The 52,727-nt window shown below is 42.7% G+C and carries 45 protein-coding genes, 7 tRNA genes and 1 pseudogene (1 of these 53 only partly in view); 14 read left to right on the top strand and 39 right to left on the bottom strand.

Features of this window, described 5'->3' with window-relative positions; translation table 11 throughout:
- Nucleotides 1-101: 101 nt before the first annotated feature.
- The 22 genes and pseudogenes from ACTQ53_RS05145 to dapA all read right to left on the bottom strand — a co-directional run bounded on the left by ACTQ53_RS05145 (nucleotide 102) and on the right by dapA (nucleotide 24,334).
- Nucleotides 102-797 carry a caspase family protein gene (locus ACTQ53_RS05145; RefSeq protein WP_441932301.1) on the bottom strand — a complete coding sequence of 232 codons (696 nt, stop codon included), beginning with the start codon at nucleotides 795-797 and terminating at the stop codon, nucleotides 102-104.
- Nucleotides 794-1,411 carry a hypothetical protein gene (locus ACTQ53_RS05140; RefSeq protein WP_441932300.1) on the bottom strand — a complete coding sequence of 206 codons (618 nt, stop codon included), beginning with the start codon at nucleotides 1,409-1,411 and terminating at the stop codon, nucleotides 794-796. Before ACTQ53_RS05140 ends, ACTQ53_RS05145 begins: the two co-directional genes overlap by 4 nt.
- A 2-nt stretch (nucleotides 1,412-1,413) precedes the next feature.
- Nucleotides 1,414-2,673, bottom strand: coding sequence for a tetratricopeptide repeat protein (locus tag ACTQ53_RS05135; RefSeq protein ID WP_441932299.1), 1,260 nt, complete (start codon nucleotides 2,671-2,673; stop codon nucleotides 1,414-1,416).
- On the bottom strand, nucleotides 2,670-3,494 hold the full coding sequence (locus tag ACTQ53_RS05130) for a tetratricopeptide repeat protein (RefSeq protein WP_441932298.1): 825 nt from the start codon (nucleotides 3,492-3,494) through the stop codon (nucleotides 2,670-2,672). The genes ACTQ53_RS05135 and ACTQ53_RS05130 overlap by 4 nt, the downstream gene beginning before the upstream one ends.
- 7 nt (nucleotides 3,495-3,501) lie before the next feature.
- A complete protein-coding gene (locus ACTQ53_RS05125) occupies nucleotides 3,502-4,659 on the bottom strand; it encodes an SEL1-like repeat protein (protein WP_441932297.1) in 1,158 nt (385 codons plus the stop codon).
- Nucleotides 4,660-5,091: 432 nt separating this feature from the next.
- Nucleotides 5,092-5,655, bottom strand: coding sequence for a hypothetical protein (locus ACTQ53_RS05120; protein WP_441932296.1), 564 nt, complete (start codon nucleotides 5,653-5,655; stop codon nucleotides 5,092-5,094).
- 4 nt (nucleotides 5,656-5,659) lie between these two features.
- The gene (locus ACTQ53_RS05115) at nucleotides 5,660-7,150 is read right to left on the bottom strand and encodes a trypsin-like peptidase domain-containing protein (protein ID WP_441932295.1); all 1,491 of its coding nucleotides are present in this window, start codon (nucleotides 7,148-7,150) and stop codon (nucleotides 5,660-5,662) included.
- A 102-nt stretch (nucleotides 7,151-7,252) separates the two neighbouring features.
- On the bottom strand, nucleotides 7,253-8,848 hold the full coding sequence (locus tag ACTQ53_RS05110; protein ID WP_441932294.1) for a protein kinase domain-containing protein: 1,596 nt from the start codon (nucleotides 8,846-8,848) through the stop codon (nucleotides 7,253-7,255).
- Nucleotides 8,849-8,861: 13 nt separating this feature from the next.
- Nucleotides 8,862-10,004, bottom strand: a complete 1,143-nt coding sequence (locus tag ACTQ53_RS05105; protein WP_441932292.1) for a PP2C family protein-serine/threonine phosphatase — start codon at nucleotides 10,002-10,004, stop codon at nucleotides 8,862-8,864.
- Nucleotides 10,005-10,012: 8 nt separating this feature from the next.
- A complete protein-coding gene (locus ACTQ53_RS05100) occupies nucleotides 10,013-10,624 on the bottom strand; it encodes an FHA domain-containing protein (RefSeq protein ID WP_441932290.1) in 612 nt (203 codons plus the stop codon).
- A 25-nt stretch (nucleotides 10,625-10,649) separates the two neighbouring features.
- Entirely contained in the window at nucleotides 10,650-11,597 is a 948-nt protein-coding gene (locus tag ACTQ53_RS05095; RefSeq protein WP_441932289.1) for a hypothetical protein, read from the bottom strand.
- A gap of 105 nt (nucleotides 11,598-11,702) precedes the next feature.
- Nucleotides 11,703-12,392, bottom strand: coding sequence for an FHA domain-containing protein (locus tag ACTQ53_RS05090; RefSeq protein ID WP_441932288.1), 690 nt, complete (start codon nucleotides 12,390-12,392; stop codon nucleotides 11,703-11,705).
- A gap of 21 nt (nucleotides 12,393-12,413) precedes the next feature.
- Nucleotides 12,414-12,776 (bottom strand): LytTR family transcriptional regulator DNA-binding domain-containing protein, encoded by a 363-nt coding sequence (locus ACTQ53_RS05085; protein ID WP_228119568.1) that lies wholly within the window; start codon nucleotides 12,774-12,776, stop codon nucleotides 12,414-12,416.
- Nucleotides 12,777-13,283: 507 nt separating this feature from the next.
- Entirely contained in the window at nucleotides 13,284-13,700 is a 417-nt protein-coding gene (locus ACTQ53_RS05080; RefSeq protein ID WP_117587436.1) for a hypothetical protein, read from the bottom strand.
- A gap of 442 nt (nucleotides 13,701-14,142) precedes the next feature.
- Nucleotides 14,143-14,373 carry a hypothetical protein gene (locus ACTQ53_RS05075; RefSeq protein ID WP_441932286.1) on the bottom strand — a complete coding sequence of 77 codons (231 nt, stop codon included), beginning with the start codon at nucleotides 14,371-14,373 and terminating at the stop codon, nucleotides 14,143-14,145.
- 129 nt (nucleotides 14,374-14,502) lie between these two features.
- Nucleotides 14,503-14,796 (bottom strand): hypothetical protein, encoded by a 294-nt coding sequence (locus ACTQ53_RS05070; protein ID WP_264949934.1) that lies wholly within the window; start codon nucleotides 14,794-14,796, stop codon nucleotides 14,503-14,505.
- Between the two features lie 77 nt (nucleotides 14,797-14,873).
- Nucleotides 14,874-16,230 (bottom strand): annotated as a pseudogene (locus ACTQ53_RS05065) (AAA family ATPase).
- A 995-nt stretch (nucleotides 16,231-17,225) separates the two neighbouring features.
- The gene (locus ACTQ53_RS05060) at nucleotides 17,226-19,391 is read right to left on the bottom strand and encodes a family 20 glycosylhydrolase (protein ID WP_441932284.1); all 2,166 of its coding nucleotides are present in this window, start codon (nucleotides 19,389-19,391) and stop codon (nucleotides 17,226-17,228) included.
- Between the two features lie 42 nt (nucleotides 19,392-19,433).
- The gene (locus ACTQ53_RS05055) at nucleotides 19,434-20,753 is read right to left on the bottom strand and encodes a YihY/virulence factor BrkB family protein (RefSeq protein ID WP_441932282.1); all 1,320 of its coding nucleotides are present in this window, start codon (nucleotides 20,751-20,753) and stop codon (nucleotides 19,434-19,436) included.
- Nucleotides 20,754-20,856: 103 nt separating this feature from the next.
- Nucleotides 20,857-22,260, bottom strand: a complete 1,404-nt coding sequence (uxaC, locus tag ACTQ53_RS05050; RefSeq protein ID WP_295347810.1) for a glucuronate isomerase — start codon at nucleotides 22,258-22,260, stop codon at nucleotides 20,857-20,859.
- A gap of 180 nt (nucleotides 22,261-22,440) precedes the next feature.
- On the bottom strand, nucleotides 22,441-23,328 hold the full coding sequence (locus ACTQ53_RS05045) for an AraC family transcriptional regulator (RefSeq protein WP_264949929.1): 888 nt from the start codon (nucleotides 23,326-23,328) through the stop codon (nucleotides 22,441-22,443).
- A gap of 118 nt (nucleotides 23,329-23,446) precedes the next feature.
- Nucleotides 23,447-24,334 (bottom strand): 4-hydroxy-tetrahydrodipicolinate synthase, encoded by an 888-nt coding sequence (gene dapA, locus ACTQ53_RS05040; protein WP_153122741.1) that lies wholly within the window; start codon nucleotides 24,332-24,334, stop codon nucleotides 23,447-23,449.
- A gap of 221 nt (nucleotides 24,335-24,555) precedes the next feature.
- Between dapA and truA the strand changes: the two genes are divergently transcribed.
- On the top strand, nucleotides 24,556-25,293 hold the full coding sequence (gene truA / locus ACTQ53_RS05035; protein WP_294971553.1) for a tRNA pseudouridine(38-40) synthase TruA: 738 nt from the start codon (nucleotides 24,556-24,558) through the stop codon (nucleotides 25,291-25,293).
- Nucleotides 25,294-25,435: 142 nt separating this feature from the next.
- The gene (locus ACTQ53_RS05030; protein ID WP_441932279.1) at nucleotides 25,436-26,353 is read left to right on the top strand and encodes an EamA family transporter; all 918 of its coding nucleotides are present in this window, start codon (nucleotides 25,436-25,438) and stop codon (nucleotides 26,351-26,353) included.
- Between the two features lie 91 nt (nucleotides 26,354-26,444).
- Here the strand turns inward: ACTQ53_RS05030 and ACTQ53_RS05025 are convergent, their stop codons facing one another.
- The 11 genes from ACTQ53_RS05025 to ACTQ53_RS04975 form a co-directional block, all read right to left on the bottom strand.
- The gene (locus ACTQ53_RS05025) at nucleotides 26,445-28,472 is read right to left on the bottom strand and encodes a M13 family metallopeptidase (RefSeq protein ID WP_441932278.1); all 2,028 of its coding nucleotides are present in this window, start codon (nucleotides 28,470-28,472) and stop codon (nucleotides 26,445-26,447) included.
- A 12-nt stretch (nucleotides 28,473-28,484) separates the two neighbouring features.
- A complete protein-coding gene (locus tag ACTQ53_RS05020; RefSeq protein ID WP_441932276.1) occupies nucleotides 28,485-29,927 on the bottom strand; it encodes a sodium:solute symporter in 1,443 nt (480 codons plus the stop codon).
- Nucleotides 29,928-30,150: 223 nt separating this feature from the next.
- A tRNA-Asp gene (locus ACTQ53_RS05015) sits at nucleotides 30,151-30,224 on the bottom strand.
- 36 nt (nucleotides 30,225-30,260) lie between these two features.
- Nucleotides 30,261-30,334 (bottom strand) — tRNA-Asp (locus ACTQ53_RS05010).
- A 31-nt stretch (nucleotides 30,335-30,365) separates the two neighbouring features.
- Nucleotides 30,366-30,439: transfer RNA gene (locus tag ACTQ53_RS05005), tRNA-Asp, on the bottom strand.
- A gap of 96 nt (nucleotides 30,440-30,535) precedes the next feature.
- Nucleotides 30,536-31,066, bottom strand: a complete 531-nt coding sequence (locus tag ACTQ53_RS05000; protein WP_295347820.1) for a GNAT family N-acetyltransferase — start codon at nucleotides 31,064-31,066, stop codon at nucleotides 30,536-30,538.
- Nucleotides 31,067-31,143: 77 nt separating this feature from the next.
- Nucleotides 31,144-32,244 carry a glycosyltransferase family 2 protein gene (locus ACTQ53_RS04995; protein ID WP_441932275.1) on the bottom strand — a complete coding sequence of 367 codons (1,101 nt, stop codon included), beginning with the start codon at nucleotides 32,242-32,244 and terminating at the stop codon, nucleotides 31,144-31,146.
- Nucleotides 32,245-32,255: 11 nt separating this feature from the next.
- Nucleotides 32,256-32,684, bottom strand: a complete 429-nt coding sequence (locus tag ACTQ53_RS04990; protein ID WP_441932274.1) for a hypothetical protein — start codon at nucleotides 32,682-32,684, stop codon at nucleotides 32,256-32,258.
- 49 nt (nucleotides 32,685-32,733) lie between these two features.
- Complete coding sequence (recR, locus tag ACTQ53_RS04985; protein WP_294972398.1) at nucleotides 32,734-33,345, bottom strand: recombination mediator RecR; 612 nt, start codon at nucleotides 33,343-33,345, stop codon at nucleotides 32,734-32,736.
- A gap of 6 nt (nucleotides 33,346-33,351) precedes the next feature.
- A complete protein-coding gene (locus ACTQ53_RS04980) occupies nucleotides 33,352-33,840 on the bottom strand; it encodes an outer membrane beta-barrel protein (RefSeq protein ID WP_217761001.1) in 489 nt (162 codons plus the stop codon).
- A 21-nt stretch (nucleotides 33,841-33,861) separates the two neighbouring features.
- Nucleotides 33,862-35,370: a carbon starvation CstA family protein gene (locus ACTQ53_RS04975; RefSeq protein ID WP_294972400.1), complete on the bottom strand. Its 1,509-nt coding sequence runs from the start codon at nucleotides 35,368-35,370 to the stop codon at nucleotides 33,862-33,864.
- 136 nt (nucleotides 35,371-35,506) lie between these two features.
- On the opposite strand from ACTQ53_RS04975, the gene ACTQ53_RS04970 reads away from it, so the two are divergent.
- The 5 genes from ACTQ53_RS04970 to ACTQ53_RS04950 all read left to right on the top strand — a co-directional run bounded on the left by ACTQ53_RS04970 (nucleotide 35,507) and on the right by ACTQ53_RS04950 (nucleotide 37,736).
- Entirely contained in the window at nucleotides 35,507-37,261 is a 1,755-nt protein-coding gene (locus ACTQ53_RS04970; RefSeq protein WP_295347830.1) for a family 10 glycosylhydrolase, read from the top strand.
- An 85-nt stretch (nucleotides 37,262-37,346) separates the two neighbouring features.
- A tRNA-Lys gene (locus tag ACTQ53_RS04965) sits at nucleotides 37,347-37,419 on the top strand.
- 25 nt (nucleotides 37,420-37,444) lie between these two features.
- Nucleotides 37,445-37,518: transfer RNA gene (locus ACTQ53_RS04960), tRNA-Arg, on the top strand.
- Nucleotides 37,519-37,555: 37 nt separating this feature from the next.
- A tRNA-Arg gene (locus ACTQ53_RS04955) sits at nucleotides 37,556-37,629 on the top strand.
- A 34-nt stretch (nucleotides 37,630-37,663) separates the two neighbouring features.
- Nucleotides 37,664-37,736, top strand: a tRNA-Lys gene (locus ACTQ53_RS04950).
- A gap of 361 nt (nucleotides 37,737-38,097) precedes the next feature.
- Here ACTQ53_RS04950 and ACTQ53_RS04945 read toward each other — a convergent pair.
- Entirely contained in the window at nucleotides 38,098-39,705 is a 1,608-nt protein-coding gene (locus tag ACTQ53_RS04945; protein WP_294967635.1) for a hemin receptor, read from the bottom strand.
- A 32-nt stretch (nucleotides 39,706-39,737) separates the two neighbouring features.
- Nucleotides 39,738-40,733: a hypothetical protein gene (locus tag ACTQ53_RS04940; RefSeq protein ID WP_441932272.1), complete on the bottom strand. Its 996-nt coding sequence runs from the start codon at nucleotides 40,731-40,733 to the stop codon at nucleotides 39,738-39,740.
- A 213-nt stretch (nucleotides 40,734-40,946) separates the two neighbouring features.
- On the opposite strand from ACTQ53_RS04940, the gene prmA reads away from it, so the two are divergent.
- Nucleotides 40,947-41,819: a 50S ribosomal protein L11 methyltransferase gene (gene prmA / locus ACTQ53_RS04935; protein ID WP_218416724.1), complete on the top strand. Its 873-nt coding sequence runs from the start codon at nucleotides 40,947-40,949 to the stop codon at nucleotides 41,817-41,819.
- A gap of 104 nt (nucleotides 41,820-41,923) precedes the next feature.
- Here prmA and ACTQ53_RS04930 read toward each other — a convergent pair whose 3' ends face one another.
- Together ACTQ53_RS04930 and ACTQ53_RS04925 are read right to left on the bottom strand one after the other, a co-directional pair.
- Nucleotides 41,924-42,838, bottom strand: a complete 915-nt coding sequence (locus tag ACTQ53_RS04930; RefSeq protein ID WP_294967640.1) for a GH25 family lysozyme — start codon at nucleotides 42,836-42,838, stop codon at nucleotides 41,924-41,926.
- A 146-nt stretch (nucleotides 42,839-42,984) separates the two neighbouring features.
- A complete protein-coding gene (locus tag ACTQ53_RS04925; protein WP_294967642.1) occupies nucleotides 42,985-44,634 on the bottom strand; it encodes a diphosphate--fructose-6-phosphate 1-phosphotransferase in 1,650 nt (549 codons plus the stop codon).
- A 195-nt stretch (nucleotides 44,635-44,829) separates the two neighbouring features.
- Here ACTQ53_RS04925 and ACTQ53_RS04920 point away from each other — a divergent pair, with 195 nt between their 5' ends.
- From ACTQ53_RS04920 to ACTQ53_RS04900, 5 genes are all read left to right on the top strand, one after another.
- A complete protein-coding gene (locus tag ACTQ53_RS04920) occupies nucleotides 44,830-45,102 on the top strand; it encodes a hypothetical protein (RefSeq protein WP_441932271.1) in 273 nt (90 codons plus the stop codon).
- A gap of 104 nt (nucleotides 45,103-45,206) precedes the next feature.
- The gene (locus ACTQ53_RS04915; protein ID WP_441932270.1) at nucleotides 45,207-45,764 is read left to right on the top strand and encodes a 1-acyl-sn-glycerol-3-phosphate acyltransferase; all 558 of its coding nucleotides are present in this window, start codon (nucleotides 45,207-45,209) and stop codon (nucleotides 45,762-45,764) included.
- Between the two features lie 22 nt (nucleotides 45,765-45,786).
- Complete coding sequence (locus ACTQ53_RS04910; RefSeq protein WP_441932269.1) at nucleotides 45,787-48,477, top strand: golvesin C-terminal-like domain-containing protein; 2,691 nt, start codon at nucleotides 45,787-45,789, stop codon at nucleotides 48,475-48,477.
- Nucleotides 48,478-48,594: 117 nt separating this feature from the next.
- Nucleotides 48,595-48,936, top strand: a complete 342-nt coding sequence (locus ACTQ53_RS04905) for a hypothetical protein (protein WP_217761008.1) — start codon at nucleotides 48,595-48,597, stop codon at nucleotides 48,934-48,936.
- Nucleotides 48,937-48,946: 10 nt separating this feature from the next.
- Nucleotides 48,947-51,256: a YgiQ family radical SAM protein gene (locus ACTQ53_RS04900; RefSeq protein ID WP_441932268.1), complete on the top strand. Its 2,310-nt coding sequence runs from the start codon at nucleotides 48,947-48,949 to the stop codon at nucleotides 51,254-51,256.
- 159 nt (nucleotides 51,257-51,415) lie between these two features.
- On the opposite strand, the gene ACTQ53_RS04895 is transcribed toward ACTQ53_RS04900, so the two are convergent.
- Both ACTQ53_RS04895 and ACTQ53_RS04890 read right to left on the bottom strand, forming a co-directional pair.
- The gene (locus tag ACTQ53_RS04895; RefSeq protein ID WP_299400569.1) at nucleotides 51,416-51,766 is read right to left on the bottom strand and encodes a PDDEXK nuclease domain-containing protein; all 351 of its coding nucleotides are present in this window, start codon (nucleotides 51,764-51,766) and stop codon (nucleotides 51,416-51,418) included.
- A complete protein-coding gene (locus ACTQ53_RS04890) occupies nucleotides 51,733-51,960 on the bottom strand; it encodes a DUF1016 N-terminal domain-containing protein (RefSeq protein ID WP_441932267.1) in 228 nt (75 codons plus the stop codon). Before ACTQ53_RS04890 ends, ACTQ53_RS04895 begins: the two co-directional genes overlap by 34 nt.
- Before the next feature lie 472 nt (nucleotides 51,961-52,432).
- Between ACTQ53_RS04890 and ACTQ53_RS04885 the strand changes: the two genes are divergently transcribed.
- Nucleotides 52,433-52,727: the 5' end (the start) of an Rpn family recombination-promoting nuclease/putative transposase gene (locus ACTQ53_RS04885; protein WP_441932266.1), read on the top strand. The gene runs 578 nt beyond the window's last position; the window shows 295 of its 873 coding nt (coding positions 1-295); it begins with the start codon at nucleotides 52,433-52,435; its stop codon lies beyond the right edge, outside the window.

The raw sequence follows: 52,727 nt of genomic DNA, 5'->3' as shown, positions 1-52,727 counted from the left end.
CTACGCAACTGCTGAGCTGCTTTCTTGTAATCAATTTCTAAGTTGTCCATAATATAAAAACTGTGTTAAACTACTTTTATTGTAGCTTGACACAGTTTAGTTTACACTCTCAACTTACCCCACATTACGGGATGTTGACGATTCCCTGATGCTTCTACTACTCCCTGATGTACGAAATTATAGATTTCCTTAGCCGTGATAACTCTATCCTTGTTTGTATCAGCACCACCTCGCAAGCCACGTTCCAAGAACACAGTAAACAGGCTGTTCTTGAAACCTGTTTGTCTTGGAGTTTCTAAGGATTTCTCCGTTGAACGGGAAGAGAGAAAGAACATCACATTCTCTTTAGAATAGTTAGTACTCCTCTTATTCGTATTTCTCATTTTCCCAGCAAAGCAAGCATCCACGAATATCATTTTCTGCTGAGCTTTACTCTGTCTCATAATGCTCAATACAGAAGAGTAATACAAAAATCCATCGTAACACACCAATCCACCAGGCACACCATGACCACTAAAGTATAGGATAATAGCATCTGATGGCGAAGCCTTGGCAAATGTATTACGCATTGCAGTACATACCTTTTTGATTGTAACGTCTGAATTGACAAAACAATCAACCGTAGCATTACCATTCTTGGTAAAGATGCCCGATATGGTCATGGCATCATTCGCACTTACCCGAAGGTCGTTCTGACGACCGGGATAATCGGCGATGCCAACACATACGATATAGGTTCTTGCTTGTAGCGCAGAAATGCACAACAAGAAAAACATTATAATTGCTAATCGTCTCATTCTTTCATCTCCTCCACTGACACATCATTTAGAAAACACTTATAACTACTAGATATTTGAATTCCGTTATGATACACATCAATATATTTGGTATTTATCATTGCATCATATGCAGACTTAACATTCATAGTCTCTGCATATGTCTTATAAAATTGAAAGAGAAGTTCCAGTTCTTTAGAATGAACAAGTCCTTCTCCTGCTATCAAACACTTACAAAACTTAGTTTTTGAAAGTTTTTCCCCTAGTGACGAAGAGAAACAAGCTTGCAAAAACAAAATCAAATTACAATCTACAGCTTCATTCAAAGGCTTAACAGTTTGTATAAACTCATCCCATAATATACAATCATCATCAGATTGATTTACTTCATACCCTTTAAATGCTATTCCATTTTCATCACCATGTACACACAAGTGAAGGACAAGAGTTGTCTCTTTTGAAACCTGCTTCAACAAACTAGTTACAACTTCTTTGAAATCTTTCTTATTTTCAACAGTCTCAAAACATACATTCAGCCCTTGATACAATGGATTATCTTTAATTTCACATTTCATCATCCCCAAAAAATCATATGAACCTTCTGGCATTGATTCTATAAAAACTACATTACCCATAATTATCTTTCTTGTTTTAAATCCTTTAAATGCTCTATAATATCTTGATGCAATCCCAACGCTGCATCTTTTTCATACCAATAGATTGCCTTATCAATATCCTTTTCTGTTCCAAGACCAAATTCATAGCAAGCCCCTAAATATTTATATGCAATAAAGCCCATAATGCCACATAGATTTGCCGCATCATAAAACAACTTATAAGCCAGTTTATAATCTTGACTTACACCATCACCTTGAAAATATATGATACCAAGAGTAGCCATTGCTGGACCATTTTTCTTTAAAGCAGCTTGGCTTAGATAATGAACAGCTTCTTGCATATCTTTCTTTATTCCATTTCCCCGATAATAACAAAAGCCAACTTCAAATAATCCCATACCATCTCCACTTTTAGCAGATTTCAAAAAATATTCAAATGCCAAATGAGGATTCTCCTCTATACCACGTCCTCCCTTATAACACTCTCCAACCCAAAGAGCAGCATCAGAATTTCCACAATCAGCAGCCCTTTTAAAATAGCGAAAGGATTTGTACGCATCCTTCTCTACATTTTCACCATTATGATATTTGTATCCAAGTTCATAAAAAGCATCAGCATCATTATTGTCCGCGGCAAGCATAAAATATTGTAAACTCTTATTCTTATCAACGACTACACCTTTTCCTTTGTCATACATAAATCCAATCGCACATTGAGCAACAGCATTTCCTTTATCGGCAGCTTGTTTATAAAAAGCAGCAGCCTTACTCCAATTTTGTTCTACGCCAAACCCATTAAAATAACACCAAGCCAAATATACTGTAGCTTCAACATTTCCTTTCAAATGAGCTTTTTGAAAATACTTAAATGCAAACATCTCATTTTTATCTGTGCCCAAACCATCGGCATAACATAAGCCGATTTTACATTGAGCCTCTGCTAAGCCTTTGTCTGCAGCCATCTTTAAGTATTTTGCCGCCAAAGAAAAACTTTGGGGTACAGTCTGTCCATAATAGTAAAGATAACCTAATGCAAACTGCGCCTTGGCATCTCCCTGCTTAATTGCAGCATTCATTAATTCTTGGCTATAAACATTATAGTCTATTCCTGCCGTGTATTTTACAGTTACCCTTTTCCCCCATGTTTGAGTAAATCTTTCCTGCACCCGAGGAGGTTCTATGGGACGCATTGCTGGTTGTCTCGACAAAGGCTGTATTTGAGCCTTTATCGAGAGAGCCATTGAAACAAGCAAAAACAAAAAAAATATCTTTCTCATCATTTTCCATTAATTTCATTCAACATCTCTATAGACCGTTTATCTCCTAACGATGCACCCTGCTTAAATAGTTCTATAGCTTTATTCTTATCTTGCTGACTAGGATTATTATTACACAAAGAACCTATAGAATACAAAAGAACTCCTAATGTTCCCATACAATACGAATCGTGATATTTCTCAACACCCAATTTTAGCAATTGCATTGCTTCTGCGTACCTATATTGATTTACTAAAAGAATATTTAGATTGTGAATGGCTTTTGCTTGTCCTTTTGGTCCATTGTCTATAGCAAGTCTATAATACTTTTCTGCCAAATCTAATTTTCCACTTTCACTATACAAATGACCTAAATTGTAATAAGCCCAATTACTTGGAACTTTAGCTGCTAACAACAGATACTTTTCTGCTAATTCCTTTTTTCCAAAATCTGAGCAATAAGATCCAAACTCTCCCATTGCCTCAGGAAGGAATTGATCAGCTGCTTTTTTCAGCCACTTCATCCCCTCATCTATATTTTTATTACGATCTATTCCTTCCATATAACTAATTCCTAACAAATATTGAGCTTCAGCTATATTATATTCTTTTGCCCCACACTCTATAATTACAGGAATGCCATACCAACGTCCATTTACATCACCTTGATAATAGTCTTTCACCGTTTTTTCTACATCTACTTTTATAGATTTACCATTCATAGAAAATGTCCGAATTTTCGTCTTTTCCATTTGACAAACTTCAACTACATCACTTGCGGATTTTTGTGCGAGAACAAATCCAACACAAAAAAATAAAATAAAAACAGATATTAAACGTTTCATATTAAAATTATTTTAAATTATTCAAAGCCTCTATTGCATGTTGCTCACCTTGCGCAGCAGCCTTTTGAAACCATACTTTTGCTTTATATTTATCAACCTCCCCTACAGAACCATCGAGAAAACTTTCACCAAGACAGTATTGAGCCAAGGCATTACCTTGGTTAGCAGAACTAATAAAGTACCCTATAGCCTTCTTTACATCTTTAGGTGCAACATCATCACCACACATATAATGTATGCCAAGGCGAACTTGTGATTCTGCGAATCCTTGTTCTGCAGACAAAGTATATCGCTTAAATGCTTCTTTAGGATTCCGTTCAACCCCCAATCCCTCATTGTAACAAACGGCTAACCAATGATTACCTTCCAATGAACCATTATTTGCAGATTGCGTAAACCATTCAAATGCTTTCTCGTCATTTTTAGCTACACCTCTACCATACAAATAGAACTTACCAACAGCAGCTTGTGCATCAGCATTTCTCAACATTGCACTACGCATGAAATATTCAAAAGCTTTTGAAGGATTCATTACTATTCCTTGCCCAATATCATAAATTGCTCCAAGCCAATAAAGAGCGTAAGAGTTATTTTCATTCGCACTTTTTTCAAAAAACATTCTAGATTTTTGATAATCTATTGTAGTTCCAATTCCATTATAATAATCATACGCCAAATAGTAATAAGCATCCTTGCACTCATTAGCAGCAGCCATTTGAAGGTACCTATGCCCTTCTTCGGTATTTTGTACAACACCATCAACTCCCATCTGAAGAAGTCTACCCCATGTATATTGAGCTGCAGGATATTTGCTTTCTAAAGCTTTCTTCAGATAAAACTGAGCATTCTTCTCATCAACATCAACTCCCAACCCTTGAGCATAAACCTTTGAGAGTGCATACTGAGCACTGGCATTGCCTTTATCTGCTTCAACTTTCAATGCCTCACTATACATATTATAATCCACATTAGTAACCTTCAAATGCTTATCAACTCGCTTATATACAACTTTTGTATGATTATCAGCAAAAGTTGAACTCCAAGCAGAACGCAAAGTAGGCTTTTCTTTTTTACGCACAATCTCTCCTCCCAATGATTGTGCATGTGCTTCAAAAGCACAAAGCACAAACAAAACAAGAACTATCTTTTTCATTTCAATCTTCATATTTTTCCCTTTTATTCATTATTGAAACGTTTTAGAGAATCTGCCTATTTGCGATTTGAACTACGATTTAATATAAGCCGTGCGAATCTCTCATACTCATCATATCCGATGTACGCAAATAGTGATTCTCTTTTTTTACTTACTAAAGCCTGTAAAGATATAGTCTATTAGTATATTTAAACAATATTCAACATCGTGTCCAACTAGTGGGTCCAAATAAAAATTGCAAAATAAACTAACGACCACCTTTACAGCGTCTTTAGTAAGCTATAACCTTTTCTAGGTCATAACATATTAGTTTAAATCATTAAACAAATTAAAGAAGAGTCCGCACTTGCCTCACTTTTCAACCTCCAAATTAAACACTTCAATTGGCAGGAAAATGGATTAGCCGTTTTATAATATTTTACATTCTCTGTATATACATTACATCTACTTACCAACAATGCCTGCAAGAGTAGAATCATTACCTATAACTCCCACCAACTCTAAGACTAAATTGTCATCCAATCCCATAATTATGCTTACAGCATTTAGGTTAAGAGTCTCATTTTGCCTTGCCATTAATGACAACATAGAATTCCAATTTTGGTGTCCCAAGAGGTTATCATACAAAGCAGAAAAAGTATAAATAGTATTATCACCATTCTTTTGTACACTCATTCCACTAAGTGATGCACACGACAAAACTTTCTTCGTCTCTGCATTTATAATGAACCAACGTAGACTATTACCAGCCACATGCTCCAACACAAATAATACACTCATATCAATTTGTTGATGTTCAACATCTAACATTTGAATTTGATTACGTCTTACACTCAAAAATGCAGGAATGACAAGAACCTTGCCATTATTAGAAGGCTGCAACGTACTAACTTCACCTACATCAAATATAGGCAAGAGTACCTTCTTACTATTTTGCGCCATACCTCCAATCGTAAAAACAGACATAAGAATCACCAATAATCCTTTCAAAAGAAATTGCTTCTTCATAATTTTATTTATTTAATTCACTTAATATTTCATTTTTCCGTTCTATAAACAAAGGACGTGGATAAAGAGAATACGCTTCATCCAAATCTTTTACAGCATCAGCTAACACTAATTTCAAATCATAAGGTCGTTCTACTAACGCCTTACTTGCCTTTGCCATACCTCGCAAGCCCAATATATCAGCTTTTTCGTTATGACGATTCTGGGGAACCAAAGACAATGCTTTATTTATATCCATCAACCCCTCATTAAACGAACGCAAATCAAAGAATTTGATGTCACCTCTTATAAAATATGATCTATAATAGTTCGGTGCCAATTCTATTGCACTTTCACAATCTAGTATAGCTCCTCCAACATCGTGAAGATGCCGTTTGATTTCAGCTCTTTCAATATAGCTCACAGGATCTGTACCATCCAATTCTATAGCATGATTAGAATAATCCAGAGCTTCCCTTAGGCGTTCTGGAACATTTTTATAATACTCAGACAAAATATACGCCAGCTGAGCATAAGCACCATTTCTATTCGAATCTATTTCTATGCACTTCTTCAAAACAAACACAATTTGTTCTAACACAGACCTATCCTCTACATTCATATCAGTATTTATCAAGAATTGGTTCCTTAAAAATGCAGAATAGTGCATATTATACTCATAGTTACCATAATTTACCATTTTACAAGCATTAGCTAAATCAGCTAAGCCTGCTTCTACGTCAAGTTCTCCGCGACATTGAAAAACGCCACGATAATATAATGCAAGATGATTAGTTGGATTTACCGACAATACATTACTCAACATTTTTACCGCTTTATAATATTCCCCACCTTCACCATAAGAATAAGCCTTTTTTACATCTGCAGTTTCCATTGGATTTGTAACCATTTCGCTTATTGGTAGATCAAGACTTCTACTTAACGCTTTGATATTGCTTACACTTATAGCATAAGAAACATTTAAACTACCATTTATCTTGTCTGTAAGGAGTCCAACGACTTCTCCTGTACCAATAACCACAGGTAAGCCTGAAGAATATTTCTCTATTGGCAATGTCGTTTGCAATACATCGCCATAACCTTGCAACTTAATCCTTTGTAGAAACAACCCAGTTTGCACTGTATTATTTGTTCTATATTGTTTTGGCATTCCAAAACTAAAGACAGCACTACCTTGCTCAATATTCTTAACAGCAAGTTTCAATGGTCGCACTTTATTTTTTACATTTACCTTAAATTTCACCAAATCAAGCTTTGGGTTATAATCAAGAACCTGACTTATTTCGAATTGTTCACCTTTAGAAGTTTGAACATATCCCTTTACTGCACCTTGCAGAACATGGAAATTAGTTACTCCTACTCCTGATGAAGACAAGAAAAAGCCTGTACCATGTGAAAAAGGAACTCCATTTTCATTCTCAGCTACCACAGAAAAGACAGCCTCCCTCAAATTAATATTAGAAGTGAATTTGGTTGTAGGCCTTTTACGTACCATTGTTATAGGATTAGTTTTCCTCGTTATTGTCGTTTGCTGACAATAACAAGGAGAAAAAGAAAACAATATTATTATCGTAAATAAATATCTCATTGCTAACATTTAAACATTCTGTAAAAAATTACCTTTTTTATCATACCAAGCACCTTTCTTTGGTTGACCATTACTATCAAATGTACCGATAAACTGTTCACCTGTTGTCTTTACAGTATATGTACCTTTCGAAAAATGGTTATCATAGAAAGAACCTGTGTATATATCACCATTTGGATAAATGAAAGTTGCATTATCACCTTCCATCCTACCACGATTAAAAGGTCCCTTATACTTTCTACCATCACTAAAGGTAAGTTCACCATTATCATCACATGGATAAAATCTACCGGGATCAGGATTTGTCAGTACTGTTCCTGTATATTTTACCGTTTGATTAAAGAATACCTCTTCCTTATTCTCCACATAAACTCCATCTGAATCAGCAGTTGCTTCTCCAACAAAATAAGCAGAGTCTGAATCAGTACTAGCGACATTGGTATTTGCTGCTGTACGAGCAGATTGAGGTAAGAATAATATTGCTAAAATAACAAGCAACGCTATTACTAAACAAGCCATAAGTTTTAAATAGATATGACTATTAGAAGAATTCGTTTGTTCTTTTTCATTACACTTTTCTTGTTCATTGACCTCTGTTTCTACTTTTTCAGCCTTATCAGCCCACACTGTCTCTTCATCATCATTACCAGGATTAGCATAAGATTGATGAGGACTAAACGCTTTTGTATCTTCAATGTTAGAAGTTGCAGCAGAAGCCTGTTGCGAGATACGTCTTATCTCCCCAACATTCTTCGGTCTCTTCAATCTATTCACTTGCATCATCCAAACCACCAATTTCTTCATTTCCTCAGAGACATTGGGCATTGGGAGGGCAAGATGCTTGTCCTCTGTCTCATCTTCAGAAAGGTCAGAAACTGATGGTGGGTCTTGATTGGTAAGTAACTTATACATAGTAGCACCAAGAGCATAGAAGTCTGTCCATGGTCCAAACTTATCATAGCTCTGCGCCATTTGCTCACTAGGGGCATAGCCGTTCGTATAACTGATGCCAGTGCTCATCGTAGCACCACCTACCGTACTCTGCTGCTTACTTGCACCAAAGTCTATCAACTTGACCACATCATGACTATCCACCATAATATTGGCAGGCTTGATGTCAAGATGGAACATACCTTCGTCATGGATTGCCTCAAGTCCATCCAATATCTGATTCAAGTAATTGCGAACCTCAGACTCTGCCAAAGGTGCATTGGTACGCTTCAAACGTGCAGATAGATTTTCTCCATCCACATAATCCATCACATAATATGCAGTACCATTCTCCTCGAAAAGGTCATAGACCTTGACAATATGAGGATTGTTGAGACTACGGAGACGGCGAGCTTCTTTCTTGAACTTCTCTCGCTGTTGCTCAAAGCTATTGGTATTCTCGGCATTACTTACACTAATGGTAGTGCTATTACCATCACGCTGGCACACTCCTTTTACAAAGAACTCTTTGATGGCATAAGTCTCATCAAACTCAATGTTCTTTGCTAAATAGGTGTTGCCGAAACCACCAGATGATAAGTAGCTTTCTATCTTGTAAGTTCCGTGTAGGATGGTTCCTACTTGGAGCATATTTTGATTATTTAGTTCGTCCATTTTTTATTGTATCTTACTTTATTGAATCTGGTTTTGTTGTATCTGTCTTTGACTCTTGCTGGCTATTAAACTCTTTCACGGTCATCATAGAATCTTCATGAAGAGAATCAAGCAAAGCAGCCTCTGCTTGATGCTTGCTATAGTAGCCATATCCAAACATTCCTACAACAGCCAACACCACTATTGCCATGAAAGCAACAAACAGGAATTTCTTTCTTTTCTGCTTATTCTCCATCGCAACAATCACACTATCAGGAACAGGCGGTGGTGTACCAGCAGGCTTAACGATTTCAACATCAAGAGAAGTGCTCACCTCTTCCACAACAGGCTTGATATTCAAAGCATTGCATTTCGCCGTAGGCTCTTCATTCACAAGGCTCACATCAGCCTCTTCATGATTCACCTCTTTGATATGTACAATATAAGCAGAATGATTATCTTTATTATCTGAGGTTTCTGAAATCAGCATCTGTCGCTTCTCTTCACCACGAACATTCGCAGAGAAGACATCCAACAGTTCCCCATCCTCCATCTGTTCCAACATGCCGTCAGAACAAATATAGAAGTAATCACCTGGCTGAATATCTGAAATATGGATAACATCAGGTTTTGGATGATTTCTGTCTCCAGCTATCATCGCACGGGTGATGACATTTTTCTGTGGAAATGTCTTCATCTCCTCATAGGTCAACTCACCAGTCTGATAAAGATCATACACCAGGGAATGGTCACGACTCTTATATAATATGGTATGCGAAGATGGGCGGAGATGGTATATTCTACTATCTCCAATGTGGGCTGCCGTACATCCATTACTGTGAAAATACAGCAAAGTTAAAGTTGTTCCCATCTGACGGGAATCTCCCGCAATAGCCAGTTTATCCAGTTCTTCGTAGGCATACGCCAAAGCATCAGATAGCAACTTATCTTCCAAGCCTTCGGAAGCAACTGCATGCTGCAATAAAAACGAAGAAAGACTTTTGCAAATACTTTGGCTTGCCACCTCGCCATGCTCATGTCCACCCATACCATCACAGAGCAAAAACAAACGGTCATTCTCCGTTGCTTTGCCCTCTATTGGATAGATGCTATCTTCCTGGTTCGCCCTTTTACCCAACTCATGGATAGCTAAAGGCTGATATATCTTGATTCTCATTGTTAGCTTTATTTTTGATGATAAACAACGGTTGTGTTACCCATCTTGATGATACTTCCTTCTGACAATATGAGCTGGTCACCCTCGTTCAATAATTGTCCATTCACATAACTGGCATTTTTATTATGGTAGTTAGACACCACCACCCGAACCTTGTCCGTAGAAGCCTTAATTACCTGGATGACAAGATGCTGACGACTCATATATCTATCATCAGTAGCTATCTGTACAGTTGCCTGAGAAGTAGTAGCCTTGCGACCTATCACATTATTGCCGAACCCTAACGGATACTTCTGACCACCATAGAGCAAATAACCAGGAGTAACCTCTTCTTTCTTGCCTGCAAGGATTGTTTCATCAGATTGAGAAGGAGAAGAGGAATACCCCACGTAACGAGTTTCTCCATTATCTCGATTCACATACTGAGTCTCACCATTGCTGTTACCAACATATTCTGTTTCCCCAGAAGATTGCGGAGTTGCAGCATGTTGCTGTGAGAACATCACTCTCAGCTGAGCTTTACATTGAGGACAAGTAATCATCTTTACAGCTTCGTTTTGAGAATTTCTCACGTCAAGCAATACACCGCAACTCGGACATTTGATTCTTTTACTTTCCATGGCCACCATCTATTTTAATCAATGTTTATGCCATCTGAATATCAGCATCAGACATATAGTCTGGCATATCAGGAGCAACATCAGGATTCTCCAAGGATGCTGTTTGGAGATTTGGATCAGCAGAATCATCAACTCCGGCATCAGCGAAATCACTACCACTTGGGGTAATCACTTGTCCTGTATGCAAATCAATTGCTTCACCAACGTCAATACTTCCATTGCCATTGGCATCACAAATCGCAACATCAGGATTTCCATCCTGATCAAAATCTACCACACTCACTTCCTGACCATCCACGTCGAAAACACCCACTGTAGCCATGGAGCCATCAGCAAGCTGAACTTCACCCGCATTAACCAAATGAACATCTGCATTTTGGTCATCAGCCACCTGCACATCACTTGCCTGATGCAAATTTGCATCATTGTGAGCAACAGATACATCCTGGTCTGCATGAGAAGAATGAGATACCACAGCAACATCTTCAGTTTGATGAGGAGCAGCATTCATTTCTTCTGCACGTACTTCTGGCTTTACAGCCTGAGCATAGTCGTTCTTTTCTGCATCTGTCATGTTGTTCCACTCGTCCTCGGTATAAGTACTATAGATATTACCATGCCAATGGAAAGCGCCACCAGGACCAATTTCGGCTCTAGCGGCATCAAAAGCCTCCTTAAAGCTCTGCTCATCATGACTCTCAGCTACCTTGATAGAGGCATTATCATTAGCTGCAGCAGCATCTTGCGATGGATTCTCCCCTTCCGGTTTTGTATCGGGAGTTTCTTCTGTATTTGCTGCAAAGGCATCTGTGGCATACATAGCACTTGCACCTAACAAAATACCAGCAGCACCACCTACCACTACTTTCTTCCAAGTTGCTTTATCAGCAGCGTTCTTAGTTTTATCTTTACTTTCCTGTCTTACTTCAGGATGTGTATTATCGAAATACAATGTTTCTTCATTCTGTGCCATAATCATACTTTTAAAATTATAACTGGTGCAAATATAGTGAAATAATAAATAGATAGGTGCTAATTCTGTACTCATTACACAAAACCTATCTTCTATTGTACAAAATCACTTTTTAATTTTAGCCTTGCAATAAGGACAAGCCTCATTCTGCATTAAAACTCCATAAGACAGAAAGCCCAGGAAGTGATGACAATGAGGACACACATAATGCTGCTGAAACTCTTCAGTTAACTGCTTCTGCCTTAACGGTCCCTTAGAAGAATCCTTATATGCTTTTACAGTAAAGCCTACAGAAATCAAAATACCTAAGAGATACAAACCTATATAAAGAGGAGTCTCTCTAAATTCTGGGAAAATGATACTCAAAGCGATGGCTCCCATGGTAATCAAACCAGTAATGCCACGAAGAGAATTAAACTTGCGGTCAGCAATTTGCTGATCAAGTTTATGCTCATCATATTCTTCCCAAACACGCTGCAATGGACGAAAATCTACCATTTGAGGAACAAAACTCTTTATCCAATCCCAACTAACCAAAAATTTGCTTGGACCAAGTTCTATTTTATCCTTTTCCATGATAGTCTTTGCCATTATTTCCACTCCATTGACAAAAGTAACGTTCTGAGGTTTTAGATTCGTAATTCTATAAGAACCATCTGGATTAATGGTCAAACTACAGTGTTGACGGCTCACAGTCATAGGAACACTTCCAGCAACCCCAAAAGTCTCGGATTGTTGTCCCATTGTTATTCTCAATTGAGATGTAGCAGCATCACGTCCAATGATTAATTCCATAAAATTCTTTGCTTGATTAGTTTATTTTTTAGTTATGAGTAAATCCTTCATTTGCTTCAAGGCTTCCTTAGAAATACCTAAAGCAAAAGCAAAATGCTCATAATCGGATAATATCAACTGTTGCTTTTGCGTATTGACCTGATAGATGTAGCCAGTGTTGATGATAAAGCGCTTACCCACTCGCATAAAAATACTCTTGCAATCTACAAGATGCTCTGCCAAGTACTTCTCCATCTGAGTCAAATTCAGACAAACAACAGCCTTCAGTTTGTTAATAGTAACAATCTGTGTATAATTGCCATCTCCTTCGAAATAAACAATTTTGGAAACATCTAATCTTAAGAGTTCCGTCTTTGTATTGAATACGATAAATTGACTATCCATATTTACCATTTACATCGCTGACTTGTTCCCAGAAGTAGCTATCGGTCATTAAGTTTTCAATGAAAAAGCGTGGGACTATTGCTTATTACCGGATAGAGGTTGTGGAAGGACCCGTCAGCAAGTAATAATGCAATAGCCCACGCCATAGAGTATATTAACATCTTCTTCCATAGAGAAAAAGATACAATAATCCTTAGACGTGAGCATCATTGCCTATTTATCGTTAGCAGACTTTGAAACTTCCACATTTCTATCGCAAGATAACGTTCAATACGCTCATTCACTAGAGCCTTCATCGTGCCCGTTCATTTCCGTTCACTCATAACTCTATTGCAAAAGTAAGAAATCTTTTTAATACCGCCAAACTTTTCCTCTATTATTTCTTCCAACAGGCTTACTTTTATGAAATTTCCACCAAAAAGGCATTGAAGTTTGCCACTGCTGAAAAAGATAATGCTTCCACATTTCAATCCATGACAACCTCAATGCCTATATCCTTAAACGGCTTTACAAATTAAAGTACACTTTACCGAAAGGCGCCGTGTTCGCCTTCCACTCAAAATTATTGGCTACAACCTCTCCGTCTAGGTTTCTAACCACCTTGCTAACGAGTGCATGTGTTCTCAACAAACTATCCAAAGGACCACCATAATAACCAACAACTGTCAATGATCTGCGTCCACCACTATACGTTTCTCTCACACGAATCTTGACTCTCACAACTTGATTGTTCTTAATATAATAAGCACCAACATCAGTATATTCCTCCGTAGGCTGAGGCATCTGCGGCATCTCCAAGCCAAATGATGGCACAGAATATTGCTGGGCAGGTGGATTTGTATATACTGGCTTATACTCTACAAACTGAGCATTTACACTCATTACACTTAGCATCATGGCTAAAATCAACATTACCTTCTTCATACCTTATTATATATTAAAAGGGTTATACTTCATGTTCCTCGTTCCACGATTTTTTCTTTTCCATCGCTTCCCGATTACGAGCGCAAAAGTAAGAAGATTATTTCTATCAGCCAAATATCTAAACCTACCTTGTATGAAATGCCGTTCTCAATGTACCAAATGACAAAGAGGAGGCGTCATAAGTCTAAATTACAGTTGGTGCATAACAGTTGACCTACGCATGCACATCACCTGTTGTGCAAGCGCATATCAGCTGCTATGCAAGCGCACAACAGCTGTTGTGCGACCGGAGATACTAACTAACTCAAAAACACATACTATCTTTTCTAACAACTTATACTATGTTTTCCAACAAAATATCAGTAACATTCCAACAAACAAAAAAGGGTGAATCATTTACTTATGACACACCCTCTTTGCTAAATCAGACACACAACTAATCTTATCTTATAATAGTATACTCAAACTCATAATCCCCATTCTTCAGCCATTCGGGAACATCTTCCCCATTTTCCATAAGGCCTTCTATATGAAACACCAGACTTTCCTTTGCCTCCTTTTGCAAAGCTTCAAAGGTTGGTGCTGTAAAAACCACCGCTCCTGGTACATTACTACCAAGAGAACCGCCAAAATTCCTGTCGCACCACGCAACGTCAACAATAATCTTTTCCATCATGTACTACTTTAGATTTTCCAAATCTCCCCCACAATACATCATAGCTAGACCCGCTCCGTACCAACTCCGTACCCTCTCCGTACCAACTCCGTATGATGGCTTGGATTGAAAAACAGGTTTAAAATACTATGTCCAGAACTCTTCTTCGCCAGAAGGCAGCATCCTGCCCCCGCATTTGGGGCATGTATGCATATCCCACTTGTGAATCCTGTCAGAACCGCATCTTAGACAGAGTCTTCCCACTAGAGAATTGAAGCTAGGTGCAGCATCACCTATCACTCCACCCACCACAAGAGGTACTATGTTCCTGCAGTCTGCACAAGACATGGCTTCAATATGCTGCCCCATGAAACCACGTCCCTCATATATTACGGTCTCGTACCCACATTCCTGGCATCTGAAAATCTTCTTTTTTGACATAATCCATCTCCTTCTTTATCTATTTTTATATTTTCAGAGTGCAATATTACACAAAGGCAGTATTCGTTTGCGATAACCTATTCCACCTTCCACCCATCAATGGTTCCCGTCTTCGATGAGAAGTTGCAGCCTATCTGATAAATCTTTCTGCCATCTGCAGCATATTCCCTGGCGTAGCCCATATCCTCTATCTGCTTCAGGGCTTCCTCTGCCGAACCATCACGCTTGAATTCGAAGATGTAGATATAGTTCGACGTCTCTACCACACAATCTACCCTACCTTCGCTTTGCTGCTTTGACCAGCGTCAAGAATCCGCTTCGCACCTCATCATTCGGAAAATCCAGGAGATAGGAATCGGTATCCATATTCCAATCTTTAATGGTGAGATAACCGCTCTGATAAATCATTGGCAACGGTGCTTCCACATCTGCCTTGTAGTCGATAAAACTACTCGTAGGATAAAACCTGTTGACCATCTCATTGATGTTCTCATCAAAATGAGACAACAAGCGAACAAGATAGGTTGGCGAACCGGTGCGGAACCAATAATCTGCCAGAATCTTCTTGCTCAGCGCATTCAAGATACTGAAAGGATTATAGATATCAAGCATATTAGGACTGAAGTGATAACCATCAAACTTCCTCTTCAGTTTGTATTTCATTCCTTCCTCTGTGGTCTTATATCTCACAGCCATCGCCTTGATCTGTTCCTCGAAAGTGGAATACAATTCCTCTTCCGTAATACCACAAAGAGCCTCGTAATGCTCGTCCATACTGATGTCGTTAGGCTGATTGAAACCACTGAACACGCTTACTTGTGAGAACTTGGTGACACCCGTGAGCAAGACAAACTGCAGATTAGCATCGGCAGCCTTGAAGACACTATAGAAACCTTTCAAAACATCACGATTCCAATCTTCCAACAACCGTTCTTCACCCTTTATTGATGTTTTGATTTGTGTATCAAGCACATCCAATATTGGCTTATCATACTCATCAATTAAAACCACGGCACGAAGTCCTGTTTTCTCATGAGCAGCTTTCAATACATATTCAAAACGACCTCCTAAGGAATCCCTGAAAGGACTTTTACCATATATCATCTCTTGCGATGCAACAAAGTTTTCTAATATGACCTCAAGTTCTCCAGGATTAGTAAAGTTATTACCATTGAAGTCGAGATGAAACACAGGATATTGCTTCCATTCCTTCTCCAACTTGTCGATGGCAAGCCCCTTGAACAACTCCTTCTTACCCTCGAAATAGCATTTCAAAGTAGATACGAGCAACGACTTTCCAAATCGTCGTGGACGACACAGAAAGTAAATTGTTCCATTATGAACCAAATCATAGACCAAGCCCGTCTTATCGAGATAAACATAGCCATCTTCTATGATTTGTTCGAAACTCTGTATGCCGATAGGATATTTCATATTGCTGCCTTTTTAAATTCTTTCGGCAAAGATACAAAAAATAATGATACGAGCAAAGGAATAGCCCGAAAAAATCACGAGATGCAAATTCCGACATATTTTTATTTTTTATGAGGGAACTATTTTTTGAAAGGCAAAACGTTTTTTACCCTTCACCAAAACGCCGTATACTTCTGTATAATAGCCATTTCTTCCACTGACATAAATAAATACATGACGTAGTAATAATATGTGCCTTGGGATGGCAAAAAATTGCCCCACTAAGAGTTCTCAACTTGCTGACACTGGTATCATAGTATAGCAAGTACCCGGACAAGACTGACATATTTGGCATGACAAGCCAAATCCCCTTGACGTACATCAAGGCATCAGACCATGCTGCTTGATATGCGTCAAAAAATGCCCTTCTTTCATCATTTTGTCACGACTTTGTGGCAGGAATTCAAAAAAAAGGCACTACCTTTGCACCAGCAAAAGAGAGATTGTAATAAGGATAATGTAAAAAAGGAGACCCGGAAACGAGGCTCCATTAAAGAACGAAAGGAAACAAATTATGATGACAACAGTAATGATTCTCGCAGTAGTAGCAATCATGATTGCTCAGGCTGTACATGTTAACAACAAGATTGAGAAGGGTCTTAGATAAGGCCACTTCAGGTAAAAAGAAAGATTGGCAGCAATGCCACAGTATTAATTTAAAAAAGAAAGGATAACGATTATGAAAACAATGTTTAAGAACATCAAGAAGGCCTTGAAGGCTATTCTTGCAGATTACATGAACGCTATGGAAATGTATGGCGAGGCTTTGAACAGAAGCCGTGGTTGTGCTTGCGCATAAGGGATTCACCCCCGAATGCAACAGCATTCTTAAGAGAAAGCAAACGAAGTAATTACGTTTATAATAATAAAAAAAGCGTGTGAGTAGCAATACTTACACGCTTTTTCTTTTATTATATGGTATCAATCTGATAATCGTCTGATTCTTTCCTGGATGTTTACCATTCCATAGAGAAGGTGATGCCTCTTCGCATCATATCCTTTGCCGTAGGCTTCAATCGGGTGAGGAATCCTTCCCAGGAGCGATTCTTCTGAAGACTCCATCCGGCTTCTGCCAAAGCCAATGCACGTGGATAAGCCTGATAAAAGATGCGCTCAGGAGAATTGATACACTCACTCCACAAGGTTCCGGCTACACCAAAGAGGTTGTTCTTTTCAAACTCCTCTCCCATTCCCCATGCAGGATCAAGATCGTAGGCTGCCTTCAAGGAAGTAACCGGCATTCCCCAGTTTACCTCAGGCATGTCGCCCTTGGCCATCGGATAGTCGAAATAGCAATGTTCACCTGGGCAAAGCAAGATGCGGGCATTGTTCTCCACCGCTGCCACCAATGCTTCCTTGGTGAGACCTGCACGCCATGCAAAGGTAACGCAACCTGGCTGAATCTTCTTGAAATCGGTCTCATACCAGAACATCGGAGTCTTATGATATTGGGTACGAAGAAGATCTATCACACGGTCGAAGAGATAGCCCTGCAGCTTCCAGTTCTCTGAACGGTCGGTAGTAGTAATACCGAGTTTCTTCTTCAATGCCTGACACTTAGGACAGTTGGTCCAGCAATCGAGGGCAGGATTACCAGCCTCGTCACCACCCAGATGAATGTATTCAGAAGGAAAGACATCGGCAAGCTCCTTGAATACATTTCCAAGAAACTCGTAAGTGAATTCATTACCGGCACAAAGCAATTCGTCAGATACACCGCAAGTAGTACGGATAGGCTTTCTTACTCCCTGGCAGGTCAATTCCGGATATACGCTGATAGCAGCCACCTCATGACCCGGCATCTCAATCTCAGGTACCACCTGGATATGATACTTGGCACAATATGCTACAAAGTCGCGCATCTGCTCCTGTGTATAATATCCCTTGATAGGCATCAGCATATCGTCCATACCCCATCGGCTGCTAGCCTCAGCGGTAAGACGAGGATATTTCTTGATTTCGATAGTCCATGCCTGATCATCCACCAAATGAAGATGAAGCATATTGAGCTTATAGCGAGCCATCTCAGGAACGAAAGCCTTCAACTCTTCGTATGGGATAAAGATACGGCAAGGGTCCACCATCAACTCTCTTACATGAGTGCGTGGCTGGTCTTTCAAAGCCAGCTGTGGGATAGCATCGCAACCCACCTTAGATGCATTGCCACGAAGCAACTGGTCGAAAGTCATCAATCCGTAGAAGACACCAGCTGCAGTCTTTCCCTTGATGACCACGCCCTTCTGCTGTACTTCCAGAGTATAAGCCTCAGCATCGGTAAGAGTAGGATCAATGGCAAGGGTCATCGTCAGCTGTGCTCCCTTCTGCTGAGCATTTCTCTCCTTGAGGATTCTGTCAGCATGTTCACGCTCATTAGCCAGACCTTCATCTGCCACAATCTTCCAGTTTCCCGTCACCTGCAACGGTGCAGCCTTTGCCTTCACCTTCAGATCCATCGGTACAGGAATCAGGCAAGCTTCAGGATTGCATACTTCCCTAGCCTGTTTCACTTCTCCGAAGAAAGCCTTCCAGCCTTGTGCCTTGCGGTAAGCCTTCTCGCTGCCTCTTGGCATGACCAGTTTCACGCCTCGCATGTTCACGCCCGAAAAAGCCGTAGCAGCAGCCTTTGGTGGAATATGGGAATTTACCCTGATGACCTGTACACCCTCAAGATTGGCAAAAGAGAACTCTCCTATCTCCGGTGTGCCTTCGATTGTGATGTTTTTCAGAGACTTGCAACCGGAAAAGGCTGCAGCCCCCACCTTCGTTACAGACTTGGGAATCACCACTTCCTGCAGGTTATCGCAGGCAAAGAAAGCCTGAGTACCTATCTCCTGCAACTGATTTGGCAAGATGATATGCTGCAGATGATGACGGGAATGGAATGCATTCTTAGGAAGAACAGGACAGGTTGCCTCGCTCAGGTCCAGATTTCTCAACTGCCAGCAGAGATCACGAAGCTGGCGGAAATCTGAATTTTTCGTAGTTGTCAAGGTTCCGGTCAACTTTAGATTAATAGCTGCAGATTTCTTCTCGGCATTCAGGTCTTTCATGTTGGCAATGGTTTGTGCCGACATGGAAGAAGCCAAGAGAGCAACAACTGCCAATGAAATAAATTTTCTCATACTCTAATGGTTTTAAAGGTTTATAATAATTTGAATATTTTTCTAGATGAAAGCTATTTTCTTGCCATTCTCCACAAAGTCCAGATTAACGACATCGATATTCTTCCACAATACCCAGTCGCTTTCCAGCTCTCCCAGTCCGGCAATATCTTCGCCATAGTTGAAGAGTCGCTCTATCATTGTTCCGTATGTTAGATGATCTATCTTCTCTATCGGATGCAGGATGACCGATTCTTCAAAACAGCCTTTCTTCTCACTCCGAATCTCTACCAGCAACTTCGCCTGCAAGAGTTCTCTTACAGCCTGATTGACTATCTGCTGCGGAATCTCCGTCAAGTCATGAATCTCCTTAGGCGTATAAGCCTGTTCACCATCATTGAAGCGCTTGCATACCAAATGCATCACCATGCCACAAACCCGGATGCGCTGTGACAGCTTCAGATGGTCGTAACTGAGATCGCCATCGTAATAATGGATGTTCTGATTGGTATGACAGAGCAAAGCGCCAAAGACCACGATAGCCCAGGATATCTGAAGCCACAACAGAAAAAGCGGAATGGCTGCCAGCGAACCGTAGATGACATTATAGCTGGAAAGAAATACCTGCAGATAGATGTAGCCATACTGCAAGGCTGTCATGCAGATACCCGCCAGGAATGAAGGCACCAGAGTACTGCTGACCCGGATATAAGTATTCGGAATGACATAATAGCAGAATACGAAGAACAGGAACATCGGAACAAATGCCGCCAGATGGAGGATAAACGAAGGAATCGTATCCCCGATATCGGCTATCTTGTCGACATTATCCACCATATTCACTATCCATACGTTGATGCTCGAAGCAAAGAGAATCATCAGTCCCAGACCGAAAAGGATGGTAGGATATTCTGTAACAATCTGCTTCCACGAACGCTCGCCCGTATGCCAGATATCATCAAAGGTAAGCTCTATCTTCTGCATCAGGGAAACGATGGTATAGAGAAACATCACGATACCCGTACCGATGATATAGTTGCTCTGCGTGTTCTCAATATAATTATGTACGAAGTCAACGATAGTCTTGGCAACAACCGGTTGTGCCTCGAAGGTGGTAGACAGCCATGACTCCAGCAATGACGCATAGCCGAAGCCTCGGGCAATAACAAACATCATCGCCATAAAAGGTATCAAAGCCATGAAGGAGGCGAAAGTCAATGCAGCTACATCCCTTGCCCACATATCCTTTACATAGAAGATGCGACCGGCAAGCATACCCATCTTGATCCAAGACTTCATTCTGCCCCGGAAATCCTTGATATTAGAAGAATTAAACTCTCTAATATCTTCGTAGAATCCTAGTATTCTGTCTATTACCCCCATATTCTGAAGTTTTACTCCGTTATCAAGCAACAAATCCCTCCACAACATCATCTCATGATGCCGTGAAGGGATTTGTCTTAGTATAATTGCTTAAGCTCTATGATTAATAGAACTTAAAGTAGTTGCGAGCGTTGTTGTAAGAGATGTCCTCTACCATGCGAGAGAGGCTCTCCATGTCGTTAGGAAGCAAGCCCTTCTCTACATCATTGCCGAGAAGGTTGCAGAGCAAACGACGGAAGTACTCGTGACGTGGGTAGCTGAGGAATGAACGTGAGTCGGTCAACATACCTACGAAACGGCTCAAGAGACCCAATACTGAGAGAGCGTTCATCTGACGGGTCATACCATCGAGCTGATCATTGAACCACCAGCCTGAACCGAACTGAATCTTGCCTGGGCAAGAACCATCCTGGAAGTTACCGAGCATAGTAGCGATAACCTCATTGGCGCATGGATTCAAAGTATAGAGGATAGTACGTGTCAACTTGCCTTCCATGTTCAATTCATTGAGGAAGCTGCTCATAGCCTTAGCTGTAGTGAACTCACCGATAGAATCGAAACCTGTATCAGCACCGAGCTTATTGTACATCAATGTATTGTTGTCGCGGATAGCGCCATAGTGGTACTGCTGAGTCCAGTCGGCAGCGTGATCCATCTCTGCGCAAACCTTGAGGAATGCATGCTTGTACTGACGGATTTCGAGTGCAGAAAGCTGCTGGCCACGCATAGCCTTAGCAAAGATAGTCTCAATCTGAGAATCTGTGTATGGCTCATCGTAGAACTCCTCAATACCGTGGTCGCTCAACTTACAGCCGTTCTCTGTGAAGAAGTCGTGACGCTTCTGCAAAGCATCAACCATATCCTGGAATGTAGTGAGATCTACACCTGCCACCTCACCGAGCTTGTTCATATAGTCAGCGAAGTCTGGCTTCTCGATGTTCATTGCCTTGTCAGGACGCCAAGCAGGAATCATCTTGATTTCGAAACCGCTCTCACGTGTCTGCTTGTGGTAACGGAGATCATCGATTGGGTCGTCTGTAGTACAAACGCACTCTACGTTATAGTGACGCATCAAGCCGCGAGCGCTGAACTCTGGCAGCTGCAACTTCTCGTTACACTCGTCATAGATTTCACGGGCAGTCTTAGGACTCAACTGCTTGTCGATACCGAAAGCTGTCTTCAGCTCCAAGTGGGTCCAGTGATACAGAGGGTTACGGAATGTATATGGTACAGTCTCAGCCCATTTCTCGAACTTCTCCCAGTCGCTGGTATCAGTACCTGTGCAGAAACGCTCGTCTACACCATTGGTACGCATAGCACGCCACTTATAGTGGTCACCACCGAGCCAAAGCTCTGTAATGCTCTTGAACTTGTGATCATTAGCAACCATCTCAGGGATGAGGTGGCAGTGATAATCGATGATTGGCATCTTAGCCGCATGATTGTGGAAAAGGTCCTGCGCTGTCTTTGTGTCGAGCAGGAAATTTTCATCCATAAATTGCTTCATAACTGTATAGTAGTTTTTAAATGTTTATTTATTACTATTAATTATGACGCAAAGATACAATAAATATTGGAATAGCAAATCGTTTAAGCGAAATATTTTTGATTATTTCACTTAAACGATTACGTTATCTTATGAATTTGAAGTTTTTAAAGTTGAAAAATAAAATTTCAAAGTTCCATATTATACGATGATTCTTGTCTTATGATAGTTCTCACGGAACTCACTTGGCGAGCATCCCTTCTTTTTCTTGAATATCCGGTTGAAATTGCTGAGGTTATTAAACCCGCAGTCAAATCCGATTTCACTGATACTTTTAGCTGTATCCACCAGCATGCGTGCCGCATAGCCGAGACGAAGGTCGATGATATACTCAGAAATGTTCCTGCCCGTATGAAGTTTGAAGAAACGGCTGAATGCACTCGAACTCATGCCCGCCAAAGAAGCAAGCTGAGGCAGGCGGAGATCATCCATATAATTCTTAGAGATATAATTCTTCACCTTTAATATACGGCGACTGTCGTCCTCAACGGCTACCTTAGCATAACTGGAAGAAGCCAAGGTACGGGCATTCTCGCACTTAGACAATTCATAGAGGATGGTCAGGAATTGCTGGACGGCATAAAAGCCATCCTTGATGCTACTCAATGTATCTAACAGACCATACACTTTCATGATTGCCTTTATCGGAAAACAAAGGCCTTTCTTAGCCTCCTGCATCATACGGGTAATGCTGGCATAAGGATTTCTTCCGAAAAGGGTTTCATCTGCCATACTGAAGTCAAACTGAATGGTAATCTCACGAATGTCCTCACTTCGGCATTCGTTCTGCTCCCATACATGCTCCAGGTCAGGAGAGGTGATAAGACAGAGATCATAATCGCCTATAACCTCCTGTGAATCGCCCACAATACGTTTCACACCGGCCGCATTCTCTACAAAATTAAGTTCGAATACCGAATGGTTGTGTATCGGATAGGTAAACTCTTTCTTGTGACGGTCAGCAATATATAGTACGTCCTTACCCATCAAAGGGGTAATTTCATGTATGATTCTTCTGTCTTCTGCCATAATGTTATAGTGATTAATGAGTAGTGAGTAGTGATTGAAGAGTAATGAATAATGATTAGTGATCATCATGCGCATACAATAATCACTAATCAATATTCACTAATCACTAATCAATATATTAAATATTCAATGTTCTAAGGATTTCGCTCATCTTCTGCTTGGTTGCGATACGTGTAGGTACCAGAGGCAGACGGAGTTCGTTCTCAATGAAGCCCATATCATTCAGCAGAGCCTTAACACCTGCAGGGTTACCATCCACAAAGAGCAGACTGTACAACTCTGTGAAAGAGTGATGAATCTTGCGTGCAGGCTCGTATTCACCGCGGAATTCCAGACGAATCATACGGCTGAATGCCTTTGGCAGTGCATTACCGATTACAGAGATAACACCAGCAGCACCACTTGCTATCATAGAGAAGGTAAGCGCATCATCACCACTGATAACTTCAAAGTTATCCGGCTTGTTCTTGATAATCTCATCTACCTGCTCCAGGCTGCCACTAGCTTCCTTCACTGCTACTACATTAGGGAAATCGCGCGCAATGCGACAAGTGGTCTCAGGCTTCATGTTAATACCTGTACGACCAGGAACATTATAGAGTACGATAGGCAGTGGACTAACCTGAGCAATTGCCTTGAAATGCTGATACAAGCCTTCCTGAGATGGCTTGTTGTAATAAGGACAAATACTGAGGATGCCATCAATGCCACTCCAGTCAGTGTTCTTGATTTCATCCACGACAGCAGCAGTATTGTTGCCGCCACAATATTTCAAAATCTTGACGCGCCCCTTGTTCACGTCTTTCACCAATTCAGTAATCTTGTCTTTCTCTTCCTGGGTCAGGCATGGAGCCTCACCAGTAGTGGCAAGGATGCAAAGAAAGTCTGCACCATTGTCAATTTGGAACTCTACCAATCTCTTGAGAGACTGATAATCAACCGATCCGTCGGCCTTAAATGGAGTAATGAGGGCAATACCTAAGCCCTTAAAAATATTCTGTGCCATAATCTATTAAACAAAATCGTTGGCAAAAGTACACAATTATTGTCAAAATGCAAAATAAAATCAGAATTTTCTTTCAAGATTGTATCATTTTTGAAAATATTCTGTATTATTATACCATATTTCACGTTTTTTTAGTAACTTTGCACCCGAATTAAGCGAAAAACGAAGGGCAAACCAAGCTCTATGTTCGAAGCTCAAAGTAAAACAGTTCAAAGTTAATAATGAGATATTTTATATTCTTTGGTTACGACGGAACCAACTATCACGGCTGGCAGATTCAGCCTAATGCCAATTCGGTACAGCAGGAGTTGCAGCGTGCACTCTCCATACTTCTGAGAAAAGAGATAGAAGTAGTGGGAGCCGGAAGAACCGACACAGGAGTACATGCCCGCAACATGGCGGCTCACTTCGAAGCTGAGATTACGATGGAACTCGACCAACTGGTATATCGTCTGAACCGAATTCTGCCACGTGACATCGCAGTATACGAAGTACAGGAGGTTAATCCTGAGATGCACGCCCGCTTCTCTGCCACCTCGCGTACCTATCATTATTATATCCACACAAAAAAGGACCCATTCGAGCGTCACTATTCCCTGCAGATGAACTATCCTCTCGACTTCAAGAAGATGAACGAGGCTGCACAGCATTTTCTGCAACACGAAGACTATGCTGCTTTCTGCAAGGCGGGCGGTGACAACAAGACCACCATCTGTCATGTAACGACAGCCCGCTGGGTTCAGACCTCTCCCACTACCTGGTATTTCGAAATCACCGCCAACCGTTTCCTGAGAAACATGGTGAGAGCCGTGGTGGGTACCCTCATCGATGTGGGCAGGGGAAAGATTACGATGGAGCAGTTCCTCGACATCCTGCACAATGGCAGCCGCAGCGATGCGGGCGAAAGCATGCCAGGCAATGCCCTGTTCCTGGAAGACGTGGGGTACATGGAACTTTGAGATTTGAACTTTGAACTTTATGATTAGCATGACAGGCTATAATCCTATAAGTTGCAAGACAAGCCATATCATAAAGTTCAAAGTAAAAGAAATCACAAAGTTCAAAGTAATAAATGGTCAAAGTTCTAAGTTCAAAATAAATATGTGGTTAGTATTAGCATTTCTCTCAGCAGCGCTGCTGGGATTCTATGATGCCTTCAAGAAGAAGGCACTTTCAGGTAACGCAGTAATTCCCGTGCTCTTCTTGAACACGCTTTTCTCATCACTCATCTTCCTGCCGTTCATCATCTTGAGCTATACAGGAAATTCGCTGGATGGAACCATGTTCCATGTAGCCGAAGGCGGATGGGAAGTTCACAAGTATATCGTGCTCAAGAGTTTCATCGTATTGAGCAGTTGGATCTTCGGTTATTTCGGCATGAAGCATCTGCCACTCACCATCGTGGGGCCTATCAATGCCACCCGTCCGGTAATGACACTCGTGGGTGCCCTGCTGGTTTACGGCGAGGTACTCAACCTCTACCAGTGGATTGGTGTCATTCTTGCCATCATCTCCTTTGCCATGCTTTCGCGCAGCGGAAAGAAGGAGGGCATCGACTTCAAGCACAACAAGTGGATTTACTTCATCGTTCTGGCTGCCGTACTCGGTGCGGTGAGTGGTCTATACGATAAGTATCTGATGGCTCCACCCGAGAATGGTGGTGTAGGATTGGATAGAATGATCGTGCAGAGCTGGTACAACATCTACCAGTGCTTCCTCATGGGAGCCATGCTCCTGATGATATGGTGGCCTACCAAGAAGAACTCCACCTCATTCCATTGGCATTGGAGCATCATCTTCATCAGCATCTTCCTTTCGGCTGCCGATTTCGTATATTTCTACGCATTGAGCTTGCCGGGAGCCATGATCAGTATCGTCAGCATGATCCGCCGCGGTTCGGTCATCGTCAGCTTCCTCTTCGGTGCAGCCATCTTCCACGAGAAGAACCTCAAGGCTAAGTTTGTTGACCTTCTTCTCGTTCTGCTCGGAATGCTGTTCCTTTATTTCGGAACAAAGTAATCTGCATAGCATACGAAACTTTCTGCAAAGAAAGCAACAAGCATAAAAAAAGTCTTGCAAGCCAATGTGCCTGCAAGACTTTTTTATGTTTTTACCAGATATGTGCACGCTTGTTCTTTGGAACAAAGAGCTTGTCGCCCTTCTTGATGTTGAATGCCTTGTACCATGCATCCACCATTGGGAGGGCACCGTTCACACGAGCCTCGTTTGGAGAGTGAACATCCACGGTCATCAGATACTGCAGGTACTCAGGACGGGCATTGCCTGCCCATACACGTGCCCATGCCAGGAAGAAGCGCTGTTCTGGAGTAAATCCATCCTTCACACCCAACTTCTCTGTCTTCATCACATTCTGAAGTGCACGGAAAGCGATGTTCAAACCACCATTGTCACCGATGTTCTCACCCAGGGTCATCTGGCCGTTTACCTTCTTGCCAGCCAACTCAATCTTGTTGAAATGGTCAACCAGAATCTTGGTGCGAGACTCGAAGTTCTTCTTATCTGCAGCGGTCCACCAGTTGTGCTGGTTACCAGTCTTGTCAAACTGGCTACCCTGATCGTCAAAACCGTGGCTCATCTCATGACCGATTACACCACCGATACCGCCATAATTCATCGCATCATCAGCTGTTGGATCGAAGAAAGGAGGCTGCAGGATTGCTGCAGGGAAGCAGATCTCGTTGGTAGTTGGGTTGTAATAAGCATTGATAGTCTGAGGAGTCATTCCCCACTCTGTCTTATCTACCGGCTTGTTCACCTTACGGGCAATGGCATCCTTGGTAAAGAACTCAGAGATGTTTGCCATATTCTCGTAGAGAGAGAGGCTGTCATCTACCTGCAAACCGCTATAGTCCTTCCACTTGTCAGGATAACCGATCTTGATGATGAAGTTCTCCAACTTATCCTTAGCCTGTGCCTTGGTAGCAGCACTCATCCATGTAGCCTCATCGATGCGCTGAGAAAGCGCAGTCTGGAGATTGTGAACGAGGTCGAGCATACGCTTCTTGCTGCTTTCAGGGAAGTACTTCTCTACGTAGATCTTTCCGATAGCCTCACCCAAAACGCCGCTCACGGTACTTACAGCACGCTTCCAGCGAGGACGGTCCTGCTGAACACCGCTCATTACCTTGCTCAACTGGAAGGATACGGCACGGAAATCATCGCTCAACACACTGGTAGCACCAGAAATCACCTTAATCTCTGCGTATGTCTTCAAATCATCCAGAGAGGTCTCTGCGAGAATCTTCTCAACCTCGTGGATTGGCTCAGGCTGACCTACACAAACTTCCTTGAAAGCAGGAAAACCGGATGCCAGGAACACGTTGCCCCAGTCGATGCCAGGATAATCGAGCACGAGCTGGTTGTAGGTCATCTTGTGATAGTTCTTGTCGATGTCGCGGAGCTGTACCTGGCTATAGCTTGCCTTAGCGATGCGGGTCTCGATGGCCATCACAGCCTCCATCTTCTTCTGGGCTGTAGCCTCGTCGTTGCCTACCATCTGAAAGAGCTTCTTCATATAAGCCTTGTATGCATCACGGATCTTCTTGGTCTGCTCGTCATCGTTTACATAGTAATCGCGTACACCAAGACCAATACCGCCCTGTCCTACCTCAACGAGGTTGTTGGCGGCATCACGAAGGTCGGCACCAACACCGATACCATACATCATGGTACCCTCGCCACGGAAATCGAGCTGAGCTGTTACCAACTGATACTCTCTGCGGTCCTTGATGGCAGCGATACGGTCGAGAGTTGGCTTGATAGGTGCCCATCCCTCCTTGTTCAGGCGAACGCTGTCCATACGGAGGTTGTAGAGCGAACCGATCTTTTGTCCGAGCGAACCCTTCTGCTGTGGCTTGGAAGCATATTCAAGGATGATGTCCTGAATGCGCTTCTGATTCTGCTCAAAGAGGTCTGTAAAAGCACCATTATCAGTATGCTCAGCATCAAGCGGATTGTTCTTCATCCAGTTGCCTGCGGCATAACGATAGAAATCATTTCCTGGCTTGATGCTCAAGTCCATATTGGCCTTGTCAATACCAGAGCCCAACTTATCCTGCTGGGCAAAAGCTGTTGTTGCACTGAGCAACAATGCAGCGAATAACACTTTTGTTTTCATTGTTTATAATGTTTATAGTTTATGTTTCATATTGAATTGGCTTGCACTACTCAAGGCTAGACCGGCGAAGGTCAAGCCACCGTTCAGCATCAAGAGTTCGTAACCAAACTTATAACCTGTAAGCTGTGAGGTCATGTTATCGATGACGAAACAGATAAGCGGACTGGCTATGCAAATCCATGGTGACCACCGGTCGTTCACCTGTCGCCTTGTAAGCAAACTGAAGGCAAACAATCCCAACAATGGTCCATAAGTATACGAGCAGAGAATGTAGATGGCATCAATAACGCTGGTAGAGTTGATGGCCTTGAAGGCGATGATGAACAGCATGAACACCACCGCAACCAACAAGTGCATACACTTGCGGAGCTTCACATCATCCTTCCTGCCCAGGATATCTACACAAAGACTCGTGGTTATAGCAGTCAGTGCAGAGTCGGCACTGGAGAAACTGGCAGCAACAATACCAATGGTAAAGAGCACAACCACCAAGGTTCCCATCGCTCCTGATGCCGCAAAGATCGGCAGCAGATCATCAGGAGCAGATGGCAAAGCCACTCCCTGTTTCTGAGCCAGCATCATCAGCAGTACACCCAGACTCAAGAAAAGCAGATTGGCTGGCACAAAGGCAAAGCCGTAGGTACAAACATCTTTCTGTGCCTCTCGAAGCGACTTGCAGGTAAGATTCTTCTGCATCATGTCCTGATCTAATCCTGTCATCACAATCACCACAAACACACCACTGAGAAATTGTTTCCAGAAGTTCTGCTTCGATACCCAATCATCAAAGACAAAGATGCGGGAATGACTATCTTGAACAATTGCCGAAACAGCCTCAGAAGGCGTCATGCCTAAGGCTGCCATCACCTGATAGATAATCAGGATGAGCGCCGCAAACATACAGGTGGTCTGGAAGGAATCCGTCCACACCAGAGTCTTGATGCCACCCTTTCGGGTATAGAGCCAGATGAGCATCACCATCACAGGCACCGTTATCCAGAACGGAACACCCACCCCATCGAGCACAAACCGCTGCAACAAGATACAGACCACAAAGAAGCGAACTGCGGCTCCAGTCATCTTAGACAAGAGGAAGAATGAAGCTCCCGTCTTATATGAGCGCTCACCCAACCGCTGCTGCAAGTAGCTATAAATGGTAGTGAGATTATACCGATAATAGATAGGCAGCAAAAGGAAACCTACGGCAAAATAACCCACGATAAATCCAAGACACATCTGAAGATAGGTCATATCGGTCTTCATCACCATGCCCGGCACACTGACAAAGGTAATACCCGAGATGGAAGCACCCACCATACCGAAGGCTACCATATACCAAGGCGAACGTCGGTTAGCTCTATAAAACGTTTCATTACTGCTGGCACGTCTTGCCGTGATGTGACTGAAAAGCAACAACACGCAGAAATATGCCAAAATTGTGATGATAATAATCATTTCTTTCTCTCTTTTTATATCTATTATTCCTTAACAGAGAATTTTAAACATTCCCTTTATGGATGCAAAGATACAGATAATTAAGGAAATATCAAAATTATTTCTAAACCTTAACAAAGAAATAACATACAGAAAGAAAGTGAAGAGTGAAGAGTGAAGAATGGAGAGAAGCAGGGGGTATAAAAACAAAAAACCTCCGAGAATCACTTCTCGAAGGTTTCTGCGGTGCGTACGAGACTCGAACTCGTGACCTCCTGCGTGACAGGCAGGCATTCTAACCAACTGAACTAACGCACCATAATGCTTATGGAGGATTCAAATTTAAAATGTTTGCGGTGCGTACGAGACTCGAACTCGTGACCTCCTGCGTGACAGGCAGGCATTCTAACCAACTGAACTAACGCACCAAACAAGTGGCTTAGAAGACAAATGATTAAGCGGTGCGTACGAGACTCGAACTCGTGACCTCCTGCGTGACAGGCAGGCATTCTAACCAACTGAACTAACGCACCAATTAAATCAAATTGAATTGCTAAACGCTCATTTTTCATTTGCGGTTGCAAAGGTACTACAAATATTTGACTCCACCAAATTTTTCTGCAACTTTTTTACAAAAAACATTGAAAAAGATAGGCATCTACGTAGAAATCACCCTCAAATAGCCATTCTTTGAGCATTTTACTCCCCTCGAACCCTACAGAATGTAACATTTTCACAGCCTTCTCATTTTTGGTAGAGACAATGGCATACAACTGATGAAGGTGTAAAATTTCTTTAGAATATACCAATAATTGGCGAATTGCTTCTTGAGCATATCCTTTTCCACGAACTTCATCCTTGATAACAATGCCGATTTCAGCACGAAGATGACGCGGATCAAAATTTATCAGGTCTACCATACCCACCGTTTCATGCTGTCCATTCTCTATAATAAGGCGCATCTGGCGATCAGCATAAATATCTGCCGAAGCACTGGCTATATAATCTATCAGCATTTGGCGAGAGTAAGGTACATTGGTACACCCTACTCCCCACAAACTTCTATCATTTTCCACTTCATAGAGAAACTCAAGATCCTCCATCTCCAAAGCTCGCAAATAAACCAAAGGTTTACTACCTTTACCATTCATTTCATTCATACAGTAATGACTTTTTGATTTATATATAAATATTGTACGCGCGTACATTAATTATATATCAAGATTACACTTATCCATTATAGATATGGCATTTCTTCCTTATCCACGACACATCTATCAGTTATAACCTTGCCAATGCTCTTGGTATAAATGGCTAATTTCACCTGCTCATCCGACTTTTCCTTAAGATGGCGGAACATATCCTCATAATTCATCTCATCAGCATCGAATAACAAATATTGGGAATCATCTCTCTGGGATGGAGAGAAAAATCCCAAACTCTTACGCATTCTTTTCGAGAGCATCCTTACTAACGCCACAGAAGCTTTGGCGTAAATGGCAATCTTGATAGGAATACTCAACAAGAGAGACATACCCGAATAATGCTTGCGAAAGAAGATAAGCATTGCCTCATAAAAGACATGCACATATCTGAAACTTGACTTTTCTGTACTCTCACCCTTATAATGCAAGATATCTACAGGCAAATAGTAATTATGAAAACCGCCCTTTAATATACGATAAGAAAGATCGATATCCTCACCATACATAAAGAAATCCTCATCAAGCAATCCCACTTTCTCTATAGCCTGACGGCGCAACATGCAGAAAGCCCCACTCACAACATCGATTTGGGCAGGTTCATTCCAAGGAAGATAACCCATATAATAACGGCCAAACACCTTGCTCTTTGGCCAGCGGGCACAAAAGCCCATCATCTTATAAAAAGCTACCATCGGAGAAGGCAAGCCACGCCTGCTTTCCATCGCCACCTGCCCATTAGCACCAATCATTCTCACCCCCAAAGCACCAGCATCAGAATGAGCATCCATAAAGCCAAGACATTCCTCAAGAACATGTTCACCTACGATTGTATCAGGATTCAACAAGAGAACATACGCGCCCTTGCTCTGACGAATGGCAATGTTGTTGGCACGGGCGAAGCCCAGATTATGCACACTGCTCACAATCTTCAGCATAGGATACAGGTTCTTTGGATAGCGCTTTTCAAGATATTTCACAGACCCATCGGTAGAATGATTATCCACAACAATTATTTCCACCTGATTTCCTTTGCGTTCCACATCCACCATATCAATGGCCTTCAGTACAGAACGTAAACATTGATCTATATAGTACTTGACATTATAGCTGACAATAATAACAGATAATTTCATAAATCAAGCGTTCAATCTTCACTAACCTCAGCCTCACATCTGCCAATGCTAGGATAAACAAAGAAAAGACAAAGGAAAAGAATAATTGCCATATAGCCAAAAGCCGGTGACATGGTCTGATAATACATGAAAGTATTGATCAACATCGGCAGACAAAGCATATTAAGACGCGCTGTACCCCAAGGCAAAAGCGCATCACCCTTACGAGCCACCAACTTACGGTGGACAGCCTTCAAACTGAACATTTTCAACGCAACAGGAATAGCCACAATGGTTACCAACTCCATCATGGTGAGAATGACAAACATCAAGGTTGCATCGGATGCCATATCAGTAGGAGTAAGAATTTCCGTCTCATAAAGACCTACCAACAGCAAAGTGACAACAACCATAAAGAAGAAGTTGGTCAATAATATTCGTTGTACTTGTTTGATATTCATTATTATTTAAATATGTAGAGTTTAATATTTGATTACCTTTTATATATAGCTATCTTTCGAAAGGAGTACGATTGAGAATGCTTCTACCCAGGGTAACCTCATCCGTGTATTCCAATTCATCACCCACAGAGATACCACGGGCGATAACCGATAGTTTCACCGGAAAATCAGCAAGTTTACGGGAGATGTAGAAATTGGTGGTATCACCCTCCATTGTACTGCTCAACGCAAAGATTACTTCCTTGATACCTCCAGCTGCCACACGCTGCACCAATGATTCTATTTCTATATCAGAAGGTCCAATACCATCCATCGGTGAAATAATCCCTCCCAACACATGATAGAGACCATGGAACTGCTGTGTATTTTCTACTGCCAATACATCCTGCACATTCTCTACCACACAAACCGTAGTAGTATCCCGACGTGAATCAGAGCAGATTGGACATACATCCGTATCGCTGATATTATGGCATATGCGACAATACTTTACTTCACGCTTCATTTTGGAGATAGAATTGACAAACTGTTCAACCTCTTCCCCACTCTGGCGGAGCATAAAAAGCACAAGGCGCAAGGCGGTCTTACGCCCTACGCCCGGTAGCTTAGCAAACTCAGCCACCGCCTTCTCCAGCAATGCCGATGAAAACTGTTGCTGCATATTCTATTACAAATAAATACCTATTCCGACCTTCACGCCTACAGTAGAATAATCGGAATGATTCTTAAAACTCTGATCATAATACACTGCAGGTTCTATGGTAACCTGCTTACTCACGAAGAATGCATATCCTACCTCAACACCAGGCATCACATCATTATAACTGCCGGTATGAATCAACTTCATGCCAGCCCCCAGATAAATACCATTCTGCTCTATATAATATCTGCCCTGAGCGCCCAAGGCCCAATAATCCTTCACGCCCTCCAAGCCAGAATGCTTATACTCAGCCTGTGCCAGAAGCATCATATCGTCTTCGAAAAAATAACCAGCCTTAGCCTGAATACCAAGGCTGAGTTCCTCTGAGCCATTATAACTCAAATTCAAGCCCGTCAATGACGCACCACAATATTGTTTTCCACTTTCAAACTGGGCATGAGCTCCAACAGATACCATCAGACCCAATGCCACAACAGCTATTTTTTTTATACGCATAATAATGTGTATTAGTTAATATTATTTATTTCTTTTCTTAAACCAAGAGAAGAACCACACCAATGCTACCACCAGGATAATGACACAACCCGAATAGCCGAGAGTACCATCAAGTCCTAACGCCTGTGGAGATATCAACAGGAAGGTAGAGCAAACCACTGTCATAAACAGGGCAGGTACCAAGGTGATAATAAACGGTTTCTTCTGCTGTACCAGATAAACAGTTATAGTCCAAAGAGTGAACACAGACAAAGTCTGATTGGCCCATCCGAAATACTGCCAAATGATATTGAATCCATCCGGATTCTCCATCTGCCATACCAGAATGCCCACTGTAGCAGCAAACAATGGTATGCATACATATAATCGCTTACGCATAGAGCGCTGTTCCAATCCGATAAACTCAGCAATGATAAGGCGTGCACTTCTCAAAGCTGTATCACCACTCGTGATAGGAGCGGCTACAACTCCCAACAGTGCAAGGATACCACCAGCTACACCAAGCCAACTGGAGCAAACCAGCTTTACCACTTGCGGAGCTGTGAAATTCTGAAGGAGAGACTTACCTCCATCAGCCTGCGCAATAAACTCCTGAGCCACCTCAGGAGATACGCATTCACGCCATCCTCCATAATAGAAGAAGTACATGGAAACGGTAGCCCAAATCACAGCAACAATACCCTCTGTAATCATCGCTCCATAGAATATAGGACGTCCCATCTTCTCATTCTTCATACAACGAGCCATCAACGGACTCTGTGTTGCATGGAAACCACTGATGGCACCGCATGCAATGGTAATGAAGAGGCAAGGGAACAACGGATTGACAGCCATATATCCCTCGGCACCCAACCATGCCGGATTCTCGTTCAGATTGGAATCACTCAAATTGCTCCAAAGTTCTGGCAATGTAGGCCATTTCAAGAACAAACCGATCATCAACGCTCCTGCCATAAACAGAAGCGAAAAAGCGAAGAGAGGATATACCTTACCGATAATCTTATCAATAGGCAACAATGTTGCTATGATATAATAAAGGAAGATAACCAATATCCACATCATCTGACTGCCCCATATATCTTTCAATATCACAGCAGGGCTGTACACAAATACAGCACCCACCATCATCAAAAGCAATACAGAGAATACCAGCATCACCTTCTTGGTGGTTCCGCCGAGATACTTGCCCACCAACTCCGGCAATCCAGCACCGCCATTACGGATACTGAGCATACCACTCATATAATCGTGCATGGCTCCTGCAAAGATACAGCCGAAGATGATCCACAGATAAGCCACCGGTCCGTACCAGGCACCCATGATGGCTCCAAAAATTGGTCCCGTTCCCGCAATATTGAGGAACTGAATCATAAAGATTTTCCAACTTGGCAGCACCATGAAGTCGACACCATCGGCTTTGGTCACTGCTGGCGTAGGGCGGTCATCAGGACCGAACACTCTCGCCACAAATTTTCCATAAAGCATGTAGCCCAAAACAAGAGCCACTAAACTAATGATAAAACTGACCATTTTCTTGTATTTTTTTTAAAATTCTCTCCTATTTTGTGATTAAATCACATGTTTTTTAATTATTCAGTGGCAAAAGTACTATTTTTATTTGAAATACGGAAAAATATCAGTATCTTTGTTGCCAAATTGTAAGATTATGCACAGAATTAAGATATTTTTCTTCCTTTTGTGCTCTGTTTTGCCTTCAAAAGCACAGAGCTACACATACAAGGAACCTACACAAAAAGCAACTAGCATCGTATTCAACGACCAAGCTCCCAAGCACGAAGTGCGTGCCGTATGGCTCACCACTATCGGCGGCATAGACTGGCCGCATTCATACGCTCAGTCATCTCTATCAGCAGAGAAACAGAAGCAAGAGCTTCGTTCTATCCTTGACCGCCTGCAAAAAGCACATATCAACACCGTGCTTCTGCAAACCCGCATAAGAGGAACCATGATATATCCCTCCGACTACGAGCCATGGGATGGTTGCCTTTCCGGATTTCCCGGCAGAAGTCCAGGCTACGATGCATTACAGTTTGCCATCGACGAATGTCACAAACGTGGCATGGAACTTCACGCTTGGATAGTAACTATCCCTGTCGGTAAATGGAATGCATTGGGTTGCAAAAAACTCCGAACCAAGTTTCCCGGCCTGATTCGCAAAATTGGTGCCGACGGCTACATGAATCCAGAAGACTGTCGTACAGGAAACTATCTTGCTCAAATATGCCGAGAAATCTCTAACAGATATAATGTAGATGGAATCCACCTAGATTATATCCGTTATCCAGAAACCTGGAACATCAAGGTAAGCAGAGAACAAGGCAGACGGTATATAACCAATATCGTACAAAAGATCAACGACGCAGTCAAATCACAGAAACCCTGGATCAAGATGAGCTGTTCACCTGTGGGTAAATATGATGACTTGAGCAGATATTGGAGCCACGGCTGGAATGCCAACACCAAAGTTTGCCAAGATGCGCAAGGCTGGTTACGGGATGGCTTGATGGATGAACTCTTCCCTATGATGTACTTTAGAGATGAGCATTTCTATCCTTTTGCTATCGACTGGCAGGAACAGAGCCACGGCAAGATTGTGGTTCCAGGTCTTGGTATCTACTTCCTTGACCCACGTGAAGGCAAATGGAATATCAAAGACATCACGGCAGAAATGCAGCATACCCGCAACCTGGGAATGGGCTACGCATTCTTCCGCAACAAATTCCTGCTCGACAACAGACAAGGCATCCTGGATTTCACGACTCAGTTTAATCCATATCCTGCACTCGTTCCACCGATGACATGGGCAAGCAACAAACAGCCTTCACAGCCTCAACAGTTCAAAGTTGCTAAGGCTGGCGAAAAGTTATGCTTATCATGGAGCAATGTAAATACATATACGGATGGCAGCAAAATCACTACACCTTATATATATAATAATGTATATGCGAGTAGAACCTACCCCGTAGACATCACTGATGCCCGTAATCTGATAGCTGCACGACATCAAGGAACCCATATCAGCATCACCGGAAATGTAGATACCGATGAACATCCTCTCTATTTTGCCGTCACTTCTGCTGATGGATATGGCATAGAGAGCACTGCAACCCAAGAATATCAGGCCGACATCCTAAGAAATCACCAACATTATGGTGCAGCCAAAATCTTAGTTTGCAACGACAACAAGATAATCCTCGGAGAAACTACAAAAATAATGGATGCAAAGATTGCAGAGGTTGAAACGCTCCAAGGAACGGTAATCAAGAGATACTTCATTAACAATAACCAGGTAAATATCAGTACATTACCTTCCGGCACCTACCGACTGTCAGGGGTCAATCATAAGGGTTGTAGACACCTGCTGGGTACCTTCACCAAGAAAGAAAATAAAAAAAAATAGAAAAAAGTTGCGAAAAAATTTGGTGGAATCAAAAAAATGTAGTACCTTTGCACTCGCAATTCAGAAATGAGGCTATCAAGAAGATGCACCCTTAGCTCAGTTGGTAGAGCAACTGACTCTTAATCAGTGGGTCTAGGGTTCGAATCCCTAAGGGTGTACAACTTGAGAATAAGCTAAAGAAATGGTTCCGTAGCTCAACTGAATAGAGCACTTGACTACGGATCAAGAGGTTCAAGGTTTGAATCCTTGCGGAATCACTTCAATAGTCAGCCCTACTTAAGAATCAATATGAATGGTTCCGTAGCTCAACTGAATAGAGCACTTGACTACGGATCAAGAGGTTCAAGGTTTGAATCCTTGCGGAATCACTTCTTTTGATTACACAAGCAATCATTAAAAGTTGCACCCTTAGCTCAGTTGGTAGAGCAACTGACTCTTAATCAGTGGGTCTAGGGTTCGAATCCCTAAGGGTGTACAAAGAGAAGCGTTTCCAAAAAGGAAACGCTTTTTTGTTTTATATCATCCCCTCACTTCACCCCGCTGCTTTCACTATATACATACATGACTACCAGCAACAAAAAAAATAGGACCTGTTTCACAACAGATCCTATCACATACTTACTAAAACTAAATTAACCACTAAAAAAACTAATATCATTTTCTTATGAGAACCTCTACATAGAGAGACCTCAAAAGTCTTTTGTAATTTAAACACCGGATAAGAACCGTCTCTTATCCTAATCGCAATGCAAAGATAGAACAAATATTTGAAACAACCAAATAAATTATACTATTTTTTATCGGTTCGTCCAAAATATCTCTAAATTTTACATTTTTTAAAACTTATAGCCTACTGTCATCAATAATTGATGACGATTATTCTCTACCTGAGTAGCCTTAACAGAACAACCCATATCTGAGAAACTTTCGAATGGATAGAAATCTCCCTTCTGAGTAGAATACTGATAAGCTACATCTATAGCCAGATTCTGGTAATTGAAACCTACACCCAAAGTGAAACGATTCATCGCCTTCCAGTTGGTATAATCGGCAGAAGAAGCTATATAAACACCATTGCTATCAAATGTCTGATCACGCAAGGCATTATCCTTATACATTGGCGATACGTAATTATAACCCAATCGGACAGACAACATGTCAACAGGCTTGATCTCTGCACCCAACTTCAAGGTGCTTACACCTTGCAGATTCAATCGGGTATCGTTATTCATAGCCTCGTCACTGCTACTGCTCTCATAATACTCTCCCCAATAAGCATCATAATAACCGCCATCTTTTACACGGTTGTCCATATGGTCGTACCATGCATACTCATAAGTTGCACCAAGAGCCAGATAATTACTTACTGTATGGCCCAAGCTGGCACCCACCTTCCATGGTGTATTGAGACGGAAATCATAATCTATACTCTGACCTCTATCACCCTTGACATAACAAGGCTGCTGACTTCCATCTTTTTCCTCATAGGTAGCAGGATCATTGTTTCCCCAAATACTAATATCATTATCACCACTAACCGTAAGATCATAGAAGATAGGGCTATTGAAATAAGCACCAATACGGAAAGGAGAATCCTTGACAGGACGGAAGATAACACCTGCCTTCACATCAAATCCAGTACCTGTAATCTTCAGCTGTTCAAAAGAATCCATTATATTGCCGTCAACGAAGTTTTCGGAATAAAAGGAATTGCTGTTGTAATGAACGTCATGAAGACCGATGGTCAGACCCAGCCAAACCTGATTATTAAGCGATCCACTGATATTGAAATCATAGGTACCGATATAACCATGCTGATACTGACCAAACAAATACTGATTAGCCTCAGCATAAGCCAAGCCACCATCGGTAGGAACAGTAAACAAACCAGGCTGATAGTTTCCTGAATTATCCTTATACCCACCAAGGTTGGCGTCCTGACTGGTCCACCCCGCATACTCCTTGAAATTCTTAGCTGCGGTTATCTTATTAAGAGAAACATCCTTCAATGCTCCGGCAGCATTCAGAATTTGTCCAAAATCAGCACTCTTATGATAATTGAAAGCCAGATTCAGCCAATTGGTACCTTTGTTTTTCGGACTCCATACGATACCCACCTGGTCAAAGGTAGGATGACTCTTCTTACCATTAAAGGTAATAGTAGAAGCATTGTATTCCGTATAATTCTCTGCGTCTGTCTGAGCAATAACTCCTGCAGTAAGAGTCACTTGACTTCTACGGAAAAGACCAACACCAGCAGGGTTACTGCTGATAGTGGAAATATCGGCACCCAAAGCTTCCATAGCACCACCCATACCCACATAGCGGGCAGTACCGGTAAGCTGGGGTGCAGCCAACTTAGCGTCCTGATAAGTTTCTTGCGCAGCAGCAGTCATGCTAGCCATGAGCATACTGGCAAAGAATATATGTTTTAAATTATTCATAATCTTCTCAAATACTAATTATTGTTATCATTTTATCTTCTTCCACCGAAGCTGCCGCCACCAGAGTGACCGCCACCGCCACCGAAGCTACCGCCACCGGAACGGCCACCGCCACTGAAGCTACCACCTCCGAAGCTGCCGCCACTGTTACCAAAGCCTGAATTGCCGCGACTACCCCAAGAAGAGTTGTTATTGTTGTAGTTGTAGTTGCCGTTATTCTGGCGCTGACCAAAGCTGCGATTAGATCCACTTCGGCGCGAATAAGTATTGCGATTATTACCAGCAATGCCAGTAAACCGATGATTAGAACCATCGATACGGCCCGGGTTGTTATAACGCTTGTTGCCAGCAAATCCGCCATAACTTACATGACCTATCATCGGACCACCCCAATACCATGGGTTATAATATCCACCCCAGCCATAGTACCATGGGCTGTACCAGCCACCATACCAACCAGCATAGCTATAATACCATGGATCGTACCAAGGGTCAAACCAAGGATCATACCAGCCGGCATAATATCCGTAACGCCAAGGGTTGTGCCATCCCCACATACGGCTGCGCCAGTAATAAGGACCATAGCCGTAATAGTCATAGAACCAAGGATTATAATATCCATCCCAACGGCTCATTTCCCGAGTACGGCTGAAGTCTTCTTCCGGGTCAGCATATTTCTGTGCAAAATAAGCATCATCATAGATACTGTCAGGAGCAACACCCTTTCCTACATGAAACTGGATGATATCATTACCCAGGGAATCTTTCCCTACATTCTCATAATGACTCAAGAATCTACCACCGCGATTATATTCATCCACGCTTCGGTTGCTTCCACTCCAGTACAAGGCATATATACTGTCTCTACGTGCTTTCTGCTCGGCATAAGCACGCTGTAATTGCGCACGATGCTCAGCTTGCTTCTTGGCCTCTTTCTTTGGATTGAAGTAGAGGTCATCGTCCTGCGCCATTGCCGTAAAAGGCATGGTTGCTGCCATGAGGACTGCTAGAAGATACATCTTTTTCATTTTACTATTCTCCTATTTTGATATGGAGTTTTTACTCCATTTGGGGTTATTATTTATATAAATATAATAATCATAATGCAAAAATATTGCATATCTTACTGCAAAAGTACAGAAAAACCCTAAATAATGGTAGGATTTCCCCTATTTTTTATAATTTTGCAGAAAAATTAAATGAATTCAAACGTTTTTCAACATTTATACACATAAAAAGGCATGAAATACTTAGTAGCATCATTCAATATTGAGACCGCTCCCGACCTGATGGAAGCAGCTCGCGACCTCCTTGCCGACGGAGCTGCCGAGGCTGGATTTGAATCGTTCGAGGAAACGGAAACAGGCATGGAGGCATACGTACAGAAAGACCTTTTCGATAAGGAGGCGCTTGATGCCTATATCTCTGATTTTCCTATCATGGATACCCAAATCACCTATGACATCCAGGATGCCGAGGACAAAGACTGGAATCAGGAATGGGAGGAACAAGGATTCGCTCCTATTTTTGTGGACGACCAAGTTGTTATATACGATGCCAAGCATCCAGAACTCTATCCAGACACAAGTAACCGTCCGGACATCATCGAGATAGGTATTGAAGCAAAACTTGCCTTTGGCACAGGAAATCATGAGACTACCCGTATGATTATCTCGCAATTGCTCCAGATGCCTATCAAGACCAAACGCATTCTGGATTGCGGTACCGGAACCGGCATTTTGGGACTCACCTCTTCCAAACTAGGAGCCAAAGATGTTGTAGGATATGACATCGACGAATGGAGCGTTGAAAATGCCAAACATAATGCTGTCCTCAATGGCGTTGACAATATGGAAGTATTCTTCGGAAACAGCAGCGTTCTCAACCATGTCAGCGGCGTATTTGATGTAGTGATGGCAAACATCAACCGCAACATCCTGCTTGAAGACATGAAACTGTTCCGCAGCGTCATGAACATTGGTGGCTCTCTGATACTCAGCGGATTCTACGAAGAGGACATTCCTGTTTTGCTGGAAAATGCTGCAGAGCTTGGACTTCACGAAACCAACCGTCATGTTGACAACAACTGGGCTTGCCTAGTACTTGGGGAATAGAAAAGCCAGAGCGTCAGATTACCCTATCAACAGTAAAAATATAAGGTGTAATTCATAAAGTACATTTTTCATTGTACATGATGAATTACACCTTACACATTCCGTCACTCGTTAAATATTTTCTCATTGTTATTACTTCCTATGCACAATTGCTTCAAGTCGTAATAACTTCCATTGTAGATATCAAAATCTACATATCCCTTGATGCCAGGCAACTTACCAGCATCCGTATGCTGCCAGAACTTCCATTTGCCCTTGTATTGCACCTTGTCCACATAATAATGGGCTATCCAATAAGGATAATCATCAAAAACCGGCGCACTTAGGTATTGCTCCTTAAACTTATAATAAGTATAGATGATAGGCTTCACATGATACCTGTCTTCTACGATATGCAACCACGTAAGTACATCACGCTGAAAATCCTCCACGCTCTTATCATCCGGTTTGTGCTCGATGTCAAGCACCGGCGGCAAATCTCCATCGGTAAGATGCACTTGCTGCAGGAAATAATAAGCCTGTTCACGAGCCGTAGATTTATTGCTCCAGAAATGATATACACCACGGATAAAACCAAAATCGCGAGCCTGATTGAAATTAGAACGGAAATTCTCATCCAACCTGCTGGAGCCCTCAGTGCTCTTAATGATGACAAAACGCACAGGGCATCCCTTAATCATTGCATTCTTAAGCTGCTCCCAATCTATATCTCCCTGATAATGAGAGATATCTATGCCATGAATTTCATATCCTTCAGGATATACCTCATCACCATAAAGCGCACGCCATCTAAAACCGGTAGGACCTACGAAGAAATGGTAAAACAAAAAAACATACAGTACAACAACTGCTATTCCGCCAATCCACCAAGCCCAACGGGGATAACGGCTCCAAAGCCCCGACGAACGTCTGGACCTACGTCTACGGGCAGGTCGCTTCGCCGTGGTTCTGACCGGGGAAGAAGAAGTTTTCTTCGCTCCACCACATTTGTTGTTGTTGCTAGTTTGTTTGTTTACCATGATAATGAATTATATATAAAAAAGAGGGAGGAGGTGCATGCATGGCTATACAGCCTACGGCAAGACATCCCCTCCCTAAAGGTCGGCTAGAAGAATCTAGCACCTATATAAGAATGTTTATTCCTGAATCATCAGAAACATATTTCTTACTTAGCCTGCTCCAACTGGAGAGTCTTTGTGGTCTGGTCGCAAACCTCAGATGGACCCCAGTACTGGATAGGACCTGGATATACAAAAGCTGTCTCCTTAGCCCACTGCTCACGCTTAGAAGCGAAGAACTTGAATGGAGCACCGTCGAGCTCTACGAGAGCCTTGCGGATTACTGGCTTGTTGGCACCGTTACGACGCTCGATGTTCATCATCATTGTGATAGGCACACCACCAGCAATCCACTCAGCAGCAGGAGCTGTTGTGTTCTTGATGATTGACATGTAACCAGTCTTGCCGTTAGCGATGAGGCGAGATGCGTTGAAACCGAGTGAGTAGCAGTAGTCTGCATCGTAGTTAGAAGGAGCTGCGCAACGTCCCTCGTAACCGAAGAAGTGGTGCTGAGCTGAGAACTTACCTACGAACTTACCCTCCTTCTTCCAAGCAGCCAACTTCTCAGCTACCATACGAGAGAGCAACTTCTCTGTCTCGATGAGAGAAACCTGTACGTTTCCGTGAGGGTCACGGTCGAGGCAGAGCTGGCGAGCTACGTCAGCTGGCAAAGACTCCAATACAGCGAGGTTGTCCTTAGCGATGGCACCCTTAACGAATGCAATCTGCTCCTCAGCACTTGCAAACTCACGGCTCTCGCCTGTTGCAGGGTCTGTAAGAACCTCGTTCAATTCTGCGATAAGCTTCTTGATAGCTGGGATGAACTCGATCAAGCCCTCTGGGATGAGAACAGTACCGAAGTTGTTGCCCTCAGCAGCACGGTTAGCTACTGCAGTTGCAATATAAGTAACAACATCATCGAGTGACATTTCCTTAGCCTCTACCTCCTCAGAAATCAAACAGATGTTTGGCTGAGTCTGGAGTGCGCACTCAAGAGCGATGTGAGAAGCTGAACGACCCATCAACTTGATGAAGTGCCAGTACTTACGTGCAGAGTTACAGTCGCGCTCGATGTTACCGATGAGCTCAGAATATGTCTTACATGCTGTATCGAAACCGAAAGAAGTCTCAATCTGCTCGTTCTTCAAGTCACCGTCGATAGTCTTAGGACAACCGATTACCTGAACGCCATACTTCTTGGCAGCATAGTACTCAGCGAGAACGCAAGCATTGGTGTTAGAATCGTCACCACCGATGATAACGAGCGCCTTGATACCGAGTTCACGGAGAATCTCGATACCCTTCTCAAACTGGTCTTCCTTCTCCAACTTGGTACGGCCAGAACCGATGATATCGAAACCACCAGTGTTGCGGTACTCGTCCATGAGCTCAGAAGTAATCTCCATATACTTGTGATCAACGAGACCACCAGGACCGAGGATGAAGCCATAGAGCTTGTTAGCTGGGTTGAGAGACTTCACGCCGTCGAAAAGACCAGAGATAACGTTGTGACCGCCAGGAGCCTGACCGCCAGAAAGGATAACACCTACGTTGAAAGCAGGGAGTTCCTGAGCCTCGCCAGCCTCGAAAGTAATAACAGGCATACCGTATGTGTTAGGGAAGAGAGCCTTGATTTCTTCCTGGTTACCTACTGACTGAGTTGCTGCACCCTCAACTGCCTTAACAGGACCCTGAAGCGCCTTTGGCAACTTTGGCTGATAAGCAGCTCTTGCAATCTGCAATGCACTTTTTTCCATAATTCTTTTATTAATATTTAATTAGTTGAAACTTCAAAAACACTGCAAATTTAAGGTTTTTCTGCGAGATACGGAAAGAAAAATGCTAAAAATGCGTTAATAAGAAGATTTTTTCTGAAAAAATATTGGATTTACAAAGAAAATGATTATCTTTGACCAATATTTCGAATCATTTATTAACTAAAAGATTATAATATGGCTAACAAAAGAGATTTAAAACGCACTATTAACTACATCACCAGCGAGCTTTTCGCTGAGACTGTAGCTGCCTCCTTGTATAACAGCAAACCGAGTCAGGAAGACGTAGATGGAATTCTGTCTTCAGTGGTGATGATTAACAACGATTTCATCAGCCGAGTTTCTCACCCGGAACCTGGCATCAAGGCTGGCGTCTATTACCAGAACTTGATTAAGGATTTCAACAAGCAGGTAAGCGAAGTGGTGAATCAAATCGCTAATTTGGGATAGCGACACGTCAGAAAGAGAAAAGAATTAAAAGAAATAAGGGAATAAGAGGAGTTTCTTTCCAAGACTCCTCTTTTCACCTATTTTTATATATAACATAAAAAATAATGATAAGAAACATCTGTCAGTGGGTATTGTACAAGCGTTTGGGATGGAAAAAGGATGTAGCCTTCGAACTTCCTGAAAAGTATATCATCTGCTTAGCTCCTCATACCAGCAACTGGGATTTGATTCTCGGTCAGCTGTTCGAACACGCAGAGGGTATGAAGTGCAATTTCCTCATGAAGAAAGAATGGTTTTTCTGGCCTCTAGGTCCCATCTTCCGCAGAATGGGAGGCATTCCGGTTTGGCGCAGCAAGCACACCAGCATGACCGACAACCTTGCAGAAGAAGCCAAGAAGCGCGAAAGCTTTGGACTTTGCATTACTCCAGAGGGCACCCGCTCACTGAATCCAGACTGGAAAAAGGGCTTTTACTTCATTGCCCTCAAGGCTGGTCTGCCTATCTATCTCTACGGGGTTGACTTCCAGCGTCGCCTTATCCAGTGCAACAAAGTCGTCATTCCTTCTGGAGATGTAGATAAAGACATGCGCGAGATAAAACTCTACTTCAAGGACTTTAAAGGCAAGAAGCCTGAGAAGTTCACCGTTGGCGAAGTAGACTAAAAAAAGAGGGTTAAAAAGAAAAGTGAAACATCAACATATAACATATTGTTTAGTAAGCAGTTTGCTGTTGGCTACCGGAATTATATTCCAAGCTAACGGCAAATCGTCTTTTGCTACCTACGATGAAGGCAACAGCCTGGCTTGGGAAGGTATAGATTACGATGACGACCCATGGGTATTCAATGCCTCCCGTCCTTATTTCCCAACAGCAGGTCTGTCAAACCGGCATATCTCTTTATGGGCTTCCCACGGCCGCTATTATTGCAATGATCTCCGCCGTTGGAAATGGCAACGCCCCAACCTCTTTTGTACAACGGAAGACCTCTTCACCCAAACCATTGTGGTGCCTTATCTCATCCCAATGTTGCAAAATGCAGGTGCCGTGGTATTTACGCCCCGCGAAAGAGACTGGCAAAAGAACGAAATCATTGTAGACAACGATGATGCAGAAAAATCAGTATGCTACAAGGAATTGGCTACCGGCAGGAAATGGACCAATTGCGACTCTGTAGGCTTTGCCAACAAGCAGAACGTATACAGCGATGGCGAGAATCCTTTCCGCATGGGTACGGCAAGAAAAGCCAAAGCTACCAAGCGGAAGAAATTCAGCCAGGTCATCTATCAGCCCCGTTTCCCTGAAGAAGGAAAATATGCGGTTTATGTCAGTTACCAGACGGTACCCAAGAGCGTGAGCGATGCAAGATACATCGTCTATCATAAGGGAGAAAAAACAGAATTCACCGTCAACCAGAAGATGGGTGGTGGAACCTGGGTATACCTCGGCACCTTCGATTTCGACCGTGGATGCAATGAATTCAACCGGGTGGTATGTACCAACCAGTCTTCCAAGAGAGGCATTGTAACCACAGATGCCGTACGCTTTGGTGGCGGTATGGGCAATATAGAACGCGAAGGCAATCTGAGCGAACTGCCCCGCTGCCTGGAAGGAGCGAGATATTACGCTCAGTGGGCCGGAGCACCCTACAAGGTTTACAGTGGAAGAGAAGGCAAGAACGACTATGCAGATGACATCAACACCCGCTCTCTGATGACCAACTGGCTGGGTGGCGGCAGTGTATACATGCCTGCTTTGGAAGGAAAAAATGTTCCTATCGAACTCTCGCTGGCACTACATAGCGATGCTGGATATAACAGGGACGGTAAGTCAACCTGGGGCGCACTCTCTATCTGCACCACCGATTTCAACGATGATATGCTGAACAGCGGTGTATCCAGAATGGCTTCCAAGGATTTTGCCAGAGCACTACGTGATAATCTGGTAACAGATATCAGCGCTATCTATGGCGAGTTTGGCAAGCGCTATCTATGGGACCGCAACTATTCGGAGACTCGCCTGCCCGAGGTTCCTTCAGCCATCCTTGAGATGCTCTCTCATCAGAGTTTCCCGGACATGCGTATCGCACAGGACCCAATGGGAAAATTTGCCATAGCCCGGTCTATCTACAAGACCATCTTGAGATATATAAACAGCAATCATGACAAGCCATACGTGGTTCAGCCACTGGCTCCCAAGAACTTCAGCGTAGAACTGGATGATAATTTTGCAAATCTTTCCTGGACTCCACAGCTCGATTCCATCGAACCATCTGCACGCCCTACCCGATATATCGTATATAAGGCTGAAGGCAAGGGAGGTTTTGACAACGGAACCGTTGTAAGACGTCCCAACTGTCAAATCAAGATGGAACCAGGCAAACTATATAGTTTCAAGGTGGCTGCCCTTAACGCTGGTGGCGAGAGCTTCCCAACCGAAACGCTCTCGGCACTCTACAATCCAACAGCTACGAAGTCGGTATTGGTTGTCAACAACTTCCATCGTCTCGCTTCACCACAAGTAGAAGACAATGATTCTATCCAAGGTTTCGACTTCGACAAAGACCCAGGTGTCAGCTATGGACTCACAGCCGGATGGAGCGGAAAGCAGACCAGCTTCGATATTAACAGGATGGGACAGGAAACCACCAACGGACTAGGTTATTGCGGCAATGAGATGATAGGAAAGTTTGTGGCAGGCAATGATTTCAACTATGTAGTAAGCCATGCACGGAGCATCGCTTTGGCAAACAAATACAACATTGCCAGCTGTTCCAGCGAAGCAGTCGCCAATGGCAAGGTTAGGATGGAAAACTATCAGGCAGTAGACCTTATCAACGGTCTGGAGCGAAATGATGGTTATACCCGTGAATATTACAAGACTTTCACCCCTGCCCTGCAGAAACGCATCACCTATTATGCACTCAGTGGAGGCAAGATGCTCATCAGCGGTTCGTATAACGGAAGCGACATGCAGACTGAAGAGGAGCAAACCTTCATGAATGACATTCTCAAGGTGAATTATGAGCCTACGGGCACCAGATTCATCGTACAGGACATCAACCCGGAAGATTCCACCATCACGGAACGAGATAGTATCGTGTATACTACGGATAGTGTGGCAGGCATGGGGATGGAGTTCAACTATTACAGTCAGTTGAACGATCGCCACTACGCCACCACCCATCCTGAGATATTAAATCCTGCAGTGCAGAAAGCCTTCACAGCGATGCAATATACTTCAGGTGCCAGTGCAGCCGTAGCATACAAGAGTTCCAGCTATCGAACCTTCGTCATGGGATTTCCATTGGAATGTATCATCGATGAGAAAACCCGCAACGGCATCATGCTGGGAATCCTCAAGTTCCTGACAGAATAATCAAATTCTTAACGGAATAGGAGAATAAAAGAATAAACATAATAATAACAATTTGAGCAAACTTTGCAAATCATAAAGTTCAAAGTTCAAGGTTCAATGTTCAAAGTAAAAAAGAATATGTATAAAATTCAAGCAAACCAGTCTGGCACACGCTCTATCGAAGTGAGCGACCAGCATTTAGAGACTATTGACAAGTATCAGTTGCTCCGCAACCTCGTAGATAGCAATGGTATCATCGACGAGGAAGTACTCGACAAGTTGAAGTTCAATGTTCGTTCTCTCCTGGAGAGCAGCGACATCAAGGACAAGGCGTTGCTCGACCTCTGCCTCGACGTAATCTACCATCAGAACATGAAGGCTCTCGGTCTCCACAATCTCGTATTGCTCTACGTAGACTGGAAGGACAAGAAGGCAGCAGAAGAAGCTGCAGGAGCAGAACCTGATGCAGTAAATGATTAAATAATTTTGAATGGATTATAAGTTAACAGACTTCCTGCCAACCACCAAGAAGGAGTGCGAACTCAGAGGATGGGATGAACTGGACGTCATCCTCTTTTCGGGAGATGCCTACGTAGACCACCCATCCTTCGGGGCTGCTATCCTCGGAAGAATCCTGGAGGCAAACGGCTATCGTGTAGCCATCGTTCCACAGCCCGACTGGCATGGCGACTTCCGTGACTTCAAGAAGCTCGGTCGTCCTCGCCTCTTCTTCGGTGTATCTCCGGGAGCTATGGACTCGATGGTGAATCGCTACACGGCAAACCGCCGAATGCGCAGCGAAGATGCTTTCAGCCCCGACTCCCGTCACGACATGCGCCCCGACTATCCGTCTATCGTCTATACCCAGATACTGAAGAAACTCTATCCCGATGTACCTGTGGCACTGGGCGGTATTGAGGCTTCGTTGCGCCGCATCAGCCACTACGACTACTGGAAGGATGAGCTGCGCAAGTGTATCCTCTGCGATTCGGGTGCCGACCTCATTCTCTACGGCATGGGCGAACGCTCTATCGTGGAACTTGCCAACGCCTTCGCCGAAGGCAAGACCATGGACCAGATTCACGAGATGCCGCAGGTGGCTTTCTACTGCAAGGAGAAGGACATTCCGGGCGGATTCAAGGACGATGACATCATCCTGCACAGTCATGAGGAGTGCCTTCACAACAAGAAGGGACAGGCAGAGAACGTGCGCCATCTGGAGGAAGAAGCCAACAAGATGCATGCTCAGCGCATGATTCAGGAGACCGACGGCAAGTATGTGGTGGTGAATCCACCGTTCCCGCTGATGACCACCGAGGAACTGGATGCCGCCTTCGACCTGCCTTATACCCGTCTGCCTCATCCTAAGTACAAAGGCAAGACCATTCCGGCATACGAGATGATCAAGTTCTCCGTAAACCTGCATCGCGGCTGCTTCGGCGGTTGCTCGTTCTGTACCATTTCAGCGCATCAGGGCAAGTTCGTGGTTTGCCGAAGCAAGGAGAGTATCCTGAAAGAGGTAAAGAAAATTATCGAAATGCCAGATTTCAAGGGATATCTGAGCGACCTGGGCGGTCCTTCTGCCAATATGTATGGCATGCACGGCAAGAACCAGAAAGCTTGCGAGGTATGCAAGCGACCATCATGTGTGAACCCACAGATTTGTCCGAACCTGAATACCGACCACAGCAAGCTGCTGGAGATTTACCATGCCGTAGATGCCCTGCCAGGCATCAAGAAGAGCTTCATTGGTAGTGGTGTGCGCTACGACCTGCTCCTGCACAAGAGCAAGGACGAGAAGGTAAACCAGGCAGCAAGGGAATATACCCGCGAACTGATTACCAAGCACGTGAGCGGCCGATTGAAGGTAGCACCGGAACATACCAGTCCAGAGGTTCTGAAGTTCATGCGCAAACCATCGTTCGACTTGTTCTACGAGTTCAAGCGCATCTTCGACAAGATCAACAAGGAAGAAGGACTCAACCAGCAGATCATTCCATACTTCATCAGTTCGCATCCGGGCTGTCATGAGGAGGATATGGCGGAACTGGCGGTCATCACCAAGGGTCTCGACTTCCATCTGGAGCAGGTGCAGGACTTCACTCCTACCCCAATGACAATATCTACGGAAACCTGGTACACGGGATATGATCCATATACATTGGAACCAGTATTCAGTGCCAAGACGCAGAAGGAAAAGCTTGCCCAGCGCATGTTCTTCTTCTGGTATAAGCCAGAGGAGCGCCGTGCCATCGAAAGTGAACTTCGCCGCATCGGCAGAGCCGACCTCATCGACAAGCTCTACGACAAGAAGAGTTTTGACCGCGGATACAAGGGAAAGAAAACCAATTACGATGACAAGGCAATTGGTTCTACCTATGATAATCCGGGGGTTGGCAGAGGAGCTAAAGGCAAGCGTGGAGCCGGCAGAAATGTTCCAGAAGCAAACGCTGGCAGAGGTCGTGGAAGAAATACTTCAGACCGCTTTGCGCCAAAGGGTTACGGCAACGTGGGTTGCTATGACGAAGAGAAATACCTTAACAATGGAAAATCTCTCAAGTCAGGCAAACCCACGAATGCAAACATCCGCGATGCGGTAGCAGCAGCAAGAGCCGAACTCCGTAATCAGAAAGACCCAAATGCCGGTTTCTTCAAGGATAAGAAGAAAAAGAGTTTCAATCCTAATTTCGATAACGACAACCACAATCGCAAGAACCGTTATAACAGCGGTGACAAAAACGAGCGTGGAGGCAGTCGTGGAAATCAGGGAAGAAACGAAGGCAGAGGAAGAAGAAGATAAAAATTAAGCCTGGATAGGATGATTTCTTTCTATCAACCCTATTCAGGCTTAAATTATCTTGCTGCACTCATCAAATAACTCCTTAAATTTTGTAGATTCTTTAATTCTTTACAAACTTAGTGGCAAATTTGTGAGACGCTGTCTCACAAATTAAAAATATTATTCGATGTTGTTTTCCTCAAACTCTGCAATCCATTCCCTAACCTTAGCTTGCAACAAAGCTTTATCTGGCAAGTATAATTGATATGCCGAAGCATAGACATGAGAGTCTTTTGGCAAAGTCAATTCTACAAGTGCATCATTCTTGCTCTCACAAAGTAATATGCCAATGGTTGGCTTTTCAAAATCCTGTTTTACAAAGCGGTCGTAATAGTTGACATACATCTGCATCTGTCCTAGGTCTTGATGAGAAAGCTTATCTGTCTTCAAATCAATAAGAACATAGCACTGTAGCAATCTATTATAGAAAACCAAATCTACATAATAGTTCTTTTTGAATTTGCTAACCACTGGTTAGCATTTTTGACATCAAAAGGATAACCACTATTTAGCCTTTTGGCATATACTATATAGAACTGCCTAATATTGCGGAGATTAGGATATGACCAACCCACCCCAAACCGCACAGTCAAACTCTTGGATAATTCTTGCAAGACCCGCTTCCCATATTCTGCACGAACATTCCCACTTTGTTCATACTCCATATTTACCAATATAATACTTGGTATAGACCTCAGTAGTATTGACTGAAGTCTTCACATAAGATCTTGCCTGTTCTATAAGACCAGATACCTTACTAAATAAGTCCTCTATGCTATCGGAGGTCTTTATGATTCCATTTGCCATAACCCTATTATTGCTTAAGACATCATTAATCTTGTTTAGTTTCATAAATTCGCCGAATTTTATTGCAAATATACATTAAATGTTGCAATAACCGTTATAAATTAAACTATTTTATACAAATTTTCCAATAAAGCTATTGCAGCTTCAGATATGAAGATGACTTCAGGGCAAACCGAGGATTCCTTGACAATTTCTTCAATAAAAGCAAAAAACAGAGGGCCTCTTGTCCACAGAAACAATTTAAACTATATCTTCTTAAAAAACAGCCTAAAAGTTTGGATGTTACAAATATTAAGTTTATCTTTGCATATAATATAAATTGAATATCGTATGAAACAGGTAGAAGAACGATACATCAGCTTGCTGACCGATTTCGGCTTCAAGCGCATTTTTGGAACGGCAATGAACAAAGATTTGCTCATCTGCTTTCTCAACAGCTTGTTTAATGGCAGACAGGTTGTGAAGGACGTGTCGTATCTGAACCCGGAGCACGTCGGTGATGTTTATACCGACCGCAAAGCAATCTCCGACGTGTATTGCGAAGGAGAAAGCGGCGAGAAGTTCATCGTAGAAATGCAGAATGCCTACCAGACGTATTTCAAGGACCGCTCTCTCTTCTACTCCA

It is taken from the genome of Prevotella sp. Sow4_E9_plate (assembly GCF_052116205.1).
In the GTDB taxonomy this organism is placed as follows: domain Bacteria; phylum Bacteroidota; class Bacteroidia; order Bacteroidales; family Bacteroidaceae; genus Prevotella.
The sequence above is the reverse complement of the archived record's forward strand: the minus strand, read 5'-3'. Positions and strand labels throughout refer to the sequence as shown.

Excerpts from the sequence above, each read along its gene's own strand:
- prmA (WP_218416724.1), top strand. The coding sequence starts at position 40,947 with ATGAAATACTTAGTAGCATCATTCAATATTGAGACCGCTCCCGACCTG.
- ACTQ53_RS05130 (WP_441932298.1), bottom strand. The coding sequence starts at position 3,494 with ATGAAACGTTTAATATCTGTTTTTATTTTATTTTTTTGTGTTGGATTT.
- recR (WP_294972398.1), bottom strand. The coding sequence starts at position 33,345 with ATGCAGCAACAGTTTTCATCGGCATTGCTGGAGAAGGCGGTGGCTGAG.
- ACTQ53_RS05115 (WP_441932295.1), bottom strand. The coding sequence starts at position 7,150 with ATGGTACGTAAAAGGCCTACAACCAAATTCACTTCTAATATTAATTTG.
- ACTQ53_RS05060 (WP_441932284.1), bottom strand. The coding sequence starts at position 19,391 with ATGAGAAAATTTATTTCATTGGCAGTTGTTGCTCTCTTGGCTTCTTCC.
- ACTQ53_RS04925 (WP_294967642.1), bottom strand. The coding sequence starts at position 44,634 with ATGGAAAAAAGTGCATTGCAGATTGCAAGAGCTGCTTATCAGCCAAAG.
- ACTQ53_RS05135 (WP_441932299.1), bottom strand. The coding sequence starts at position 2,673 with ATGATGAGAAAGATATTTTTTTTGTTTTTGCTTGTTTCAATGGCTCTC.
- ACTQ53_RS04905 (WP_217761008.1), top strand. The coding sequence starts at position 48,595 with ATGTATAAAATTCAAGCAAACCAGTCTGGCACACGCTCTATCGAAGTG.
- ACTQ53_RS04890 (WP_441932267.1), bottom strand. The coding sequence starts at position 51,960 with ATGGAGTATGAACAAAGTGGGAATGTTCGTGCAGAATATGGGAAGCGG.
- ACTQ53_RS05140 (WP_441932300.1), bottom strand. The coding sequence starts at position 1,411 with ATGGGTAATGTAGTTTTTATAGAATCAATGCCAGAAGGTTCATATGAT.
- ACTQ53_RS05125 (WP_441932297.1), bottom strand. The coding sequence starts at position 4,659 with ATGAAGATTGAAATGAAAAAGATAGTTCTTGTTTTGTTTGTGCTTTGT.
- ACTQ53_RS05000 (WP_295347820.1), bottom strand. The coding sequence starts at position 31,066 with ATGAATGAAATGAATGGTAAAGGTAGTAAACCTTTGGTTTATTTGCGA.
- ACTQ53_RS05055 (WP_441932282.1), bottom strand. The coding sequence starts at position 20,753 with ATGGGGGTAATAGACAGAATACTAGGATTCTACGAAGATATTAGAGAG.
- ACTQ53_RS05110 (WP_441932294.1), bottom strand. The coding sequence starts at position 8,848 with ATGGACGAACTAAATAATCAAAATATGCTCCAAGTAGGAACCATCCTA.
- truA (WP_294971553.1), top strand. The coding sequence starts at position 24,556 with ATGAGATATTTTATATTCTTTGGTTACGACGGAACCAACTATCACGGC.
- ACTQ53_RS05090 (WP_441932288.1), bottom strand. The coding sequence starts at position 12,392 with ATGGAATTAATCATTGGACGTGATGCTGCTACATCTCAATTGAGAATA.
- ACTQ53_RS05085 (WP_228119568.1), bottom strand. The coding sequence starts at position 12,776 with ATGGATAGTCAATTTATCGTATTCAATACAAAGACGGAACTCTTAAGA.
- ACTQ53_RS04920 (WP_441932271.1), top strand. The coding sequence starts at position 44,830 with ATGGCTAACAAAAGAGATTTAAAACGCACTATTAACTACATCACCAGC.
- ACTQ53_RS04930 (WP_294967640.1), bottom strand. The coding sequence starts at position 42,838 with ATGGTAAACAAACAAACTAGCAACAACAACAAATGTGGTGGAGCGAAG.
- ACTQ53_RS05080 (WP_117587436.1), bottom strand. The coding sequence starts at position 13,700 with ATGAAGAAGGTAATGTTGATTTTAGCCATGATGCTAAGTGTAATGAGT.
- ACTQ53_RS04980 (WP_217761001.1), bottom strand. The coding sequence starts at position 33,840 with ATGCGTATAAAAAAAATAGCTGTTGTGGCATTGGGTCTGATGGTATCT.
- ACTQ53_RS05020 (WP_441932276.1), bottom strand. The coding sequence starts at position 29,927 with ATGATTATTATCATCACAATTTTGGCATATTTCTGCGTGTTGTTGCTT.
- ACTQ53_RS04940 (WP_441932272.1), bottom strand. The coding sequence starts at position 40,733 with ATGAAAAAGATGTATCTTCTAGCAGTCCTCATGGCAGCAACCATGCCT.
- ACTQ53_RS05070 (WP_264949934.1), bottom strand. The coding sequence starts at position 14,796 with ATGTCAAAAAAGAAGATTTTCAGATGCCAGGAATGTGGGTACGAGACC.
- ACTQ53_RS04970 (WP_295347830.1), top strand. The coding sequence starts at position 35,507 with ATGCACAGAATTAAGATATTTTTCTTCCTTTTGTGCTCTGTTTTGCCT.
- ACTQ53_RS05075 (WP_441932286.1), bottom strand. The coding sequence starts at position 14,373 with ATGGAAAAGATTATTGTTGACGTTGCGTGGTGCGACAGGAATTTTGGC.
- ACTQ53_RS05145 (WP_441932301.1), bottom strand. The coding sequence starts at position 797 with ATGAGACGATTAGCAATTATAATGTTTTTCTTGTTGTGCATTTCTGCG.
- ACTQ53_RS05045 (WP_264949929.1), bottom strand. The coding sequence starts at position 23,328 with ATGGCAGAAGACAGAAGAATCATACATGAAATTACCCCTTTGATGGGT.
- ACTQ53_RS05025 (WP_441932278.1), bottom strand. The coding sequence starts at position 28,472 with ATGAAAACAAAAGTGTTATTCGCTGCATTGTTGCTCAGTGCAACAACA.
- ACTQ53_RS05095 (WP_441932289.1), bottom strand. The coding sequence starts at position 11,597 with ATGGCACAGAATGAAGAAACATTGTATTTCGATAATACACATCCTGAA.
- ACTQ53_RS04900 (WP_441932268.1), top strand. The coding sequence starts at position 48,947 with ATGGATTATAAGTTAACAGACTTCCTGCCAACCACCAAGAAGGAGTGC.
- ACTQ53_RS05120 (WP_441932296.1), bottom strand. The coding sequence starts at position 5,655 with ATGAAGAAGCAATTTCTTTTGAAAGGATTATTGGTGATTCTTATGTCT.
- dapA (WP_153122741.1), bottom strand. The coding sequence starts at position 24,334 with ATGGCACAGAATATTTTTAAGGGCTTAGGTATTGCCCTCATTACTCCA.
- ACTQ53_RS04975 (WP_294972400.1), bottom strand. The coding sequence starts at position 35,370 with ATGGTCAGTTTTATCATTAGTTTAGTGGCTCTTGTTTTGGGCTACATG.
- ACTQ53_RS04995 (WP_441932275.1), bottom strand. The coding sequence starts at position 32,244 with ATGAAATTATCTGTTATTATTGTCAGCTATAATGTCAAGTACTATATA.
- ACTQ53_RS05100 (WP_441932290.1), bottom strand. The coding sequence starts at position 10,624 with ATGGAAAGTAAAAGAATCAAATGTCCGAGTTGCGGTGTATTGCTTGAC.
- ACTQ53_RS04915 (WP_441932270.1), top strand. The coding sequence starts at position 45,207 with ATGATAAGAAACATCTGTCAGTGGGTATTGTACAAGCGTTTGGGATGG.
- ACTQ53_RS05105 (WP_441932292.1), bottom strand. The coding sequence starts at position 10,004 with ATGAGAATCAAGATATATCAGCCTTTAGCTATCCATGAGTTGGGTAAA.
- uxaC (WP_295347810.1), bottom strand. The coding sequence starts at position 22,260 with ATGAAGCAATTTATGGATGAAAATTTCCTGCTCGACACAAAGACAGCG.
- ACTQ53_RS05030 (WP_441932279.1), top strand. The coding sequence starts at position 25,436 with ATGTGGTTAGTATTAGCATTTCTCTCAGCAGCGCTGCTGGGATTCTAT.
- ACTQ53_RS04945 (WP_294967635.1), bottom strand. The coding sequence starts at position 39,705 with ATGAATAATTTAAAACATATATTCTTTGCCAGTATGCTCATGGCTAGC.
- ACTQ53_RS04990 (WP_441932274.1), bottom strand. The coding sequence starts at position 32,684 with ATGAATATCAAACAAGTACAACGAATATTATTGACCAACTTCTTCTTT.